This window comes from Chryseobacterium sp. GQ58 (genome assembly GCF_059758895.1).
Genome location: NZ_JCAXEH010000003.1, coordinates 1 through 57671, shown reverse-complemented (window position 1 = coordinate 57671; position 57671 = coordinate 1). Strand labels below are relative to the sequence as shown.

The following is a 57671-nucleotide window of genomic DNA, read 5'->3' as shown; positions in this document are numbered from 1 at the left end:
TATTGCTTAGTAGCACAACTTCAATTTCAGGATTTTTGTTGCCTTTAAATTTCCTTACAAATCCGTTGGGTCCGGTGACTTCATAATTGTATACTTTTAAATCTGCCGGATGCGAAATCTCATCATTAGAATACAATGCGTAAGAAAAATAGTAATCTTTTGTATTAAATTTATTTTTATCATAAATAATCAAAGGGACAGCCGTATCTCGTTGATTGGTCATTACAATCATATTGTTTTTGAGATTGACGTCGTAGCTGTATGGTAACGGGTTTGATGGTTTCATGCCTCTTTCCTGAATTTGTAATAGTTGTTGATTAAGCTCTTTTTCATCATACCATTTGAGATTGGGTGTAGGTTTGTTTTTTGCTGAATTAATGGTTTTTGCGTAGTCTTTTTGATCCAGATAATCCATCTTTGGGATTTTGCTTTCAGATTTATTGAAAGCCGATGTCAAATCACCGCAGATCGCTCGTCTCCAATCACTTATATTTTCAACAGTTACGTTTTTATTGTATTTTTTTTGAATGAATTTTTCTAAAAACTGCAGCACTGAAGTATGGTCTGAAACCTGAGAATTTACAAAACCACCTTTCGTCCAAGGTGAAGCGATGATCATCGGAACTCGGAATCCCAAGCCGACGTTTCCTTCAATTCTTTCATTGTCATGAAGGTTTTGGGTCGTCATATATTCCTGGGTTTTATTTACATATTCTGCACCTTCTTTTCCGTTCATATCAACGGGCTGATTAGGATTAAGCGGCGGTGCAAAAGGGATAACGTGATCAAAATAGCCGTCATTTTCATCATAATTAATAATGAAAATCGTTTTTTTCCAGGTTTCAGGATCTTTAGTCAGAATATTTAAAACTTCAGAAATATACCACGCTCCGTACCAAGGTGAACCCGGATGGTCTGAAAATCTTTCAGGGGCAACGAGCCAGGAAACTGTTGGAAGTTTTTTATCGGAAACATCCTTTCTGAACTGATGCAAAACATCTCCTTTTGGTACAACCAGTCTTTCTCCGTTTTCATCTTTTCCTATTTTTAAATTCCAGTAATCGGGATCATCAGAATTGGTTGTAAATGCTTTCTCGTGGAGATTTTTTTCTTTTTGTGAAAGCTTTGCATAATTATCCGGATGATATTTAATTAAATCTTCTTCAAGCTCTTTAATCAAATTTTCAAATCGGATTTTCTGTTTTGGATTTTTCTTGATTTCTTTTTCCAAATGAGCAATCATGTTGGGAATGTTTTCGTGATAACCTTTAGAAAATTTCACATTAAAATTAGAGAACCATTCGATCGGATTATCGGTAAAATTGCTCAGCCAAGATTCTTCTTCGCCCGGCATTCCTTTTGGAAGACTGATTTCATTCTGGTAAATTCTCCATGAAACATTTTGTTCTTCTAAAATTTCAGGAAAACTTTTCCATCTGGCTTGGCGGTTTTTATCATAATCGATGTTGTCATTGAAAACATTGGCTTTTACCTTTCCGTTTTGCTGTTCACGAATCGTTCCCGACCAAAGGAATAATCTGTTGGGCGTAGTTCCGGTAAGTGACGAACAAAAATACTGATCAAAAATCGTAAATGAATCTGCCAACTGATAATAAAAAGGAAGATCTTCACGATTATAATAGCCTAAAGTCAACGGCATTTCTTTATAATCTTTGTTTCCGGAAGCTTTAGCCTGAAGCCATTTGTCGTATTTCATTCCGTTCAAAGCGTGCTGCTGATCAGACCAAGAATGCGGAAGCGAGCTCATCCACGTAGACTTTGTATTTTTTAAATCTAATCTTCCCGGCGCGGCATATTTTCCCTCATTATTTTTCTGGAAAAAAACCGATTGGCCATCTTCTTTCACAAATGCAGTTTGATCGAGGAATCCTCGAACTCCTTTTAAGGCTCCGAATGCATGATCAAATGATCTGTTTTCCTGCATAAGAATTACCACATGTTCTGCATCATAAAAAGAGGATCCGGCTGCAGGTTCTATTGTTAAAGCTTTCAAAATTGCGGGATGCAACATGCTTGAAGTACCCAAACCTGCCATTAAAATGCCCGATTTTTCTAAAAATTCTCTTCTGTTCATTTGTTCTAAAACTGATTATAAAGAAACCGCAAGTTAACATCATAATCTAACGGTTTCTGTATTTTTAATATTAAAAAATTGTTAGTTTTTTGAGTTATTGCAACCACCAAGGTTTAGAATTGATGTTATCCTGGCCTCCATATTGTGCAGCCAATGCAGCTTGAAGATTCACCTTATTATAATTATATTCTACTTGCGGATATCTGAACCTTAACGGTGCGGAAATTCCTGTCTGTAAAGGAAGATTCGGGTAACCTGTTCTTAAATAATCCTGATACGAAGTCCATTGTCCCTGATGAAACATCGTCATGTATTTCTGAGTAATAATTTTCTCAACCTGAGCCTGAAGTGACGCTGAATTGTTGTAAACCACCAAAGAACTCGCCAAATAATTATCAACATTAAATCCTGTAAAATATTGATTCGGATTTTTCACATACATCTGGTAAAACTGAAAGCTCGCTTTGATTGCGTTGTCATAATGCGTTTTTGAAGATCCCGAAATCCAGCCTCTTGCTGTGGCTTCGGCCAAAATAAATTCAAGTTCAGCATAAGAAAGAATTGATGAAGGCTCATTGGTCGCATCTTTGTAAAAACGTTCGTTTACTTTTGAAATGTTTTTAGCCGTAATTAACGCTGCATTGTCGGAATAAGGTGAAGTAGGATTTCCTCCGTTGTAACCATTGAAATTCGTAATTGCCAAACCGTTTTCTTTTGCAGAAGTTGTCTGCTCGGCAAAAGTGAAAATTCTCGGATCCTGTCTTTCCTTAAACAGATTAATGAAATAATTGGCCATATACAAACTCGAACCATATCCGCTACTGTTAAACATTGTGTATCGGCTGTCTGCAGCGTCAGCAAATTTCAGTTCGCCATTATCCTGAATCGAAGTCATTAAGGTTTGACTTCCCGCAATTGAGGCAAATTCATTGGCAATATTGATTCCTCCAACGGTTGTTTTCTTAGATAAAGTCATTAAAACTTTCAGACGAAAAGAATTGATCAGCTTTTTCCATTTTGCAGCATCGCCATTGTAGATGATGTCGCCTGCAATTGTATCTAAAGAATTGATCATATCGTTGGCTTCCTTCAATTCGGTTAAAATTCCTGCCAATACCGTTTCCTGGCTGTCGTATTTCGGCTGGGTAATTCCTGATTCACCTTTTATTGCTTCCGAATAAGGAATGCTTCCGAATTTTAAACTTAAATTATAAAAGTGGAAAGCTCTGTAAAATTTACCGATCGCCTGATAATTTTTATTATTAATTCTTTCTGCTTCCTGCATCATTTTCATTGTATTCAGCAAATCTGTGCTGTAAGCGCCGAATGAAGCGTCGTTCCATTTCATATACTGATAAATATTTTCACCATCCGTTCCGATCAGCATCCGTGAAGCATACATCGGATCTCCCTGAACGGCAAACGCAGATTTCGAAACGTAAGTCAAAAGATACTGCGGATCGATACTTGCCTGATCATTCGGATTTTCGTTGATTTTATCCAAATTGGTTTCGCACGATGAAAGCGAGAATAATCCGATGGCTAAAACTGTTATTTTTAAGATATTGTTTTTCATTTGTTTTTAATTAAAATTTAAGATTAAATCCGATTCCGAACCATCTGCTGGAAGGATCCTGAATATCATTTCCGGAACCTGATGTCTGACTTCCAATCTGAAAATCCGGATCTGAATAAAGATTTTTAGATTTTTTCCACATTGCTAAATTGTATCCTGAAATATTGGCGGTAAAGCTTTTCACAAAGCCATTCGGATTTAAAAGATGAGAAAAATCGTATTCTAAAACCACGGATCTCAGTTTAATAAATGTTCTGTCAAAAACATTCGCAAACAATTCGCTTTCGTCTTCCGTTACTCGCGCCTGATAAGGGTAATTTTGCGCCCAGCTTTGAAAACTGATTGGTGTTGTATGCGGTGTATAAGTTCCTGTTGAGGCGTTGTAATTTACACCGTCCGGAACAAAATAATACGTTCCCGGATTGGCATATTCAATGTCTCTGTATTCGGTAGAATTCGGGTGTTTTCCTCCCCACCACATTTTTTCAACAACTTGGGATCTCATCACACCGCCGATGCTTCCATCGATTCCGATGTTTAAGCTTAATTTTTTGTATTTAAAGGTGTTATTAAATCCGAAAGTCCAGTCCGGATTGAAATGACCAAGGTTGGTTGGCGTTGTTGATCTTGTCGGCATTCCGGTTGTTGGGTTTAAAATTACTTTACCATCGGGAGATTTTTGCCATGTAATATCGTAATAGCTGTCCATTCTTTCGCCCAATTTAATGTTATTGTAATTCGGCATGTCTGCATAAATGGAAGTTAATGTTTTTTCGTAAGTACTCCAATTGATCAATGATCTCCAAGTGAAACTGCCGGTTTTTATCGGAACCAATCCTAATGAAACTTCGAAACCTTTGGTGGTATATTCATTTCCATTAACGTTTTGCGAAGTAAATCCTGAAGAAGGTGTGCTCGGAAACTGAAGAATATTATCATAATCCAAAGTTCTGAAATAGGTCGCATCCAAAGTGATTCTGTTTTTAAACAAACCAGCCGTCAAACCTATTTCGTAAGATTTTGTCTGTTCGGGTTTAAGCGAATTTTCGTAATTTAAAGTGGTAGGATAGTAGAATGTTGGGCTTCCGTTGAACGTAACTCCGTTGTTATTTAAATAATAATTTCTGATCGCATAAGGCTGGAAATCATACGCAACTTTTGCCCAAGATGCTGAAACTTTCAACAAATTAATCGCTTCAGGCATTGTAACCAAATTGGAAACAATCGTGCTCAGTGAAGCCGAAGGATAGAAATAGGATCTGTTTTCTTTCGGTAAAGTGGAAGACCAGTCATTTCTACCCGAAACGTTGATGAAAAATGCATTATACAAACCAATGTCGATCGTTCCGTAAGTAGAGTAGATGAGTTTTTCCTTCAAATAATCGTAATATTTTATTGCACCTGTCGAATTTTCCAAAGAATAAAGCTCAGGAATCTTCAAACCGTCGGTAGAATTGTTGTCGACATCATTTTTATAATAAAAAGTTGAAGCTCCGGCATTCACGCTGAAATCAAAATTACCAGAAATCTTTTTCTTGTAAGTTGCAAGGATGTCAGAGTTTAGATTCCATGTTTTGGTGTCGTTCAAAATGTAACCGCCATTTCGCGGTGCACTGTAATTGAAGTAAGAATATGGACTTGAAATTTCCTGCTTGTTGTGATTTTCAACGATGGAAACTCTTCCTTTTACCGATAAATCTTCTGTTGCTTTATATTCTAAACCGGCTTGCGCATTGATAATGTTGGTGCGGTTTTGATTTTTATATTTTTCAGCACCAAACCAAGGATTGTTGTACCAAGCGTAGTTCCAGTTGGCCTGCGTTTTACCTTCCTGTCCCGGAACCCAAAGATGATTTTTTAATGCATTTCCGTCAACATCACCTCCCATCCAGATTAAAATCGTGTACATGTGACCACTCGGATTGTAGTCGTAATTGGGAACGTTGGGAGTAAATGTCTGGTTGAAATTAAATTTAGTATCAAAAATAAACTTCTCTCCAAAATGATTTTCTGACGCAAAATTGATTCCGTAACGCTGAAGATAAGCTTCAGGAATTTTGTCATCATAATTCATAAAATTCCCTGAAAGCCTGTAAGAATCTTTATTGTGCTTATAATTGATGGAGAAATTATTATTATTGATGATTGCCGGTTTCATGAAAGTTTTTAAATTATCATGATATTTCCAGTCAATAGGAACTCTTTCGTATCTCGATTTATCGTCATAAGCACTTCCTGCAACGGTTCCGTACCATTCAATGATCTGCCCGGTCTGTTTATCTCTGATTGGGCTGTTCCATTGGGCAATTTTTAATCCGGGAGTAAACTTCGGTCCCCAAATCATATCTCCGTCATTCACGCCACCGTCGGCTCCGTCCCAGAATTCATATTTTCCCTGCGAGCCGTTTCCATATTCTGTCTGTGTTTTTGGAAGATTGGTAAAACCTGCAGTCATCATGGTATTTTGAGAAAACTCAACAGAAAATCCCTGCTTTTTAGCATTTTTTGTAGTAATTAAAACAGCACCATATCTTCCTCTTGAGCCGTAAAGCGCCGAAGCAGGTGCTCCTTTCAAAACATTAATATTGTCAATGTTATTAGGATCTAAATTTTGAAAAACTTCAGGTTCCACAATTACTCCGTCAACGACGTATACTAAATTGGTATTTCCTCGTAAAGAAAATACAGGTTTCTGCTGCATTCCTGTCGGATTGGAAACGTTCAGACCTGCAACCTGACCCGAAAATAGATTTCCGAGACTTGGTGTGGTAATTGTTTCAAATTGCTTTGTCCCAACTTCCTGAGTAGAATATCCCAGTTTTTCTTTCTTTTTTTCAATCCCTAAAGCGGTAATTACAACGCCTTCAATTTGTTTTTCGGATACTTTTTTCAGAATAACGGAATAATTTCTTCTTGACGAAACTTCAATCGTATATAAAGAATAATCGGACGAATAAAACTCTAAAATATCTTTCGGATTTGCGGAAATGGTAAAGTTTCCGTTTTCATCAGACATTACTGTTTTTCCGGTGTTTTTATCGGTGATATTAACTCCAGAAACGACCGCTCCTTCTTCTGATTTTACAGTTCCGGAAATATTGGTTTCCTGAGCGCTGAAATAAAGCGGGAGTAATAACACCGTAAATGTGGCTAAAGTTTTCTTCATTTTTTTGAGAACAAATTTAGCTTGACAGTATTACCTGGATTTTAACATTTTATTACGATAAAAACATTAATTCAATAAGAAACAATGGGAGAGTTAATGTAATTGTAAACGGAGAATTAATGGTATTTCACAAAAATTTTTATTTTTTATAATTAATAAAAAAAAGGAACATTTCTGTTCCCTGATATCTTCAATTATTAATTAATAGTTATTATTTCAAGTTGGTCTTGAAAAATGTTTCCAATTTATCAAAAGGAATTACATCCAATTTATCATATAAATCTACATGCACTGCATTTGGAATAATCATCAATTCTTTAGGCTCGGCCGCTATTCTATAGATATCTTCACTAAAATAACGTGAATGCGCATTTTCACCCGCAATCAGGAGCATTGGTCTTGGAGAGATTTCTTTCACATAAGTAAGTATCGGCATATTCATAAATGATAGCGGATTGGTTATCAGCCAGGCTCCGCTAGAGTTTATAGAATTCAGATGAAAGCCACGAGGCGTCCTGTAATAGTTGAAGTAGTCGACTACAAATTGAGGTTCATTTCCTTTTAAACTTTCAGGTAAATTACGCGGGCCGTCTTCAGGTTTTCCGTTTTCTGCATCTTTCCAACGCTGCTGGCTCAAATTTTCTAATGTTTTGGTACGCTGTTCAGGTGTTACTGAATCGTTGTATCCTTTTGACATTACCCTTGTCATGTCATACAAACTTGTTGTTGCAACGGCTTTCGCACGTTGATCTATTGCAGCTGCATTTAAAGCAAAACCTCCAAAACCGCAAATACCGATGATTCCGATTTTATTTCTATCTATATTTTTCTGTAATCCCAAAAAATCAATGGCTGCGCTGAAATCTTCGGTGTTGATTTCGGGTGAAGCTAAATTTCTAGGTTCACCACTGCTTTCACCAGTGTAAGAAGGATCGAATGCAATTGCTGCAAAACCTCTTTCTGCCATTTGATTGGCATACAATCCTGAAGATTGCTGTTTTACAGCTCCAAAAGGTCCACTGATTGCCAATGCAGCCAGTTTTTCAGTTCCCTTATTTTTTGGAAGATATAAATCTCCGCTTAATGTGATTCCGTAACGGTTTTTAAAAGTCGCTTTCTGACGGATAACTTTATCGCTGAGTTTGAATGTATAATGTTCAGCTTGTTCTGATATATTCATTTTCTTAACATTTGATTTTACTTTTTGTGCAAATAACTGTTCTGTTACAAGAAACAGTATTGCAATAGCCAGTGCTTTTTTCATATTCATTATTTTTCGTTGTTTTTATTGTTTGAATACTGCTCGTCGGTTACGGCTTCGTTCCAATTTACAATTCCTTTTTCAGTATTCGGAACGATGTACAATTGCTGTAATCCCACATCTGCACTTGCTCCATGCCAGTGTCTTACTTTGGGCGGACATTTTACAACGTCACCCTTTTTGATGATTTCGATAGGTTTGCCTTCAATCTGATGGTAACCAATTCCGTCTGTGATAATCAGAATCTGGCCGGATGGATGACTGTGCCAATTACTCCTCGCGCCGGGCTCAAAATACACGTTTCCAACCGCAGTTGTAAAAACAGAATCGGCATTTACCAAACCGATGTTGTAAGCATTTCCTGTGAATAAATCTTTTGAGCCCTTCTCGCCTTTAGGAAAAATGGTGTTCAATTCGTTTTTATCATTTTTCATATTTTCCTGATTTTTGTTGCTGCACGATAGTATTGCCAAAAAAGCAAATACAAATGGCAAAACTGTTTTATACTTAAATTTAAACTGTTTCATTATCAATATTTTTAATGATTTTTGCAGGAATTCCACCGACGATAACATTGTCCGGAACATCTTTAGAAACTACGGCTCCGGCAGCAACTACTGAATTTTCGCCTATCGTAACGCCAGGAAGAATTATAGTATTTGCGCCAAGCCAAGCATTTCTTTTGATGAGAATGGATTTGCCAATGAGGCCTTTTCTTTCGCTAGGATTTAAGGGATGATTTTCGGTAATAAGGCTGACTTTCGGACCAATCAACACACCGTCTTCAATGGTAATTCCGCCCAATGCCAAAAAAGTGCAATCAAAATTAATAAAGACATTTTTACCAATACTGATGTGCTTGCCATAATTGATGTAAATAGGTGTGAAAACGGCAACATCCTGAATTTCTTTATCTAAAATTTTGCTTAATATTTTCGTAATTTCTTCCGGATTCGAAGAATTATTCATCTGTACAAGCAATTCTTTTACAGCAAAAGCTTCTTCCCTCAATCTGCCTATTTGCGAGTCGTTGGGAAGGATGGTTTCGCCAGCTAAAAGGCGTTCAAAAATATCTTTTTGAATAAATTTAGAATCGGAAATATAGTTTGAATCTGACATTGTATTTGGGTTGATTTCCAGATACAAAGTTAGGCTCACCTTTAGGCTAATCAGTAAAGATATTCAAACCAAAGATTAAGAAATTCAAACTTCGGATAAACGAAAAGCTGTAGGATTGGTTCCTGTAATTTTTTTGAAATAATTATTGAAATAGGTTGGATATTCAAAACCTAATGCGTAAGCGATTTCTGAAATACTCCAGTCTGTATGTTGCAAAAGGGCTTTGGCTTCAGTAACGATGCGCTCAGTAATATGAGCTGTTGTGGATTTTCCGGTAACTTCTTTTACAGCACGATTCAGGTAATTGATGTGCACATTTAAGTGTTGCGCGTAATGCTGAGCTGTTTTTAATGTAAGCGGATTCTGAATAGTCTCAATTGGAAATTGTCTTTCCAGCAATTCCAGGAAAACCGATGTTAATCTGGAAGATGCATTCTTGTTCTGTTCGTAATTTTCAGACGGTTCCATCTTTAAAGATTCATGGATGATGAGACTGATGTAATTGCGTATCAATTCATCTTTAAATACATAATCACTTTGCTGCTCGGCAATCATTTTCTGAAAAATAGTATTGAGAAAGCCTCTTTGTTCTTCGGTGATTTTTAGAACCGGTGTACCTCCGATTTTAAAAAAGGAAGATTGCTGCAAGCTTTCCGAACGTTCGGAATTTTTAAAGAATTCTTCTGAGAAAAGAATGGTGTAGCCCATATATGAAGTAGAAATCGTCTCCCAGGAATATGGAATGTGCGGATTGCCAAAAAAGAGAATTGTTCCTTCCTGTTCATAGGTTTTGTCTGAATAATGAATTTTACTTTCGCCAGTCGTCAGGCAGATTTTGTAGAATTCTTTTCTGCTGTAAGTACGCGTATCAGCACTGTCTTGCTCTATTTGAAATGCCTTGAAACCCTGAAGTTTCAGTTCATTGTTAAATTCAGAAATAACTCTTGTCACCTTTTCTTTCATTTAACAAAGTTAAGAAATTCAAATATATTTGAATGATGAATTATTGCACGATCTTTAATAATAATATAGTAATTTAATCAAGTTTTCAGAAAAACCACGCTAATAAAGGTTAAAAATAGAAAGTTCAGTAATCTAATGTTTTGCCAGAATTTCCATCAGCATTAATAAAGTAACGAACTTTTTAGAAGATTGATAATCCGGATTGAGCTGTTCGCGTATTTGGCCAAGCGTTTTGCTTAATTTATTGCTTACCGTTTTATTGCTTAAGCCTAAAGCTTCTGCAGTTTCATCAACAGACATATTCTTCCGGATTCGCATATCAAATACTTTCTGCTCGGTTACAGGAAGCTGAGAAATCACTTCATCGATCATTTTAAATAAAGCCGAAATGTCATTTTCTTCAAGAATTTCAAAATATTCGGTGTCTGTTATTTCAAGTTGAATTTCTGATTCATCAATGCTTAAAGTCGATTGATCTTTTTTGGAGATGTTATAAAAATCAATAACCCTGTAATGAAGATAACGCAGCAGATAGCCTTTTGCACTTTCCGATTCATCGGTTTGAATTGCAGTTGGATCTTCAAGAATTTTAATCCAGAGATTTTGTAAAATTTCTTCTGCAACTTCCTTTTTCCTCGTTCTTCCGAAAACAAAACCGTAAAGGCTGTCCCAATATCTTTCGTACAGCAGCATGAAAGCAGGCTTGTCTCCTGATTTTACTTTATTCAATAAATTTTGGTCTGTCGGTTTCATAATTACACCGCAAAATTACCTAATGTAAAATTAACTTTTTGTGAACTTTAGTAAATCCAACATTAATTATTTCTGAAAAAACACACTCCAATATGAAGCTAATGTTGATAAAGTGTCAAAAATCGACAAAACTGTTAACAACTTGATTTTAATATGAATAAGATGTTAAGATCGGCTTGGGGAAGTTTTTTATTTCCGCAGTCTTATCAATAGTAAACATCGATTGAATTGAATACTTTATGAAGAGTCTAAAATATAAAAAAGTTGAAGCATTTGTTTTCAGGCTTTGGCAGCGGGAAGTTTCAGGAGAAGAAATATCTCAAAAAGAAACTGAAATTTTGGAAAAATGGAAAATCCACGTTGAAAAAGATTTAAATAAAACAGATTCCAAAGAATCTAAAGAAAGAATTTTATTGACTTTAGAACCATATTTTGTTCACCCGACAAAGATTAGCCACAAAATTGGTTTGAAAAAATATACGCTTCAGGTGGCGGCAATTATTTTATTATTACTGTCATTTGGAGGAATTTTTACGTATCAAGCTTTCTTTAAGCCGGATGTGTATGTCGCAGAATCTGTAAACAGAAAGGTGCATTTGGCAGACGGTTCGGTAGTGACATTATTTCCGGGCGCGGAACTTACGGTAGAAAAATCTTTTCCTGCAGACACCAGAATTGTTGCTTTAAAAGGAGATGCCATATTCTCTGTAGCCAAATCTAAAATGCATCCTTTTATTGTAAATGCTGACGGTTTCAGTACAAAAGTATTGGGAACGATTTTTAAAATTTCGCAGTCAGGAAATGATAAAGCGGTTGATCTTTATGAAGGCAAAGTGGCTGTTTCGTCGGATGGAGTTCCTGTTTATTTTCTTAAACCTCATCAAAAATGGACCAATTTCGGGATTCCAAGGACGGCAGCTATTCTTTCAATTTCTGCTGAGAAAAATTCCGGGAAAAAGGTTTCTACTTTATTGACCTTAAGTTTTAATGATGTTTCATTAGGAGAAGTGGTTGAAATTTTACAGAAAAACCATCAGATAAATATTAAATATCCTAAAGAGGTTTCGGATAAGAAAATCACAGCAGATTTTACGGGCGGAAGTTCCGACGAAAATATAGATGCATTGGCATTTATACTGGGTCTGGAAGTCGAAAAGGCGAATCGTACCTATATCTTAAAAAAATAAAAAATCAGAAAACCATCAAATCAAAAAGAATAACCAGAAATTTTAATTAAAAAAGAGGATGAAAAGTTTGAAGTGTAGTTTTACAATCGCGGCGTTGTTTTTTACTGTAGCAGCTGCAGAGGCACAGGAATTAGTACAGAAAGTATCGTTTTCTGTTCCTGCAAGCCGACCGCTGATTGAGGTTTTGGAAGAGTTTGCCGTTAAAACAGGGGCGAGGCTGGCTTATTCTAAATCAGATATTAAAGAATTAAAAGTAAAAAACATAAAGTGCGAAAATATTTCCGTCAGCAACTGTCTGGAGTACATTACAGAAGGCCTTCCGGTTGTTTTCCGTCTGCGCGGAGATCTTATTTCAATAAAATACGAAGGCTCGACGGTTTCTGAATTAGGAAACGGACGAGTTTCCGGAAAGATCGTTGATGAAGTCGGAAATCCGGTTGTCGGAGCTCAGGTGACCATTGCCGGAAAGACAGTGACAACAGATAATAACGGCGATTTTTCAGTTGATCTGCCTTCCGGAATTTATACTCTATCTGTTAAAGCCACAAAATTCAACACTTTAAGAGTCGAAAAATTATCGGTAAGCAATAACGAAACGAATAATATTTCATTCGCCATGAAGGCGGTTTCAGATAATATAACGGATATTAAAGAGGTCGTTATTACGGGAGCCCGTAAATCAGATACGCAAGCAGGATTATTGGCTTTACAGAAAAAAGCTGCACAAATGAGCGATGGAATTTCTGCCGAACAGATTTCGAAAACACCTGATAATGATGTTGGAGGAACATTAAAAAGAATCACTGGAATCACAACGATCGACAACAAATATGTGGTTGTCCGCTCAATGGGGGAACGCTGGAATACTGCCGCAATGGATGGGATCAGTCTGCCAAGTACGGAAGCTTATAACCAGAATTTTTCATTTGATATCATTCCGACAGCAATGGTAGAAAGCGTAATTGTAAGCAAAACCGCAACACCCGATATGAATGCCAGCTTCGCAGGCGGTTATGTAGAAGTGCGGACAAAAGATATTCCCAATCAGGATTTTACCACGGTAAGTATGGGAACTTCTTATAATGATATTTCTACTTTTAAAGAATTTCTGACGCGCCAACGAGGAAAATATGATTATTTCGGGTATGACGACGGAACGAGAGATTTCCCTAAAGGTCTTGGGGCGATGAATTGGGAAAATCCGTTGTTTTTTGAACAATCCAAGCAGTTTGTGAATGATAATTTTACAACTTACGGAACAAAAGCAGATTTAGGTTCCAATATGCAATTGGCTTTGGGAAGAACTTTTCAGCTTAAAAATAATAACAAATGGGGATTTGCCGGAGCTTTAACCATAAGAAACGAACAAACAAAGTTAGATATTGACCATACAGGAAGAGGAAACTGGCTTGATACAACAGAGCTTGTCAATGGCTGGCAGAAAACCGGAGCAGAGCCTGTTAAATTTTATAATTTTAAAAATCAGGGAGCTTCTTATACTTATAATTCTACGGTGGCAGGAATGATGAATTTTGGTTTGCAATTGGGAAAAAACAGAATCTCTTTCCGTAATTCTTACACACACATTTATGACAACACGCTTACAAAAGTTACCGGATGGAACGAATATACAGGAGGCAGCGGATTACCGGGCAATGCAGAATTATCTTACAATTATTTTTATAACGGAATTATTCCCAACAATGATCCGGAACAGATAAAAACATTAGATAGACCTTATACTGATAATGCCAATTATCCTATTTTTCAGACTCTTTTACAAAATAAGCTGGAAGGAAATCATAAAATAGGAAATGTGGATGTAGATTGGTTCATGGCAAGAACGGGCGTGGCATCCGATACCAAAGATTATACTTTACACCAGACTTTGTATGAGTTTATAGGAAGTGAAGTTTTAAACTATCATCAAATTAATAATTCTTCAAGTGATTTTGCAAGGGGTTATATAGAAAATAAGCAAACCGATTACAATTATGGAGCTTCTTTCAAATGGAATATTGCTTTTGGAAACTTTAAAAATGACATAAAAGTAGGATATGCCGGCGCATCAAAAAGCAATACCAACATACAACAGAAATTTTTGCTGAGAGTAGATGAAATAGGAGCAGGAACTAAAATCCTGACGATGCAGGGCGCGCTTTCTGACTGGTTCGACGGTTCGCACTACGTACCGGGAGGAATCGGGTGGCAGACAAGACCTCTTTATGAAAACGAAAAGTATGAAGGAGAAGTAGACCAGCATGCCGGATATATTATGTTTGATAACCGTTGGAACAAATTTAGATTGGTTTGGGGCTTGAGAGCGGAATATTTTAGATACAATCTGATTTCTCAGCAGCTGGATCCAGGTGATCCGCAGAATGTTTTCAAAACCGCTGTTGAAGACAAACCCTGGCAATTTATGCCTTCTGCCAATTTTACCTACAGCCCGACGAATAAGATTAATGTAAGGATTGCTTACAGTAAAACCGTAATCAGACCTCAATTTAACGAAAGAACAGGATTGCCGTATTTCGATCCCATTGCCAACGGGTTGATTCATAATACGGAGATGGTATCATCAGTAGTAAATAATTATGACTTCAAATTTGAATGGTTTCCCGGGTTAGGAGAAATATTTTCCGCAGGGCTGTATTATAAAAACATCAACAGACCGATTGAAAGGGAAGGATTTATTTCCAACGAAGGCAATTTACATCTTTATAACGGAAATTCTAAAAATGCAAAACTTAAAGGCGTGGAAGTTGAGGTCAGAAAAAATTTAGGCTTCATTAACACAGATTCTTTTCTGGAAAAGCTTTTCATAAGCGGAAACTTCACCTATAACGATACCAAAGTAATCTCTTTTAAAGACAAGTATAATAAAGAAGATACAGATGCTACTTATGAGGTGGACAGACCACTATACGGGCAAACTCCTTATGCTTATAATTTGGGATTAATGTATGACGGCGAACGTTTGGGATTAAGCTTTTTATACAATGCTAAAGGTGATCAATATATCACAGTAGGATACGGATACAACGGTGAAGAAATACAAAGACCTTATGCAGTTGCCGACGCACAGATTTCGTATAAGTTTCTTAGAGAAAGAAATTTAGAAGTGAAGTTTAACGCCAGAAATCTTTTCAACAGAGTAAAAGAATTTTACAATAATTATAATTCTTATTCAGTATCAAATGGTGAGAATCTTCAGACAGAAAGAGAAATGCTGGCGCTTTTGCCAGGTGCAACCGATAAATATGATAAAAACATTGATAAGATTTTGTTCCGTGCTTATAGCGGAAGAATGTTAGGATTAAGTGTGAATTATACTTTTTAATAATTAAAAGAAAAGAGCTCCAAATAGTGATGTACAGGTTTCGGCATCCTGAGAATGAATCAAACTATATTACTGATGATGCGCAGCAACAGTAAAGATTCAGGCAAAACCGAATGCCAGTTGTTTTCCCGGACACAGGTTTTATTACAATCGGGAAACTTTGCAATGCAGCACCTCATGCAGCGCACAAGTAAGAAAAAATAACCAAATCGCAGAAATACAGAGGTGGGTATTTCTAAATATAAAAACATCAGGTCTGAAACATAAACAACCGACCTAATAAAATTTTTAACAATGAAAAAATTAACTCTAATTGCTGTTGCAGCATTATCGCTTACAGCTTGTCAACATGATTCATTAGCAGATTCTTCATCTCCATTCGAAATGCAGTCTGCTTCTGCTGAATACATTACAGCTTCTTCACTTCCTGTAACTACTGTTAGCGGAAACATTACGGCCAACACTACTTGGAGCGGAGTGATAGAGCTAGACGGTATTGTTACTGTGAAAAACGGTGCTACTTTGACGATCCAGCCGGGTACTTTTATTAAAGCTAAACCAAACGCTATCGGAGAAGGTTCAGGAATATTGGTGATTACAAAAGCAGGTAAAATCAATGCTACAGGTACAGAAGCTCAGCCAATCGTTTTTACAAGTTATAAATTATTGGACGGAAATGAAGATACAACAGCATCTCCTGGAGATTTTGGAGGTATTGTAATATTGGGTAATGCACCTACGAATGTGCCAACAACGACAACTATCGAAGGATTAACGGGTGTAGATTATCAGTTTGGAGGTACAAATTCTACTCATAATGCAGGAACTTTAAAATATGTTCGTATCGAATTTGCTGGTTACGATTTTGTGGGAGCTAATTCAGGTAATGAAGTGAATGCTTTATCATTAGGAGGTGTTGGAAGTGGTACTATTTTGGACCATATTCAGGTTTCTTACGGACAGGATGATTCTTTTGAGTTCTTCGGCGGAACTGTAAATGCGACCAACTTGGTATCTTTTGCTGCAGAAGATGATAATTTTGATTTTGATAACGGATATACAGGGACAATTACATGTGCTCTTTCTTTGGCAGATTACAACTCTGCGCACACGGTAAGTGGTGGAAGCCCGGACTCAAATGGTATCGAATTGGACAATAATGCAGGTGGAACGTCTACTACATTACTTACGCATCCAATAATCAATAATCTTACAATCGTAGGTGCTTCAAGCAGTACAAACGGAGCATTATATGAAAACGGTATCCATATCAGAAGAAATGGAAGATTAACGTTAAATGATGCTGTGGTTACAGGATATCCTACAGCGATCAGAGTTGAAGGTTCAGGTTCTGAATTATCTTCTGCATCTGTTTACAGCTCGATCAAAGTACACGGATTCAACACAACTGTTGTTACAGGTTTAGGTACTGCGGGAATTCCTGCTGCAAACATCGTTTCTTCAGCATCAGCAAATGCTTTCGGAATGTCTCAGCCATTCTTTAACAATGGAGGATGGAATTTATCTCCAAGAAACTGTGGAAATTTCCAAGGTATCTGGACAAAATATGATTTCTCAGTTGTACAATAATCTTACTTAAAATGCAGGGATGGTATCATTGCCATTCCCTGCTTTTATTACAAACAAAAACTTTAATAATTGGTATTATGAAAAAATTAATTTTATTTTCTATTCTATTTTTATCGCAATTAGCATTTGCGCAATATCCTGTCTGGAGCAATACTTTTGATACACCTGCCTCTTTGCAGGGATGGACTTTTTATGATCTGAACAACAACGGAAACGGATGGGTTCAGGGACAAAATATCTACCACAACGGCACATCTTTAGCCTACGGAACGTCAGGAGTTTTACGCCATTCTATCAATCTGGTTCCTTCGGGTAATGCGACAGGCTTTGCCGCAGAAAGTGACTGGATTGTTTCACCAGAGATCAATCTTGCAGGTGTCGGTGGCACGATCACACTTGCGGGTTACCTTGGAAGACAAAGGTCTACCCACGCAAGCGTAAGCAGAGATATTTATATTTTCGTAAGCACTCCACAGAAACAAGTGCCTGAATTGTCTGATTTCCAACAATTGGCAACTGATGCACAAAATACAGGAGGAGCATTATATAAATTCAGCGCCACAAGTGCTACGCTGCCAACTGATCTTACTCAATTTGCCGAATCTTTGGTTGATATTTCAGTTTTTGCAGGGAAAAAAATCTACATTGGATTGTGGTCAAATAGAATAACATCCGGTGGTGCCATAAATTCTCAGAATATCAATATTGATGAGATTGCTATTTATTCATCAGTTTTAAAAACAAATGATATAAAAACAGTTAAAAACCTAACCAAAATAATGGAAAATCCTGTAACAAACTCTTTACAATTACAGCTTAATCCAAATTTAAAAGAAAACACAACAACAGTTGCTGTTTATAATTTGACGGGTCAAAAAGTTTTGATGACCAAATTTTCAAAAAACATGAATGTAACTGCATTATCAACAGGAACTTATATTGCTGAGGTTTCTGATGGAAAAACAACAGAAAGATTAAAATTTATCAAGAAATAAAATCATTATAAAGCCAGCATCAATTCAAAATAATAACCATGAAAACTTTTAAATAATGTTGGCTTTTTTAAACTTAAAATTATTATTCAGAAACATATCCAATTTAGTTTTTTTTTATAATTGTTGCCCTGCTTTCGGGTGGGGCAATTTTTAAGTTAAACTTTATAATTTAAATAATATAGATGAAAAATATCATAGCACTGGTACTGTTTACCATACTTTTTTCGTGTACCGATAATGATATGATGCAGCCGTACGACAAAGCGCAAAAAGCTGCTGATATCAATGTGAAAGGCTATTCCAATCCGGATGTGTTGCAATTGAGGCTGAATGGCTCTCCCATTGCTATCAACGGAAATACTTCTTATAAAGATAAAATCGAAACTCAGATCAAATTTGTGCTTGATGAAGGTGAAACCGATGAACTTGGGATTTACAATAATCAAACAGGGGCACAGATTGCAAAATATACAGTCAATTACAATAATTTAGAAGATTACAAAAACCTGTATTTCTTTAATCTTCCGGGGATTTTTCTGAAAACTTATGCTGTAAAACCTCAGGTAAATCTGGGAAAAGTAGGATTTGAATTTATTTTTCCGAATCTTGGCGAGTTCTCCGGATCGTCACTTACTCAAGTTAAAGGTATTCTGAAAAGAGAAAACGGTGTCGTGTTGGCAGAATTTGACAATATTGGAAAAGACAATTTTACGTCGGTAAAAATCTATAATTTTTTCAGTGCTACCGCTCCTGTTTATTTAGAATTGTACAAGCCGGGAACTACAGAACCTTATACGGGTTCCAATCCAATTCAGGTTAAAATAAAGCAGGATATTGGAGCCAATATGATTATTATTCAGGAGAAAATGGAGAATGGAGTATGGGTGGTAAAAGGAGATATAGACGTTGCCGATTATCTATAAACAATGAAAAAAATAAAGCATTTTTTTACATATCACTTATTGCTGATTATTTTGATGGGCATTGCTTTTCTTTCGTGCAGAGAAGCAGATGAAGGTTTGCCAGATTTCCCTGAAGGCAGCACGGAATCTGTCAATGTGTGGGTTCAGGATAGCATGCGACGATATTATTATTGGGCAGATCAGATTCCTACAAAACCGGATTATCATCTTCCAGTAAAAGATTTTTTTAAAAGCTTATTATCTCCTCAAGATCGCTTTTCTTATATTGTTGACACCAAAGATTCTTCCACTTATCCACGTTCTATTCGGGGGATGTATGGTTTTGATTATGCGGTTTTGCAGCTCGGGAATGGTGAAGTTGTTACCGTTATAAAGCTTGTTCTTACCAATTCCCCGGCTATGAATGCAGGATTAAAGAGAGGAATGATGATTAAAAAAATCAATGGAACAGTGATTACCGCTTCCAATGCAGAGCAATTAACATCATCACTTCCTTATCAGACTGTTATTAATCTTACGGTTGGAAATTGGCAGAATAATACGATTGTTAATGAAAAAAACATTACTGTATATTACGGATATTCTCTTGAACAGCCTATTAATTCTAAAATTATTGAGCAATCCGGCAAGAAAACAGGATATCTTTATATTTATGATTTTCCTGATGGAATGACACAAACTTTAAATCAGAAATTCAGTGAATTTAAGGCTGCAGGTGTTCAGGAATTGATCCTGGATCTTCGTTACAATTACGGTGGTTCGGTTTCATCGGCTGCTGCATTATGTTCGTTAATTCCTTCCGGAATATCAGCAGACTCACAATTTATTACATATAAAGGAAATAAGAACGGGGGAGAAGTAAAGCGTACGTTTTCGCAACAGATTGCTTACGATCCCAACGCACTTGATTTTAATACGCTTCATGCCAATTCGTTAGGTTTAAATAAAGTATATATTCTTACTTCCAGCAGTACGGCTTCGGCTTCGGAAATTGTTATTAATAATTTAAAACCTTACATGGAGGTGATTCAGGTTGGAGAAAAAACATTGGGAAAAGATATGGCGGGCTTTGCGATTGAAGATAAACGGAAGCCTAAAAAGATTTCGTGGCAGATTCATCCTGTCATTTATAAAGTTTTCAATGCTAACGGGGAAGGCGGCTACAGCAACGGAATTGTTCCGCAGACTTTGGTGGATGAATATAATTCGTTACCCCTTTTACCTCTTGGCGACTCTGAAGAAACATTGCTTTCGTCGGTTTTACAGAAAATTTATTTTAAATCATCTAATGGCAAATCGGATTCCGATACCAATGTGAAAGTTTTATTTCAGAGCGATAATCCTGCTGCCGGAATTGCAAGATGATCTTCAAAGCTTTAATAAAATGCAGGGAATAGAGCCTAAAATTCATAACAGCCTTACAGAACGTATGGAATCTTACCGTTATTTAATAGAAAAAACGGAAGAATTTGATGCTCAATCTTTTGAAATAATTTCACGGGCTTCTGAATTGCGGGATTTGTATGAAAATTATTTAAGCAACAAAAGGAAACTGGAGCAAAGTATAAAAGATTACAAACAATTTCATAATGATTTGCGAAAGGCTGTAACGCCAAAGCTTCGTGAATTGAAAAAGAAATTAAATTCTCATCAATAAATTAGTGATAAACAAACACTAAAACCTGTACAAAATCGCCTGAAGTTTTTGCATATATTCATTACTTCCTGCTATATTTAGAAACTTTAACGAAAAATCGCAGTGGTAAATCAGCATGTTCCTGTGCATAAGCAATCCCGATACGCGGAGCAGCAACGATTTGGGAAGGTTGATATGAAATACCTCGATCTTCAATCCAAATATGTTCTTCTGTAAGCGAAGTTTTATTGAACGTAGAATCAATTGCCAGGGATTTGCATACGGAGCCGGGACCTGAAGAAATAGCTTTATTAGTTACCGGCATATTTCTTCTAAGTTCCATCATTTCCAGACCTTCAAAAGGTTCGATGCTTCTGATGAGAACACATTTTGGGTCATCCTTTACCGAGGTAACAACATTCAGCAGATAATGAATTCCATAACAAAGATACACATAAGCCACACCGCCTTCTTTATACATGATTTCAGTGCGGGCTGTGCGACGACTTCCGTAGGCGTGTGATGCTTTATCTTCAATACCGAAGTAAGCTTCAGTTTCAACGATGATACCTGCAGTTAAGCAGCCTTCTTTTACGGTAAAAAGTATTTTTCCCAATAAATCTTTCGCCAACAGAGAAACATCAGTATTTAAATAGTATGACTTTGGTAGTTTCAAAGAATAAGTTTATTAAAATAATATTTCAAATGGTAAAATTTATGAGTAAACTTCTGAAACATCAAACTCAAAAGTTAACTAATTAAAGTATTCTGTAAACAAAACTCCAAAGTAAGAAGACTTTGGAGCAATTATTTAGAAATTTACCCTGATATCGGCAGGCTTTTCCATTCTGATCGTTACCTTTTCAAGATCATCAACAAGTTCACAATCCACCTCAGCATAATTTGCATCATCCTGTTTTGCCTGCACTTTAATATTCCCAAATCCTACTTCATCTTTAGAAATTTCGATAAAGTAATCGTTTGTTTCTTCGTCTTGTGTGAAATGTTCTTTTTTAAAATCAATAAACTGCATATCAATATTGTATTTGGTTAAAAACTAAAATTAGCAATTATTGAAGAATAATAAATGATTTGTGGTATCTAATTTTTCAGTTTACGGAATCATATTATTCGGATCATTGCAATACTGACTGAAAACTGTTTAACAGAAGCATCATCGTTTGGTATGTAGATGCAAACAGGATGGAGCAGGATGCCGCTGTTTGGTATTGTGGTTAGATTAGTTAACACAAAATTAATATTTATGAAAAGTAAATCTTTACCATTTAAGCATGCTCTTAAATCTTTACTGCTTTGTGGATTAACATTATCCACAATCGATTTTAATGCTCAGACGCTGGCATTTCCTGAAGCGACCGGCTTTGGCAGATTTACGACAGGGGCAAGAGGTGCGGCAAATCCTCAAATTTATTTGGTTACCAATTTAAATGACGGCGGGCCAGGCTCATTCCGTGATGCGGTGAGTCAGCCGGGAAGATTTGTAATATTTAAAGTTGGAGGCATCGTTAATTTGCAATCAGTAGTTGCTGTGGCTGCCAATACCACGATTGCAGGACAAACTGCTCCCGGAGAAGGTATATTGTTTTTGGGACCTCGAGTTTCATTTACAGGAGCCAATAATACCATTGCAAGATATATGCGTATCCGTTACGGTGGAACTTCTCAAAATCAGGATGCTTCAGGAATCGCCAACGGAGCGAATATGATTTTAGATCATATGACTTTTACCTGGGGTACAGACGAAGTATTTTCGATTAACTGGGACAATAACGGTACAAGTCCTGATAATATAACGATTCAGAATTCTATTATTGGGCAAGGGCTACACCGCCATAATCATTCTGCCGGAGGATTAATGCAACCACCGCCGGGAGGAAAGATAAGCCTGATAGGAAACTTATACATCTGTAACAAAACCCGTAATAATAAAATAAAAGGAATCAATGAATTTGTAAACAACGTTGTTTACAATTGGGGAAATTATGGCAACACGTATGGACACACACAATCCGGGGAAGCTTATATTATGGGCGGAGATTCTGCAGGAAGTTCTTTTGCCAATATCATCAATAATTATTTTATCGGAGGCCCGAATACAAGCAATACGGTTTCAACTCCTTTTAGCGTAGGAAATGCGAACTTCAATTTATACGGTGCCGGAAATTATTTTGACAACAATAAAAACGGAGTATTAGACGGAGCTTTAGTTCCTCAGAATTTAACAGGATATCCTGTAGGAAATGCCGCGGCAATCATGGCGACTCCATATGATTATCCAATGAAAACCCCAACATTAACCGCTCAGGATGCGTTCAATAATATAGTTGCTGGTGTAGGCGCATCATTTCCGAAACGGGATCAGGTGGATAGCTTAATGATTTCAGATCTTATGTCTAAAGGAACGACGGCTACTTATGTTTATGTACAAAATGATCTGGTAATTCAGTTTGGATTTACAAATGGCGGTGCAGGACATATTTATGGTGCGCCTGCTCCTTTGGATACAGATAATGACGGTATGCCTGATGTCTGGGAAACTGCCAACGGACTGAATCCTAATGTTTTCGATGCTTTGACCGTAAGCACAACACAAGCTCCGTATCTGAATATTGAGGTTTACATTAATAGTTTACCCAATACAACGCCTCCGGATTTTATTATTCCGCCATCAAATTTGAATTTTACTAATGCAGTCACAACAACAGGAACTCCGGTTTCAAGTTCTTTAACAGTTAATTGGAATGATAATGCAGCTAATGAAACCAATTATGTTTTGGAGCGTTCTACCAATGGAACTGCTTTTACAGTGATTGCAACATTACCTGCGAATACAACTACATATAATGAAACAGGTTTAACACCAAATACTCAATATTATTACAGAGTAAAAGCAACCAACGCTACAGATTCTTCGGTTTATACAACCAATGCATCAGTAACGACACCGCCGATTCCGTCAGCTCCAACACAAGCCACGAATCCTATTCCTGCTAACGGCAATAATAATGCAGAATTTAACAATGGTAATCTGCTTTTGAAATGGACGGGCAGTACCAACACGACAACGTATTCAGTTTATTTTGGAACAGATCCTCAAAATTTGAGCAATGTTGGAAGTGTACCTTATTCTGCCACACCGTCTTACCAGCTTGCCAATTTAAATCCGGCAACCAATTATTACTGGAGAATTGATGCAAGTAATGCTTTGGGTGTTGCGACTGGAAATGTGTGGAGCTTCCGTGCGTTGATCCCAAGCCTTGTAGGAAACTGGCCATTCGCTGAAGCTCCTTCTGCAGGTGCTCAAATTGCTGATGCAACGTCTTTTGCCAATCATGGAATACTAGATGTAGCTTATGATAATGCCAGCGTGAGAGTACCAGGAAAGGAAAACAATGCCCTTGATCTGTCAACTTCTCCGGACAATATGTATATAGCGAGTATTCCGCATCAGGATCATATTATGTTTGATAATCATTCTTTTTCTGTTTCGTATTGGATGAAAGCTCCTACAAGCATGATCCCGTCTTCTTCATCAACAAGTCTTTATGTATTGTGTAAAGGTTCGTTTACGGCCAACACTACAACAGGCGCGACCGGTAAACGTTTTAACGTAGAGATCAAGGGAGGGCAGCTGAGGTATGCGATAGATGATAACGTAACGAAAAGGGAAATCACATCACCCATTGCCAATTATTTTACGAACAACTGGGTGCATGTTGTGATCCAGAGAGATGTTATTGCACATAAGATGAGAATTTATACAAATGGTGTTTTAAGTACTGAAGGAGACGAAACTGCGGTTACCGGTATTGGTGAAGCAAGTGATCTGATCATCGGAAACATCGGTGAGTTGGAGTTCCAGGCGACTACCGCTCCGGCTCCTTACAAAGGTGCATTTGATGAACTTAAGATGTTTAATTATGCATTATCTCCAACAGAAATAGCTGCTTTATATAATCAGGCTGTATTGAGCAATGCGGAATTCAGCATCAGCAAAAATGTGGGAAGCGTATACCCGAATCCTGTGAAAGATGAGATATTCATTAAGCTTCCTGAATATAAAAAATCCAGTCTGACAGCAACGCTGATGGATATGACAGGAAAAGTGATCATTAAAGAAAAAATAAATGCTAACGGAAACGGAACATTTAATCTGAATGTTGCCGGTAAAAAAGTATCCGGAAACTATATACTGAACGTTTCAGGAGATGATCTGAACAGCAATTTTAAAATAATAGTTCAGTAGAAAACAAGAGCACACTTAGTTAATTTCATATTTCTCAAAGGAAATCCTTTCAATTTTTTGAAAGGATTTTTTATTTTATCGCAAAGCGGGAAGATTTCAGGAAGCGGTAACAAGATAATATATTGCAGCAGCAAGAATACTAAATGCGGCAGAAAGAATACTAAATGCAGTAGTAAAAAAACATTTTGCGGCCACGAGATGACAACTTGCATTAGCAAGAAAACTATTTGCAGGAATGAAATAATACTTTGCGGTAGCAAGATTACTTATAACAGTAATGAGATTATAGTTTGCGGAAATAAGGTTACCGTTTGCGGTAGTAAGATTACTTTTGGGAGGAGCTTCCTTACTTTCAGTTTGTGAAAACTTACTTTTAAATTTTAATCACTTTTGAGAAAGTCAGGATTTTATATTCTTAATCTTTAATCCTTTTACCTGTGCAAACTGCGGACTGTCGGCGCCGAAGACTGATTTGATGTATTTTTTGACGTTCGCTGCCGTTTCGTAAATGCTGTTTTCGCTAGTGTAAAGTGTCTGATTTCTTGCAATTCTAGAGTTGCTGATTTCGGTGTATGCTGTGGTAACGGCTGCACTTTTAGCCTGTAAATCTGCGATCTTTGTGGCGAGGGTGCCTACTTGTAATTCTGTTTCGTTGGGTGCATAGCCGGGCTCCGCTTCAAGTACGGTTTTGATTCCTGATAAATGCTGAATCAGTTGATCGAAAGAAGTCTGACTTACAGATATGGTTTTGGGAACTTCCGCATTAGGATCAATGGTTGTTTGTAATGGAGTAGCGCGTTTTCCCCAGATCTTCTTCTGATACAGTTTTGCATCGCTGATGCTTCCTGATGATGCATCGGAAGCCTCTAAAGCATTGATCAGTTTGGTTGAAAGCGTACCAATGTCGCTGAAGGCGAGTTGTCTTTCGCTTACTTTGTTGTTGTAATCGGTTTTCTTCGATAATGTGTCTGCCAAAGCTGCTTCGGCAGATTCTTTCAGTGCAACTAATGCGGGGAGCTGTATGCTTTGTTTTGAAGGGTTGTAGGCTGCACCGTAGCCTTTAACGAATTCGATCAGTGTTTGGAACTGCGCAATGTTTTTTGCGTGTCCGGTTTCAAATGTTGAAGCCATAAGTCATTTGTGTTTAAATTGTTAGAGTAACAAATGTAGAGTTTTTTTGAATAGGATGGAGGTTTGTTTTTTTTGTTTTGGAGGCACGAGTGGGATGGTCCTGCTAGCGGATTGTTTTTATTTCGTCCACCCGACATCCTTTTTCCATTCTTCAATTTCCTGTTTTCTTTTTTCTAAGTTTTTTGATGGCAATTGATTTTCATTTATTACATGTCTTCTCATTATTTCTGTTTGTTCGTCAAGTGTGTTAAGTCCAATTGATTTTCTTCTTTCATTTACTTTGATTAATTCATCAAATAGATTTGGGCTTAAATTTCCGTTTTCGTCCCAGTCAAATTGTGTCCCGTAAAGCTGCGGCTTACCTTCAAAAACTGCTATACGATCTGTTAAATACGCTAAACTTTTCGGGTCTGCTTTACTTTCACTAACTGCTATTTCCAAAAGTTTCGCACATTTTTTCATAAAAAGGGGTTGTTCGATAGAATGCTGTACTACCAACCAAGTCGCTTCATTTGCTTCTTTACCAACTTTGTCAATTGTAGGATATCCAATTGTGTCTATTATGTTGTTTAGGATTTTAGCATTTTTATTGTGTAACTCCTTCATTTCTTCATTATAACCCTCGTTAAGTTTTCCACTTTGCACAAGTTTTTCTCTCAATGTCAGGTCTGCATTTTTCAGTTCAATTATTTTTTCAGCAATACTTTTATAGTCCATTTTTTGATATTATTTTGTTTCAATCCAAGTCCAACGGTCATTGTGTGGAAATTCCTGAATGATTTCATCTGTCCATAAATAGCCTCCTTATTTGTGCTTTGCATATAATTATTCCTAGCAAAACAATTCTAACTCAAACCTAATGAAAAAAGCCGAAGTACAAACTTCAGCTTTAATAATAAACCATTCAAATTTTTATCCGGTAATTTTCAACGACTGTATCAACCCATCACTCAACTCAAAATGGTATTTCAAAACGACAGGACTTCCAGGAAATGTTCCTGAGATTTCTGCAGAGAGGATGTTTTCTTTTTCGTTGTAGTTTAAGGGTTTCATAACGGTTTTGTATTCGCTGTTCGCAGCGGCAATCCAGTTTTGTATTTCTGTTTTTCCGTTGTGGGTTTTTCCTTCGTCAAATACGACAGCGGTGTCTGTGAAACAGTCGGCATAGGTATGGCTGTCGAAGTTGGTTTGTGCTTTTACTAATGCTGTGATGATGTTTGGTAAGTTCATTTTGTTTGTTTTTTGAATTGTTGTTTTTATTCTGTGGATTTAATGCAAAGAGCGCTAAGATTTTTTTAAGTTAAAAATGCTTTTTATAATTGACGGGTTCCTCGATACATTTTCTTCGCTTTGCTGCGAAAAACACTCGAACTGACGGAAGTTTCCATTGTTGTAATTTTCAATCATCAAACGGTTGGTATCGTTCCGCCGTCGATCACATATTCTGTTCCGGTGAGATAATTGGCTCTTGGGGAGACGAGGAAACCTACCAGTTCAGCAACTTCTTCTGGTTTTGCGGGTCTTCCGAAAGGAATTCCGCCAAGGGCATTCATTACACTTTCGGTCGCTTGTTGGATTGTGGATTTGCTGCTTTCGGCAATACGTTCCATCATTCTTTCTGAGGCGGTGGTCATGATCCAGCCAGGTGAAACGGTTAAAATGCGAACGCCTTTTGGAGAAACTTCGTTTGATAAACTTTTACTGTAATTAAGTAAACCGGCTTTTGCAGCGGCATAGGGAAGTGTGCTGTCATATAAAGGCAATCTTGCCTGAATGGAGGCGATGTGAATAATGACTCCGGTTTTCCTTTCGATCATTTGCGGTAAAAAGCCACGGTCTAATCTTACGGGCGAAAGAAGATTTGTCTGTAATGACTGCAGCCAGTGTTCATCGCTTAGGACCGTAAAACCGCCGCCTTTGGTTTCTGAACCTCCGAGATTGTTGACAAGAATATCGAGCTTCCCAAACTTTTGTAAAACTTCTTCTACCACTTTTTGAGTTCCCTGAGCTGTGGCCAGATCTGCTGAAATAAAGTGTAGATTGTTGTTTTCTTCTTCGGGTGGATTTCTTGCCGTGATGATCACCGTTGCTCCTGCAATAAGCAATCTTCTGGCGATGGCTTTTCCTGCTCCTTTTGTGCCGCCCGTAACTAAGGCGATTTTACCTTTTAATTCATCATTGAAATTCAATTGATTTTCCATTTCTTAAATTCTTTGATACAAATTTCTGAAGTATCACCGTTTCCGGCAATAACGGAAAACCGAATTGCATAGGGATAATTTTTTCCCCTATTGTAGATTTTGGAACATTGGGCTACTTTTGTCTTATGCATGAAAGAAAAATTCCTTTAAATTTAAATTGCGGACTCGACCTGATCGGTGAAGTGCTGTACGGAAAGTGGAAAATCCGTCTGCTGTGGTTTATTAATGAAGGTCATCTGCGACCTAGCGAGCTGCAGCGCAAAATTCCCGATGCCTCAAGACGTGTTCTGAATATTCAGCTGAAAGAACTGGAGGAACACGAATTGGTTTCAAAGAAAATCTATGCACAGGTTCCGCCGAAAGTAGAGTATTACCTTACAGATTTCGGGAAGACTTTGATTCCTGTTATTTCTGCATTGGGAAACTGGGGCGATGAACATGAAAAAAGGTTGCGTGAGGTGATTCTGGGAAGGATGAAAAGTGATGATATTTTATAAGAAAAGAAGCTTTATTATAAGAGTTGAACAAATTAGAAGCGATTGTGATGTATCAGTAATAGACTCTTCCTTTTATTATTTTAATTAAATTTTCGCTTTCCATTTTCTTAAATGTCCTTATGACGGTTTCAATCCTCAATCCTGTTAAAAAAGCAAGTTCTTTTCTTGTATACGGAATTTTATAAGAATAGCGTTCTGATATATCTTGGCTGGCTTTCAGGTGGTTCAGTAAAGTAAGTAATTGATGGCTTGCATCTTCTGAAGTTAAACTGTTTAAAAAGATATAGCTATAATAAGTTCTTTCAGCTATGTAATGAAGAAATTTCATCTGGATTTCAAAATTAGATTCCAGCAATTGTAGCAGTTTGGTATGTTCCAATTTGTATATGGTGCAATCTTCCATCAAAACAGCATTCACGGGATATTTGTATTTGGAAAATAGGAATATTTCGCCAACGGATTCTCCATTTTTATGAATACTTTGAATAAACTCTCTGTTTTCGAGCTGGAAATTCGTAAGTTTTATTTTACCTGTTTTGATTTGAAAATAGTACGCAGGTGCATTATTTTCTTCAAAAAGGAATTCGGATTTTTGTAAATGAATGATGTCTGCTCCATACGTAACGAGCAAGTCTTCTTGTATGACCATAACTCCCAATTAAATTTCACCTAGCTTTCTGTGAATACTTATTACAAATATATTAATTTAATAATTTTTAGAATATGATTTAAACTAAAAAAAATAATGTTTTACTAAGAAATTTGCAAATACTTGAATTTTTGGAATAGAAATAACCGGCATTATCATATTTAAAATTTACAATTTTTCCTTCGTCAATAAGCCTGTTTGAGGTTGAATTTATTTATGCGTTTTGTTAATTCATTGGAAATCAAATCGAACTGAAATCCGTGCTTTAAGTTTTGTCTTTTCAAAAGATTACAAAAAATATGACCTAAGTCATATTTAATACATCGCTGATAGTCTACCTTTGAACTAACCGTTTAAAAAAAATATCAATAGAAATACTGAGTCAATTTGTGAATTTATCTATCAAACGCATGAATTTTCTAACCTTAAAAAATACATTATGCCTATCCAAGAAAGACTTTTGCATTCAGTAGAAGCAATTGAAGAGTATTACAACACTGGCGATTATATATTTCGTGAAGAGGCTAATCCTCAGTTTTATTACCAAATTGTGAAGGGCGAGGTAAAACTTAATAGTTATAAGGAAGACGGCAAAGAATTTATACAAAATATTCTTTCAGACAATTCATGTTTCGGCGAATCGATGCTTATTCTTGGAAAACCATATCCTGTGAATGCGGTTGCACTTACAAAATGTACCGTTCTTAAAGTCGGCAGAGATCAATTCTTTCAATTACTGCAAGATCATCCTACTATTTTTATGGATATGTACACAACCTTATCCGAAAAGACCTCTGAAAAAATGGTGCTGATGCAAAAAATTTCAAGCAAAAATGCTGAAGAACGTTTAGTAGAGCTGATGAATCAAATGAAAGAGCAAAAGGAAAATAAAGATAAATTTTCATTCGAAATTCCGCACACCAGACAGCAGCTGGCTTCACTTACAGGGATTTCTGTCGAGACTGCTATCAGAGCAATAAAAAGAATGGAGAAAAGCGAAATTCTTATCATAAAGAACGGGAAAATATTTTATTAATATCTCAGAATTAGGCTTTAAGGAAATTCAATTATCTTTAAAAATAAATCTTTCCTTTTCTAATTTCCAGAAGTTTCTCGCTTTCCATTTTCTTTACCGTCCTTATAACTGTTTCAACGCGCAAGTCGGTTATTGATGCGAGCTGTTTTCTTGTAAGAGGAACTTCATAAGAATATGGACTCTGATCATCGCTGAAACTCTTGAAATAAGCCAAAATACCTTTTACCCTTACGTGAGAATATTTAGATGCATTATTCTGCATCATAATGAATTTATGATACAGACGTTTTGCAATGAACTTGCGAACATTTACCGCTGCATCATGGTGCTCATCAAGAAGCTGTAAAAACTCAGGTTTAGGAACTTTTAGGATGGTACATTCCGACATGGCGATTGCATTTACAGGGAAGGGGTCGTCGATGAAGGATAATAGCTCACAAACACTTTGCCCTTCACGTAAAATACTTTGAATAAGCTCTTTTTTCTCTTCACCTATATGGTTTAGCTTCACAGAACCGGAAATTATCTGATAATAAAACCTTGGAATATCACCTTCTTTGAAAATAACATTGGATGGGGCGTAAGTTTCTGTAAATCCGTTATATGATAGCAATAAATCAATATCAACAAGCATTATCTGAACTTTATAAGGTTGTTTTCAATAGTTAAATCACACCAGCTCTTTCCCAAATAAAAAACAAAAAAGGTTTTGAAACTGATGTACATACTTGCAGTTTACATTATTTCCATAAACTTTCAAACCGGTCATAGAATGTGTATCATGAAGGTCGATATCATATTTTAAAAATTCTTGCCGTCTTTCAAATCTTATCATGTGTTTTGAATCGTAAGTCTTAACAAAACCAAATTTCAAAAGCCAGGATTCATCTATTTTTATGGGCTTAATTGATTTTGCAGGAATGCATAAGCAATTCTTGGAGTTCTTTATTTTGACGTAATATTCTCCATTTTGATCCTGAAATACTTCCGTAAGAGAATACATTTGATTTTTGTATCTGACGAGATTCTGTATTTTTAATTCCGTGATTTCCATAACATATTGATTTGGTGGTTTTTAATATTAAGCTGAACATTGATTAATAATTAATTAAAGATATGATTATCAATTTTTGTATGTTATGACTTGGATCACCTTATAATAATAGAATGAAAATTTATTTCACGAAAAGTAACAGTTTTTTCGAGATACATGATGGTTAATAATAAAATATTTTTTCTAGAACAGAATTGTGCAATACCAAATACTCCCAAGGATTCATAGTCAATATCATCGTTTCAGATACTATCTGCTGTTTTGCGGCAAAAAGATCGGTATACATTCCCGTATCAAAGAAAGTATCGAATTGTACAATGAGCGATTCTTTGCTTAAATTGATAAAGGTAAGCACTTTGTCACCATTTTTTTCCCGCACAAAAGAAACAACCTGATCCATCCGGTCATTCATAATCCTCACGATTTCTCCGCCGTGTTTGCCGTTCCAAAGCGCTTGGTTCTTATGTTTCAGCTTAAAAAGAGTGGTATAGAAGTCTATATTTTCGTGTGGTTTCCAGTCAATCGGGTCTTTTTCAAAAAATTCCAATGAACGGTCGAGCCCAACCTCCTGGCCATTATAAACGAGCGGAATTCCATCCATCATTACCGTAAAAACTGTTACGGCTTTCCAGGCATCGCCAAAATTGCTGTATTGGTTGCCTTCCCAAGAGTTTTTATCATGATTATCGATAAAGTTTAGACGCATTCCTTCCTTCGGAAAAATAGAAACGTGTTCTGCTAAATAAGCTTCACTCAGAGTTTTTACACTGGTATTGTTTGTGGCAATCTGATGCAGAATATTCCAAAGAGTCCAGTTATAAGTAGCATCAAATGCTTTCCGGTGAAGATCTTTGTCTTCGGCCTCAGCCAGCATGAAAACCGGTTTTATAGTTTCGAGTTCAACTCTGGCATTTTCCCAGAAATCAATCGGGACAAAGCTTGCTATATCACAGCGGTAGCCGTCAATATCATATTCTTTAATCCAAAATTTTAACGCTTCGGTCATGTATTTCCGTAATTCCGGATGCCTGTAATCCAATTCTATAATATCATCGTAATCTCTCCAGCGTGTTGATTGAAAGGTGTCTTTCCTTGATTTTCTGTACCATTCCGGATTTTTTATTACTATTTCATTGTCCCAGCTTGTGTGGTTCGCAACCCAATCTATAATTACATGCATTCCTTTTTGATGAATAGCATCAACAAGATTTCTGAAATCTTTTTCTGTGCCAAATTCGGAATTGACCCCAAAATAATCTTTCACAGAATAATAACTTCCCAAGCTTCCTTTACGATGCAGCTCGCCTATAGGATGCACGGGCATCAGCCAAATGATATCAATGCCCATTTTCTTGAGTCTGGTAAGCTGTTTTTCCACCGCTCGGAAAGTGCCCTCTGTTGAAAACTGCCGGATATTAAGTTCGTAAATAGTGGCATTTTTTACCCAATCCGGAGTTGTGATTTCTACATAACTTTTAGGAAGGTATCGATTGTCATTTTGCTGTTTCATAGATGTATTAAAAAAAAGAAAGTATACTAATTAGTCATCACTTTTTTATAAGAAATAATTGTACCATTTAAATTTGTAAAGTTTTGTCCGTATATACAGTTTGTTAGAAAATAGATTTGATATCATTCTTGAGCTGTTTAGTGCGAAATTTAATAAGAAAATATTTTAAGTGATTAAGTAAGGTTTAATTTTTGTAAGAAAAACAACAGAAGATATAACTTTTAATAAACTGAAAAAATTATGATTCCGAAAAAAATACATTACTGTTGGTTTGGCGGCCATGCAAAACACGAATTGGCAGAGCACTGCATCGCATCCTGGAAAAAAATTCATCCTGATTTTGAGATTATAGAATGGAATGAAAGTAACGCTCCATTAGAAGATAATAACTATGTGAAAGAAGCATTTGCTCAGAAAAAATGGGCCTTTGTTTCTGATTACGTACGATCCAAAGTGATGTACGAACATGGCGGTATTTATATGGATACAGATATGGAACTGAAGCTTCCTTTGGATGAGTTTTTACATGAAAAAGCCGTTTGTGGTTTTGAGGTGAAAGGAGTGCCTTATTCTGCTTTTTGGATGGCCGAGCCGAAGCATAAATTATCACAGGATTTTGTTTCATATTATAATCGGCAGGATGGGTTTGTAGAACGTATTAATACCGATATATTCTCGGAAATGCTTGAAAAAGAATATGGTGCAGACCGCTACAATGATACGATTCAAAAGCTTAAATACGATGTAACGCTTTATCCTTCTGTGTATTTTTCTCAGGATCTGCCAAAGAATTATGTAAGTCATCACTTTAATGGCTCCTGGTTTGGCGGCGATGAAGAAAATAAGCATAAGAAAATGGTAAATATTTATGGTCTTTTAGAGCGGCTCGTTAATTCACCCGATGCTGAAAGAGCAGTGCATAGCGTGATTAATGATCATAAAATCATCGATTTGAATAAGGTTTTAGATTTATTTCCTAAAGAGAAAATCAGGGAATATTTGAAGGAGTAAAAATTTAATTCTTGAATTCAACACAAAACAAAACCATCTCAAGTGAGATGGTTTTATTATAAAATTTTAGTTAGTTATTCCCGGTTTTTCACCAAGATCCATCCTGTATATTTGAATGGCGTCTTTTTTTTGTCATTTTCATTCCAGCTTATTGAATACCAATAATTTCCGGTTGGGACTTTTTTGTTTCCTGAAGTTCCGTCCCATTTGTAGTTGTTCAATTTATCGGCCTGAAATACTTTATTTCCGTATCGGTCAAAGATGGTAAAGACTAAATTTGACTTATTGGCCAATGCAGAATAATCGATCACGTCATTTATTCCATCTGCGTTTGGAGTAATTAGATTTACGAGATTAGGAACAACGATCTCAATAACGATCGGTTCACAGTCGTAAGAATCTTTTACATATACGGTATGATCACCTCTGTGAATATTCGTGAAAACACTAGAATCCTGCCAATTGACATTATCCATAGAATATTTATAAGGTGCATTACCTCCATTTGCATTCACAGTGACTGTTGTATTTGAGATATCTATACTTGAAATAACAGGCTGCTCAGGAGCGTATACTTTAACTGATTGATATGAAACACATTCACCTGTTTTTAATTTTACCCAATAGGTTCCAACTCCTACATTAGAAATAGATTGTGTAGTCGCGCCAGTACTCCATTCATAACCATCAAATCCTGCGCCCGCATCTAAAACAGTTTTGTCTTCAATACATATGATTTTATCTTTTAAAGTCTGCGAATAAGCAGGTGCAATGACTTCAAGAGTTAATTTTGCAATATTATAACATCCGTATTCGTCTATCACTTTTACATACACAACGCCACTCGGAGAAATGTATATTGCCGGAGTTACAATTTCATTGGTTCCGTTAATCGCATCTGTAATAGATTTGTAATATTTTTTTGTTGTTCCTGATTGTGTAGTGACCGAAGCTATTGTTAAATTAAAAGATGCCGTGTTTACGTTTTGTATTAAGGCACAAGAACGGATAATTCCATCATTTACAGTAAATTCAGGATAAAAACTAAGCGTAATAGCAGCCGTGTCTGAGCAACCTTCTGCCGTTTTTACCAATGCATACACTATTCCGGCTGCAGATACAAATTGAGTTGGATTGGTGATTTCTGCGGTTCCGGCATTCAGATTTGCCATCGTCGGATAATATTTTATGGTAACATTGGACCCCGTAAAAACATTTGCCGAAGTCAGATTGAAAGTTGCTGTTCCTGTTTTGTTGTTATTACAGGCCCTCAATGTTTTATCAAGAGCGGTTATATTGCCTTGTTTAAATTTAAAAGGTCCTATTTGACGACAAAAGTTGATTGGATTATTGGGATTAGCAGGGTCTTGATAATGAACGCTGTAGTAATAAACAGTTGTTGTATTTACAGTGATTGGAGCCGTAATCGGGCTTGTGCCTGCCAATGCATCATTTTGAGTTGTATGGTAAGAAACGATAAAATTTGGATTACCATTCAGTATTCCTGCTGATAAAGTACTGAAATCAAAAATAGCAGGACTTGCACAAATCAATATTTCTCTTGGGTCGTTAGGATTTGCGGCAGGCAATCCCGGCGGAACAAACGGATTGGGCTGCAAAGCTGGATCCGTAAAAGGTGATGCCAATGTTGCAGTTCCTCCCCAAGTAAGAGAAAATGGTGCGGTGGTGTTGCTTCCGGCGCCTACCCAATTATCAATATACAAATAATAGGTTTGTCCCGCTACAACATCTAAATATTGGCAATAAGGCGTCAACGAACCTCCGGGAGCATTTGTAATGGTGCTTGTCATATTGAGTCCGGTGGATGCTCCAACTCCGATAACGGTTGCTGCATTACAGCGTATCGGTGCTCCTAAACTTCCGCATGTAACATTGGGCCCATATATTGCCCAGTCGTAATCTGCTGCAGGATCGTTGGGAACCAATTCAAAAGTAAGTGTTCCTGAAGTTGCAATCGTGAGCTTGTACCAGATAGAATTGTGTTCACCGGTAATAAGGCATCCACCCAATGATTCGTTGACTGCGCCGATTCCTGTAGGACTGTAGGTAATACTCGAATTTCCACAAACTGACAAAGCAGTAGAACAATCTGCCTGAGCGAAAAAAGTTTGTGATATCAATAAAACAAATAATAGTAGAGTTTTCTTCATATCAAGTTGGTATTAGTTAGTTTATACCAAATATAATAAAAATTAATTATAATTGCCAAATAATTAAAAAAGTTAAATATTTGATAGTAATAATTGATGTATTTGATATTTATTAAGTAAACTACACCTGTGATCTATTCTGAAAAAAATAGGTATAATCGCTATTAAAACGATCAGGCTTAAATAAAAAAGTATTGTAATAGTCCAAAAAGTAAGCTTATCAAGACAAGGTAAAGCATATTTAAACGATATTTATAGAGTAAGATAATTGAAATAATTACCCACAATATTGAAATCCAATTTAAATTGATTATTTCTATTTTATGATTATCGAATAATATTTCCTCACCTAAATAGAATGCAAGATTCACGATTACTCCAACAACTGCAGCGGTGATTAGAGATAATACACTTTGGATTATTCTATTTTTCTGAGATTTCTCAATCAGCGAGGCTCCCATAAAAATGAACATAAAATTAGGTAAAAAAGTAAAATAACTGGCAATAAGCAATCCTACAGAACCCATAACCAGAGATCCGCCAAAATGATTATATCCAGCCATAAATCCTATATACGCCAATACGATAACCAGCGGGCCCGGAGTTGTTTCGGCCAGCGCAAAACCATCAATCATTTGTGCTTTGCTTAGCCACATAAGCTTATTGGTGACCAAATTGGCAACATAAGGAATTACGGTATAAGATCCGCCAATTGTTAAGAAAGCAGCTTTGGTGAACAGTAACGATGAACTTTCCCAAAACGCTGAATCCGCCATAAAATTTGAAACGTATAAAAAAGGAATTAACCATAAAATAAGAAAGACTAAAGCCTGTAAACCAATTTTCTTTAAGGATGCTTTCGGAATGCTTTGATTAGAATTTATATAGTATTGATCTTCCTCTATAAAACCCTTCATTTCTTTGTTGTCCTTTTTAGGAATCAGTAACTTGGGAAAAAGTAAATTTATCATAATCCCGAAACCAATGATTCCAAAAATAATATAAGACATTGGTATGTGTACAAAATAGGACAATATAAAAGCTAATGCAGCAACCAAAAAATAGATTGGAGTTATCAAAGCCTTTTTACCAACCTTCCATGTAGCGTAAAGAATAATTGCAAGAACTGCCGGTTTTAATCCATTAAATACAGATGTAAGCAGAGGTGTATTTCCATAAAGCGCATAAGTTAAGCTTAATCCCAGCAAAATACACATCGAAGGAAATATAAAGAACAGCCCGGATATGATGCCGCCTTTAATGCCGTGCAGCTTCCAGCCAATGTAAATCGAAAGTTGATGAGCCTCAGGCCCCGGAAGTACCATGCATGCATTTAGCGCATGATAAAATTTGCTACTACTTATCCATCTTTTTTTCTCAACCAAAAAGTCATGCATTATTGTAATGTGCCCGGTCGTGCCTCCAAAGCTTATCCAACCTAAAATAAACCAAAATTTTACTGCTTCTGTAAATGACGGTTTTTGATTTTCTGTTTCTTCAATTACTTTTTGCATTTCTATTTTATGTCTGAAAATTTTTTGGATGATTAAAACGAATTATAGCCTTTTTAATAATGCTTTTGGGTAAGTATCTGATCGTTGGAATATCAATATGAATGATTTCAAATATACGTATTTTAAAGGGCTAAGGAAAGCAAAAGCCACATTTTTTATGAAAATATTGTGGTTTATCCATATATAAATAATTAGGCTTTTTTAATTCTCTAGATACCATTAAATTATAAAAACCCGAACATATTGCTCGGGTCAGGATAGTAAATTTTATTTTGTATAATTTAAATTATTGGATCATTTTGTAGCTTAATTGCAGAATTTTACTAAGATTTCCAAAAAGACCATTTGCTGCCATTAAAAATAGCTAAACGCTTTGCACCGGCTTTGTTTATATAAACCATCATTCCCGGAGAAGGGCTTGGAATATTTTGCACATCATCCACGATTGGTAAAACCATTGATTTTGAAGTAGATTCCAAAACCAAAACACCATCTGCCGTGCTGGAATTAGCCCCAATTATTACTTTTGCATCAGATAATTCAGGTGTCTGCGCTGCTGTCGGTTGAGTTGTGAGGGCAGTTGTGATATTAGCATCTTGTCCGCTTAAATCTATCCAGGCTCCGTTATAATATTTCACGCGTGCTGCGGCAGGATTACTCGCATCCAGAACTATAGTTCCTTCTGCGGGAGTAGCGGGTAATGTTCTTACATAGGGTAAAACAATTCCTTTATTTTGATTGGCTGCAAATTCTAATAAAACAGAGGTCTTTACAGCTGCTGTGCCAATAGCGTCTCCGATGATGACCTGAGCTTTTGACAACGCAATCATTCCTATAAAAACTGTTATTATTATTTTTTTCATTTTATTCTATTATTTTAGTGATGTGAATTTTTGATATTCTGATGAATCTTACAATCTATGGACAAGCTGGCGTACTAAAGCAGTTCCAGGCGGTTCCGTTGTATAGTTTTAAACATTTAGCAGTGGTATCATATACCATCATTCCTTCCTGTGGTGATACGATGGCATTCACCTGAGCTGTTGTCAATCTTGTCGGTACAAAACCTTTAGTATTGGATTCTAAAACAGTATGTGCAGATTTTCTGATCATTGGCCAATTGCCATTATCGGCGTCCGCTCTTTTTAAAAGCGTAATACCTTGTTTGGAATCTACACCAGAAACACTGGTATTTGCATCGTTGTAACATACACACTTTTGTATAAAATAATCATTAGTTGTAGGGAAGTATGTGTCGCCAAATATTGGAGCAGAAGTCGAAATAAAGTTGCTTGTAGAACCGTTTGTGCCTTGTTGTTTTATTTCAAACTTAAAGGTTTCCTGAGGCTCATCAATAGCATCATTCACGGATGTGATATTAATTGCAATTCCGTCTTCATCATTGGTAGGACTTGCATATCCCGGCGTAACGCCACCATCATAATTTCCTGGCGGAATGGTTATTAGATAAATACTGCTTCCCGGTGTATGAGTTATTACTGGAGCACCATTTGAATTTGTAACACCTGTCAAATTGATATCACTATCTGTAATAAAAGGCGTACCATTTGTCGGGTCTATCAACTGAACCGCTACAGTAGTCGTGCCTGTTACAGCACCGTTGATTCTCAAAAATAAATTTCCATTGCTTGATCCTTCACAAGACGCTAAAGCATTAGAAAATTTAAGATCAATAAGAGGATTAAGCGTGATTCTGATATCATCCAGCAAATTACCTAAACCAGGATTTCCTCCTGTAGCTAATGCTCTAAATCCTACTCTGTAAACACCGGAAGCACCTGTGAAAACATAAGTACCTTGATTGATTGACCAAGCACCTATACTTGCAGGCAAAGTTGTTTGGCGAACTGTAGCTATATTTGTTTGATTTTGATCTTCAATAACCATGGCCGCTCTTTCAGACGTAAGCGTTCTTGCTCTGTGTCTGAAATAATAAGTGATCACGTCTCCAGTTGCCAAATACATATTTTGATAGATCATTGAGCTTACAAAAGCATTCAGCTCGACAAAGTTTGTTCCCTGTGCGGCCGGCACTCCCTGAAATCCGCTTCCCCAAATCTCAATGGGATGGCATGCTCCAGAAAAACCAGGCGCACAAGCGCCCGCTTGAGTAGGATGGGAAGTATACCAAGGCGATGTAAGCGCTGAACCGGCATCAAATGTATTACCAGAGCCAAAATTTGCATCATATTGTCCATAACCTCCGCTTACAACGTCAAATTCAAGACCCGGGTTTACGATAACCCTCGTTTGTGCAAAACTGCTTTGTGGAAAAATTAAAAATAAAATTAAAAAAACAAAGAATTCGAAATTTCCTTTGTTCAATGGTAGAAATAAAGTTCGATTTGGGTTTATCATAATATGTTTTGTAGTACAGTTTAAAAAAACTAATTATATATAGCTTATTAATACAACTTTAATATATAATTAGTTTGGGAAGGGTAAAGTAAATCACATGCAAAATCTCTAGCATGCTTTTTCAATCATTGTTCTTAGAATCGTCTATTTTCTTAAGTGTCGCAAAGCTACAGTTGCTTTTAGCCGGACGCAAGCTTTTACAGTATCGTTTTCTCGAATACGAAACTTTTGATAGTTTAAATGGTTGGTTTTTAGTGTTATATAAATTGCTACTTGTGCGTATAGCACTAGATGATAATTCCTATTTTGCTATAATTTCAACTATGAATTGAGACACAATTCAGTGATTTTTGTTTGGGAATTGGTATTCATTATTGAATACGAAAGAAATGTAGAGAATAAATTATTAAATAATAAACGTAATTTATTTATAACCATTATTAATATTACATTACTTATTTTTCTCAGTTTCGTTTAAATATTTTATGAAAAGAGAAGGCGTGATGCTGGTTACCTTTTTGAAAATTGTTGAAAATTTGTTGGGTGAAGAAAAACCCGCTTCTTCTGCCAGAATTGCAATTTTATAATTTCTGTATTTTGGGAACTTTCGAAGCTTGTCAACAGCGAAATCAACTCTCAGTTCATTTATGTAATTCCTGAAATCTTTATGTTTATGAGTATTGATTACGTAAGACAGATATTTTATGTTGGTTTCACAATAGGAAGCTAAATAGGGAAGCGAAATATTGTTATTGGTATATAATTTTGAGTTTTCAAACTCTTTTAGTTTATCCAATATTTTTTTTATCGTTCCGGCCGGAATCGTCATTTCTTCTTCATTAATCAAATAATTTTCATCTTCAATAGGCAAATTATCAATTGATTCAGGGTTTTCATTGCTGATTAATTCCTGATGTTTTTTGTCTAAATCTTCTAATAACTTTTTAAATTCCTTAATGTTCCTTTTTTGTTTGTTTCGATAAAAGATAAAAAATATGATCGCAACAATTATCAACAATAAAGCAATACCAATGATAATACTTTTTATAGAATCTGTTTTTTTTATTTTTATATTTTCGTCATCAATTTCAGAATAAGATTTGTTGACGAAGGCTTCCATTTCCTTCTGAAGCGTTTTTTTTACAGTATCATGTCTTTCTTGTGTTTTTATAAGATCATGTATATTTTTTGTCAAAGAATAATACAACTCTGAAGTATTATAAACTTCATTTTTCAGTGCAAGGTATTTAGATTCATCAGCAATTTTTCTTGCAATGTCAAGATGTTCTTTTGCTTTTTTCAGTTCTTTCTTTTTCAAATAAATAGAAGCAAAACCGTTGTGAATAAGACCGACAAGATAATTTTCAGGATAGTTTTTTGACAGTTTAAGAGCATTTTGATAATGCATGAACGATTTGTCAAGGTTTCCGAGAGCATAATGATTATAACCTAAAAGTTGCTCATTTGTAATCGACGTAATTTCTGTATTTGTATTGATTTTAGCTAAATGAAGTTTCGCTTTCTCAAGTTTATCGATAGATTCTGTATAGTTTTTTTCCTCAATTTGATAATATGCCATTTCCTGCATCATCATCGCCATCATATTATTGCTTACATCGCTATTTGTAATATCTTTTACAGTATTAATGCCTAATTCTGCATATTTTTTTGATTTATCAAACAGCCTTACATATCGATAATGGGTTGCTAAGAAACCATAAATTTTGGCTTTCCAAACGCTATTGCCTGTTTTTTCGATGATTTTTTCAGCATCTAAAGCATATTTTAAAGATTTCTCAAACTCGCCCGACTGGTCGTATAAAGTTGCAGAAAGCATTAAACTTTTAACCTGCAATATCGGAGTCTCGGAAATATTATAAAGCGAATCTGCTATTTTTAAAGCTTTATTAAAATCTTTTTGTGAAGTTTCTAAAAATGTTTTGGTATAGATTGCATTAAACTCAGTAATATCTTGACAATAGGCGGTGGAAGAAAATAAAGTAAGTAAAATAATAAAAATTTTCATCATAAAGTTTTATATCGTCTGCAAAGATAAGCAACAAGTGTATTACCAGGGTATTATAATATTAATATTTAGAAAATATTCAATTTTAATTAATGATTAAAAACCTTGCGATATAGCAAAATGTCTGTTATTCCTTGGCATTTATTTTGTTCAAACTCTTAATAAAAACAAATAAATTAATGTAAATTTCTAATTGAAACAGGCATGGAGCAATCAGCAATAATCGAAAAAATTATAGAATTCGCAGATCATGCGCATGCTGATCAAACCAGAAAATATAATTCGGACAGATATATTGTACATCCGATAAGAGTAATGGAAATTTGCAGCCAATATACCGATGATTTACCTGTATTAGCTGCTGCGATACTGCATGATGTCATTGAAGATACTCCGCTTACAAGTGATGATATATCATTGTTTCTAAGAAATTATATGAACGAATCAGAACAGAATTTGACCGTAAAAATGGTTGTTGAATTAACTGACGTTTACGTAAAAAAAGATTTCCCGAAATTAAACGGATTTAAAAGAAAAAAGAAAGAAATAAAGCGGATGAAAAGCATCAGTTCCGAGGCTCAAACCATTAAATATGCCGATATTATGGATAATGCCAAAGAAATCTCACAAAATGATCCATCGTTTTCTGAGCGTTTCCTCAGAGAATGTTATGATATATTAATCGCATTAAAAAATGGAAACCCCGAACTGCGGCAAAGAGCATTCGATCTTGTAACAAACGAACTTAAGAAATTTAAATCTCCTTTATAAACTAAAGTCAATATGAAAACACTCATAGGATATCATTGTTCACTAGAAAGATACACTCCTCTTGAACATCTAAACAATATAAAAGCCGCGTTAGCTAATGGTTTTAATGGAATATCGTGCTCTGATCATTTTTATCCGTGGAGCAAACGTCAGGGCGCATCCATTGCATCATGGCCTTGGCTTGGAAGTGCGATGAATACAGTTGATCTTCCTTTCGGCGTTATAACTTCGCCTACAGAAAGGTGTCATCCGGTTATCATTGCTCAATATATTGCAACTTTAGCTTCCATGTATAGCGGTAGATTATGGATTGCTTTCGGAAGCGGACAGCTGCTAAACGAGCATATTACCAATCGCCATTGGCCAGTCAAAAGTGAACGAAATGAAAGGTTGAAAGAAGCAATTTATATCATAAGAAATTTACTTCAGGGTAAAACAGTCAATTATGAAGGTAAATATTTTCAGGTGTATGATACAAAGCTTTATACAACACCTTCGATTCAGCCAAAGCTTCTTGTTGCAGCATTATCCAAAGAATCGGCCCACGAATTGGCTGAATGCAGCGATGGGATCATTACCGTAATTAAGCCTTTAAAAGAGCAGCAGGAATTTATTTATGCGTATCAGCAGGGTGGTGGAAATAAGGAATCAATGTATTTGCAGGCAATCATGGCATACGATAAAGATCAGAAAAAAGCTGAATATGAGGCTTGGTACAATTGGCGCCATGCGGTACTTGGTGCAAAATTGCAGGCTGAAATCAGAACTCCTGATGATTTTGACAGCGCTGTCGAAAGTATAACTCCCGAGCAAACCAATAAAGTGATCCGTGTTTCATCAGATCCGAACGAACATCTGGAATGGCTCAATGAAGATAAAAGTTGTGGTTTCTCCCAAATATATATTCAGGATGTTTCAAATGATCAGGCAGAAACAATTAAAATGTATGGTGAAATATTAATGCAGCAATAATGCAATTTAATAGAAATGAAGCTCTTTTTCTAGCTAATATTATATTCTTTCTTTAAATTTTTATCCAATATGAAAGGTACAAAAGGCAAAACTGAGCCTATTAAATAAACAACAACTCTTTTTAGGCTCCATTTATATTTAAATGCTGTTACAATCAGGATTACCATGAATACGAGAAATAAAATTCCATGTATCCAGCCAAAATACTTTACAGCTTCCGAAATATTAAAAATATATTTTAAAGGCATTGCTATGAATAATAAAATTAAATAAGATAAACCTTCAATAAGAGCTATTTTACGATATAAATTGACCATGATCTTTTAATAAACGGATTGATTATTTCTGAAAACAATAATAACATATTCTGTCGGAATGGACAATAGATAAGCTTGAATGTCATTAAAATTCAGTATTAAAAAATCAATTGATACTTAAATAGCATCTTGATCTTCCAGTTCAATCCAAACAGGGGCGTGGTCACTGCTTTTTTCCCATCCTCTCACTTGACGGTCTATTCCGCCGGACTTCAACATTGGAGCTAAATAAGGACTTAATAAAATATGATCGAGCCTCAATCCTGCATTACGATCATAAGATTTGTAAAGATAATCCCAGAAAGTATACAGTTTTTCATCAGGAAATAGCGTCCGGATAGAATCATGCCATCCTTTTTTTAGTAATTCCTGATATTCTTTTCTTACTTCCTTTCTATAAAGCGCATCGTCTAACCATTTTTCGGGTTTGTAAACATCTAAAGCAGTTGGAATAATATTGAAATCGCCGATAAGCACGGCAGGAAGCTCCATTTTGATCAGTTTATTGGCTCGTCTTTTCAGCCGTTTGATCCATGACAGCTTATATTCAAATTTTGGTCCCGGATAAGGGTTTCCGTTGGGAAGATAAAGGCAGCAAATGACCATTTTGTTGATTATAGCTTCAATATAGCGGCTTTGAATATCGTCGTTGTCACCCGGGAGAATTCTTTGCACTTCAACAATTTCATGATCTTTTGAAAGTATGGCAACTCCGTTCCAGCTTTTTTGGCCTTTCCATATTGCTTTGTATCCGGCATCATTTATTGCTTTTATCGGAAACTTTTCCTGTGGAGCCTTCAATTCCTGCAGGCAGACAATATCTGGTTTTTCTTCTTCAAGCCAGCGTAGAAGAACGGGAAGACGGCCATTGATGCCGTTTACATTATATGTTGCAATTTTCATGATTAATGATTTGAAAGGGTGAGTGGATATTGTATTGCCGACAAATACCATTCCATCATTAACTTATATATACTGAAGTTTAAATCTGAAAAAAAAATAGTTTTATAGCAATAAGAAAGAAATATAGCTAAATATTTTTTTTATTCATTTATTATATTTACATTTGCACAATAATCAGGCTCCTGCCGATGCTTTTCTGAAATTTTTGAGTTTACTCTTTTTTCTCAGCCTTAGCTTTTTCAGACGCTATTTTTGTTATCAATTTCAGGTGCAGTACCTTTGAGAAAATTGAATTATTCAGTCCTCTTAAAATCAACATCAGTATTTTTTCGCAAAATGATTTATTAATGTCCTGATATTTATTATCATGGCAGTAAATTTAACAATGTCAACAATTCAGTAATTAATACATAATACAATGCAACAAGGAACAGTAAAATTCTTTAACGAAACAAAAGGTTTCGGATTTATTACACCAACAAGTGGTGGTCAAGACATTTTCGTACACACATCAGGTTTGATCGATAATGTACGCGAAAATGACGTCGTAACATTCGACGTACAAGAAGGTAAAAAAGGCGTTAACGCTGTTAACGTACGTATAGCATAATTAGATTACAATCTTTTTTAAAATTTAGCAGATAACATTATTGTTATCTGCTATTTTTTTTGTTGAAATTTTAATTTTGAATATTTCTTAACAAAAACTAAATCATTTTTTTGTTTATAAAACAAAAACAAAATAGTATTTCATTGTTAAGTGCAACGCCTTTGTTTTACTTAAATAATAAAAATCATATATTAAATTTCCTTGTTTGGCTTTGCGTTTAAACAAAATACCCTGAATTCAGTTTAATTTAAAAAATTATAATTGATTTTTACTATTTAAAATCCACAATAAAATTAAAATGATCTTAAGAATTACTGTTTCGGCATTACTTTGTAAGTTGGATCTTCGAAAATATTTACTTCAATAAATCCGTCAGCATTGTCAAGCAGTTTTATACAATCTTCGCTCAGATGCTTTAAAACTAATTTTTTATTCTGGCTTTTATATTTTTCGGTAATTTTTTTAAGCGCATCGATTGCAGACATATCGGCAACTCGCGATTCGCGGAAATCAATAATCACAGTATCAGGATCGGAAACAACGTCAAACTTTTCTAAAAATGAAGTTGTGCTTCCAAAAAATAAAGGCCCATAAATTTCATAAACTTTGTTTCCGTTTTCATCAATTGTTTTTCTTGCCCTGATTCTTTTTGCATTGTCCCAGGCAAATACCAAAGCCGAAATTACAACACCGACTAAAACTGCCAAAGCCAAATTGTGCAACACCACCGTAATAGTTGCGACCAGAATTCCTACAAAAATATCAGATTTCGGCATTTTTGTAATAATACGGAAAGACACCCATTCAAATGTTCCGATAGCGACCATCATCATTACGCCTACCAAAGCCGCCATTGGAATCTGCTCGATAAGTGGACCGCCCACAAGAATAATGATCAAAATAGTTACAGCTCCGATGATTGCCGAAATTCTTGTTCGCGCTCCGGCATCAATATTTACCAGAGTTTGGGCCACCATTGCGCAGCCTCCCATGCCTCCGAAAAATCCGTTTGTCATATTAGCTACACCTTGTGCGATTGCTTCTTTGTTGGATTTTCCTTTTGTATTGGTGATTTCATCTACCATATTCAGTGTTAGTAAAGATTCTATTAGCCCAACTCCCGCCATGATTGCAGCATACGGAAATATGATTTGCAGACTTTCTAAATTAAAAGGTATCAGAGGAATATGAAAAGAAGGTAACGATCCGCTTACGGAGGCTATATCAACTACTTTTTTGGTGTCAATATTTAAAAAATAAACTAATCCAAAAACTATGATAATAGCAACAAGAGATGAAGGTACAGCTTTAGTGATTTTAGGGAGAAACATGACAATTGCAATGGTCAAAAGGGTTAATCCTGCCATAATATAAAGAGCCGAACCCTGCATCCATACGGCAAGTCCGTTTTCAATGGTTTTAAATTGTGCAACCTGTGCTATAAAAATAATAATGGCAAGCCCGTTCAGAAATCCATACATGACAGGTTGAGGAATCAGTCTTACAAATTTTCCAAGCTTCAATGTTCCAACCAGAATCTGAAGTATTCCGGCAAGAATCACAGCGCCAAAAAGATATTCCACGCCATGCGAAGAAGCCAGCGCAATTAAAACTACAACAGTTGCGCCTGCGCCACCGGATACCATTCCGGGTCTTCCGCCCAATACGGCTGTTACGATTCCCATCAAAAATGCAGCATACAAGCCGGTAAGAGGTGATAATCCGGCAAGAATTGCAAATGATAAAGACTCGGGAATCATGGTCATTGCAACCGTTAATCCCGCTAAAATTTCGGTTTTTAAATTAATATTAAATAAAAATTTATTATTAAGTATGGTATTTTCCATAAACTATTGTTGTTTCCTAGATTTTGATAAAGATGAATTGATAGTACAAGAAAAAGTCTCCAAATAAATATTTAGAGAAATAATAATAGTTACCTAAAAATCAAGGCGGTGTAATTGAAGAAAATATGTAAGTTGCTCTTTTCATAAAGCCGCAAAGATATGTATTTTGATTTCGATATCAAATTTCAGAAAAGTTTAAAAACAAAAAGTTGAACAGAATCCTTCTGAATAAAAAAAACAAAAAAAGCAATGAAATTCAAAAATAATACTTAAAAAATGCACAATCATTTTTTAGAAACAGCTGTAAAAGATTTAACAATTATTTCAAAGAATATTCTTATGTATTGTCAATAAAAAACAGTATTGTTTTGATAGAACTCTGCTAGAATTATCATTTAATGTTAAATTAATAAATTTTAGAACTGCATATGCTTATTTTGTTATACTTTTGAAAAATTTTTGAAATCAGCTATAATTTAAGCATATGTCGCAATGTATCAGATAACTAATCAACTTAACAAAATAGGCTTTAGCATTAATTTGGTAAGTGACATTATAAAAAGAAATAATTACAGCAAAAAATTCAATACTTTAGAATATTTCTGCATTTTTTTGATCGCCGAAGACTTGGATCTGAAGGTTGGAAACGTCGATCATTTGATAAAAGGCGGTAATGCGGTTTTTGTAGGCCCGCAAAAGAATGTTGAGTTTGGTGAGGCTCAGGGAAAGGAAATATATGTGATTGCTTTTTCGTCCGGTTTTTACGATAAATCTTCAAAAGACAGTATTTTTTTAAATTCCCAGGTTTTTTTCAATTGTAATTCGGAAGTTTTTGTGGCTCCCTATTTTGGGAATAATGAATATAATAAGATCATATTAATAGAAAGACTTCTGAAATTCCAGACGAAAGACGAAAGCCTTTATATTTCGGCTGCACACAACGCAATCGAAGGGTTGATTTTGGATGCCTATTTATATGTGGAGCGTCATAAAGCGGAAAATGATGAAAAACTGGAATTTGTTTCTTACGTCAACAGATTCAAAATATTGTTGCAACGTGATTTTAAATATGCGAAAAAAGTCTCGCATTATGCCGAAGAATTAAAAATTTCTACAAGAAGACTTACCGAAATGACCGAATATGTATATGGAAAATCAGCAAAGCAGATTATTATAGAAAAAATAAAGGTTGAATGTGAAAAAGCAATTAAATTTTCAAATTCTACAATGTCTGAAATAGCTTATGAGCTGGGTTTCAATGATGAAGGCAACTTTAGCAATTTCGTAAAAAAACATAGTGGAAAGAAACCGTCCGAAATGAGAGGAATATTGGTATAAATTTGTAGATTTAGAACACCAATTTCATTTATTGATATGTTTGCTAAAACTTTTACTTTCATTTTTATTTTATGTTGCACAGCGTTTATATCCGGACAGGTTTCTGATCAGCATGTTTTAAATGTAAGGCTTTTTCCTGCCCAGATTCTTGTACTTGATACAGAAATTGATCCGAATAGTCAATCTGACAAAAATACATTAGAAAATCTTTTAAATGTTGATCATTTGGTGGTTACCAATATATATGGCTACCAAATAAATGCATTGCATAAACCTTATCAAAATGATGAAGCAGATACTTCATATTCGGATATTGATGAAAGCAGATGCTACAATGAATTTTCGATTGCCAATATGAGCAATGGAACGATAGAAAAGAAAATTCCGGTAGCCGCTTCAGAATTTGAAGATTCGTTCAGAAACCTAAGTTGTGTTTCAAATGATCAAAATTCTTTAATGGTTTACACGATCATTTCGCAATGAAATTAATTTATTATTAAAGAATCGTTATGTAATAGATAATATATTGCGAATTTTTGATGTATTAAATTTATAAGGTTTGTTAACTAAACTTATGAAAATAATATAGTTTGTTTCTTTTTTATTTTAAATCCTGTAATTATCCTTGCAAACCTCTAAAATAAAGCAAAATAGTGTTGTTGTTTCGTTGGTTAAATTGCTGTTAAATTTTACAAAAAATACGTCTTTTTTTACAATGTTGCTTCTTTGGAAGGTTGGTAATTTTGCAGCCAGAAACTAAGACAGAAACAATAAAACAATTTTTAATGAAAAAATTCATCTTAACCTCTTTTGGAATGTTGGGGTTTGCGACTATGAATGCACAAAATGTAACATTAAACGTTAGATTAAAGCCAATTCAGACACTTATTGTCAACAATTCTCAAAAGATCGTTAATTTAGACTACGTTACAAAAGACGATTATGCCAACGGTGTAACTTCGGTAAATGCAGATCACCTAAATATTTACAGCACCGGCGGATTTCAGGTAAAAGTTAAAAGTGCAAACGCAGCATTGCAGAACGGCGCAAAAAATATTCAGGCCAATACAATTCAGATCAAGGCAACTGCAGGTACTGAAGCTGTAAATGGTGCACAATATGCGCAGAATGTTCTTTTATCTGCTAACGAATCTACATTGGTAACTTCAACAAACGGTGGGGTTAACAAAAAAATCAGCATCGAATATAAAGGTGCGGGTGCCAATGCATATTTGGATAATTACATTGCAGGTCAGGACCCAACGGTTTACACGACCGAACTGACTTATACAATCGTATCTCAATAATCTTTAACGTAATTGTATATCGATAAGAAGTGTTGCAATTCGTTGTAGCACTTCTCTTTTTATCAAATCTCTCATGAAAAAAATAGTTCTTTTCGTTGCTTTTTTCTTGTCCGTTTATTGCGTTCATGCGCAGACAGGAATATCGGTTTCACCTCCGCGTATTTATTTTGAATCAGAATCCGGCATCAGCAATACCGAGAAAATCACCGTCACAAACGTGAGCGCAAAAAATACACTCGATTTAGCGGTAAGCCTTGGTGACTGGGAATATGATGAAAAAGGAGAGAATATGATGTATATTGCCGGCACACTTCCTACATCTTGCGCCAGCTGGATTACGGTAAAAAAAGAAGACGCCTACTTTTCGCTTTCGCCGGGAGAAAGAAGAGACATTAATATCACACTTACCGCTCCAAGCAATTCTGGAAATCTGGCAGCGCATACCGCAGTTTTGTACGTCAGCCAAATGAATCCTGTAGATGATATCGACAGTAAAGGAGCAAATATTAAAGTAAGCATAAGATCAGGTATTAAAATTTTTCATAAAATACCAAATGCGAAAACCAAAAAGATTGAGATGACCAATTTGAAGTTCGACAAACAGAAAAATTCATTGATTTTATTTTTTGAGAACCAGTCAAATATTTGGGTAGACGGAAAAGTAAGTGTGGATATTATCAATTCAGCCAACGGTAAAAAAATAGCAGTGGATCCTGTTATTTTTTATACAATGCCCGGAAATAAAAGAGAATTGCAGATTCCTTTTACCGAAATACCGGAAAAAGGAAGTTATACGGCGTCTGTGCTTCTGGATTATGGAGATTCTGAAAACTTGGAAATGGGCGAATTAAATTTTAATTATGATTAAAAGACTGTATCTTTTTGTTGCATTGATGTTGTTTTCCGGGTTTTATTTTTCGCAAATTTCAGTTTCATCATGGACAAACAGTTATTTACAGATTAATTCTTATAATGAAAACATAAATCCGGACGCTTACACCGTTACTTTTGCAGGAAATGGAAACATAAATATTGCAAACTGGAGGCTTTCAGCACGTTTAAAACAAAACATTACGGCCAATAGCGGCAATTATATTTTTCCAGCCAATAAAATATCTTTTCAGCCGGTTTCATCGGTGGGGCAGGCTTATCCAAATCAGATTCCTTCATTAGCCGAAATAGGTATTCCGCTGAATATCATCATGCAGGAAGGTGCGGAGTTTTTTCTGATCCCAAAATCAAATGCAGCTTTATACAACCAGCCGGCGCAGCCTAACGGATATTATAATCTGCAGCTAAAATTCAGCTTAAGAGTTGCGGGTGGTGCTTATCTTGGCAATTATCCTTCGTGGATCACGTTTACAGCTCCTGTGGAATTCACGGCATATGATCAAAACAATAATATTATTGGGAAGATGGATCATCAGTTTCATTTTCAGATAGGAACGCTTTCCGGAAGTCCCGCCAATGAAACGGAATTATCTTTAAAAATAAACACAAACGCCGTAAATGGTGTTCTTGAATTTAACAGCATTCAGGATTACAAAGATGGCGCAAGTGTAGTTTACCCAAAAGCAGTTTCTGTGAAAAGCAATACCAATTTCCAAATTACGGTGCGTGCGATTCAGGGGAATTTTACATCACAACAAGGAAATTCAATTCCCGTGAATACTGTACAACTGGTTTTGTTGCCATTGCTTCAAAATCAAAGTTTGGTTTATCCGGTCAGTTTAAATATGTCTTCGCAGCTTATTGCAAAAGGAGCGTCGTCACAGGGAAATTATTACGATTATGATGTAAAATATTTTACAAAGCCAAATGATGAATATTTTATCAATGCAAAACCTGAAGAATATTCCGCAACTCTGCAATATGAAATCACTCCGCAGTAAATAATTCAGATAAATGCAATTTGAAGTTTTTAAAAGAGTAATTCCTACTTTTTTGCTATTTCTGGGCTCGATCGTTTCGTTTGGGCAAATCCTTGATGGAAAAATTGCAATGGAAATTCAGGATCGTACAGCAAAGAGCGAATCCAGGCTACTTGATCTGATGATTGTTTTACGTAACAATAATGCTGAAAATTTTAAAGGGAAAATAAATCTGCAGTCTCCAAAAGGTTTTAAAATTATAAATGGTAATAATATTGAAATTGAGCTTAAGGCAAATGAAAACAGATACATTCCCGTTAAAATATTAGTAAATAATACCGCTGAAGCCGGCGATGCAAAAATTGTTGTGAAATTGTCTGATTTTAAGGATCATGAAATCTTTTCTAAAGTCATCATGCATCACGTTCCGGACGATAATACATTGCAAATAAGTGCCGAAAAACCTCAGATTTACAGGACAGGAAATGAAGACTCTTTGCGGATTGCGGTGAAGGTTTCCAACAGAGGAAATAAAGCACAAAATGTAGCCGTTGTCTTTAAAATTCCGGAACTTAATGACGGAAATGTTTTTATAGAAAAGCATGGGAAAATAGGTGTGCAAAAAGATTCTGTATTTACTTTTAGTTTTTTGCCTTCGAGGAATCTTTTAAAGCAATCTGCTTTTACGGTTTCGGTCACGGGATTCAGAAATGCCGATAAAGAGATTTTCGGAAATGCCAATATTTCGGTTCAGAATATTTCACATACACAAAAATTTCAGAGACATCAGCTGAACGGTTTTTTCAATCCTACAAGAAATTCAATTACGACAAGCTACAGAAGAATCGGCGAAGGTTTGGATATGTATCAGTTGATCGGCTTGGGCGGTTTTAATGTTCCTTCCGGGTATATTTTTGTAAGCGGAAACATTTATATGATGAATAGGCAACGTGATCCCATCATAAACAACACCTATATTTCTTATCGTGATGAAAACAACGAGCTTACGGTGGGTAATGTCAGCAAATTGCTGGAAGTTCCGCTTTTTGGAAGAGGCGCAGAATACAGCTTTATCAATGATGCAAAAGATAAGAAGATCGAAGTCGGTTTTGTCGAACAAAGCTTTAGTCTTATCGAAAGAAATTCTTTTTTGCAGAACGGTTATGGTTTTTTCGTTAAAGGAACTGTTAATCCGCTCAATTACTCACGGAATATTTCTGCAACTTATATTTTCAGAGCAGATCCTTACGAGAAAGCAAACCACAACTTGCTTGGGACGGATATTAATTATAGTTTTAATAATTTCTGGAAAGCTTCCGCTAAAATATTTGGAGGAATAAGTCATTATGAAAATAAAAAAGAAGCTGAGCCTTCTTTTGCGGCTGAATCTCAATATTCAGGAATATTGAATGATATTAATCTCAATGGAAACTTTTTTTTCAGCACAGATTATTACCCCGGAAACAGGCGTGGAAGTCTTCAGATTCAACAAAGTGCCAATGTAAAGATCTTTAGTAAACATTTTGTTTATGCCAATATCATTGCTTCCAATTTTTCGCCAAAATATAACCTTTTTCAGACGCAGTTATCTTCTGACAACACAAAGCTGGAAAGCGGAATCAACTTTGCAAAGAAAGGAAATTTCGGGTTTGGGCTGGGTTATCATTATCAATCTGAAAAGTCCAATACTTATAATAGCTTTTTTGGAAACCCTTACAATACTGATCAAAAACAAATTGTCGGGCAAAGGCTAACAGAAACTATTAATTGGAGCAGCAAAAATAGAAAGCATTCGGCAATTATCAATGCTGAAACAGGATTTGCGCAATATCCTGATGGTGAAAAGACGCAGCTTCAGGTGAAATTTACTGGAAATTATAATTATAAAGTATTCAATTTCACGACTTTATTTCAATATGGTAGCTATTATCTTTCGGAATATGCATTTACAAAGATGTTTCAAAATACAGAATCTTACAGGAAATTTTCCGGCTCTTTGTTTTACACTAATAATTTTTTGAAGGATAAAATTAATATTAATTCCGGCATTTCGTATACCAATGATATTGTCTATGGCAGCTCGCCTTCCGCTTTTTTTAATTTGAAATACAGTGGCAGGCTGTATGGAGTTTTTGCCAACACTTCATGGTATAATTATTCTTTGGGAAGCATCAAAAACAATACTTTTACGATAGAAGCCGGGGTAACTTTAAGTTTACAGGGAAATGCGATGAATCCCAATAAAAAATCTGTAATCAGGGCTTTTGCGTTTTACGACGAAAACAACAATAATATTTTTGATCCAGATGAGAAAGCGGCAAATGATTATCTGATAAATATAAGCAATATCGCATTTAAAACCAATGTAGAAGGTAAAATCATCTATAAAAATATACCTTTCGGAAAATATGATCTGAAACAGGTGATTCAGGAAGGCTGGTATTATGACGAAAAGACATTTGATATCAATACTTATCATCACGATTTGATGATTCCATTGCATCAAAACGGTACTTTGCAGGGAAGAATTAAATATGAATTTGATGCAAAAACAGCCGTAAGTTTTCAGCCTAAAGGTTCAGGGATTGTCTTAAATATTTATCAAAATGATGTATTGATACAGCGAGTAATTACTGATGATAACGGAGATTTTATTGCATTTCTGCCAACAGGAACTTATACTGTTTCCATTAATGAAGCATCTTTGCCGACTCAAACTTATTCTGAAAATAAATCATTAACCGGAAATGTAAAAGCAGGAGAAATTCTTTCACTATCATCTTTTGTAATTAAAGCAAAACAGAAAAAAATACACTTAAAAAAATTCGGAAACTAATTTGATAATTTTATAGATATAATTATTTATTAAAGTTATATTCTTAAATAATGTATAATTATAGTTCGAATTTTAAAATTTAATTAAGTTCATTTAATTTATTTTTCTAATTTCTTTTATTTTAAATCAATAATTTTACATACATTATAGGTTATTTATAATAATTATTTTGTTAATTTGTTAAATAATAATTAATTTTATAAATTAAATTATAGCCTATGACGAAAACCTCTACTTTTTCAACAATTATTTTATACGAAAACGAAGATAGTTCAGAATTTTTTGGATTGTCTTATACTGTTTTATGACAGATTAATTTCATTAATTTTTGTTTAACTAAAAATCTTATTTCGGATTCAAAAATGTATAATATGAAGAAATTTCTACTAATTATAATACTTTTATTGGCATATTCGGTCAATATTTCAGGGCAGGCCTGTAACCCCGTCCCGGTTCCTTTTTTACAGTCTTTTAGTACCGGTGCTCTTCCGGCATGTTGGGTTAATCAAAATCCAACTTCAACCTCTACCCATGTCAATGTCAAATGGAAATTTGGTACAGGTGTGGGGTATGGTGCTATCAACAACGGAAAGCCTGCCGGAACATATGCGTGGGTAGATGCCAGCACGCCTAATAACAATATACATAACGTCGAACTTATTTCACCGCAGATTAATTTGGCGGGTTTAGCCAAGCCTTATGTAAAGTTTGAATGGTTCAAAAATCATCTGGATGGTGCTGCTGGGACTATGCCTAATAATGATAATAATCAATTAAAAGTTGCAGTAAATAATGGTACCGGTTGGGTTCAGATTTGGTCAAATGATACGAATTCCCCAAAATGGCGAACCGTGGGTATTCTTTTAGATACAGCGTATGCCGGAACCACTATTCGTTTAAGATTTACCGTAGATAAAGATGTTTCCGGAAATGGAAACTTCTATGATGATCTTCTTTTGGACGAAATTAGGGTAGTAGAAGCTCCGACTTGCTTTGATCCTGTAACTCTGCCGGCAACTAATATTACTCCTACATCTGCCACAATAAATTGGAGTCCGCCTGCTGCACCGGCACCGGCACCAGCAAGTGGTTACGAATATTATTTCAACACTACAAATACACCTCCTGTTGCGACAACTGCCGGTACGGTAACTGCAGCCACAAGTGCTAATCTATCACCTCTTACTTTGGGGGCGACATACTACTGGTGGGTAAGATCAATATGTTCAGCAACTGATAAAAGTCCTTGGGTACCGGGAGATCCTTTCACTCTCGGACAAATTGGTAGTGGAACAGCTACAAATGGCTTTCTTCCTGTTTCTTCATGTACAGGGTTTGGTTATTCACAGCAGATCTACAAAGCAGCGGAGCTTACAAGCGCAATTGGTTCTAATACTTATATTACGTCAATCAAGTTTTTTGTAGCAAGTACAGTGACTCAGGCAAATTATAATCAGTGGATTGTTTATATGGGAAATACGAACCAAAACAGCTTTACGTCTACTGCAAACTGGGTTGCGCCTTCATCTTTATTACAAGTATATTCAGGTACTTTACCTGTAATGGCCGCTGGAACATGGGTTACGATTCCATTGAGCATGCCTTTCCTTTGGGATGGTACAAGTAATATTGTGATTGCAGTAGATGAAAACTCAGCAGGTACTTCTTGTACTGCAAACTGGGGTAGTTATACGGCTGGAACTAATAGGGGGATGATTTATCGCAGCTCGGCAACAAATCCGACCCCTTCAAATCCTCCTAATGCAACCACTAGATATTCTACAATTCCAAAACTTCAGGTAGTTGCAACAGCATTACAGCCGTGCGCTACAAATCCTCCGACCAATATTACGGCAACCAATTTAACATCGGCTACTGCTTTTATATCATGGTTACCGGCTGCAGGAGCTACTTACCTTATCAGATGGAGAGAAGGTGCTACCGGACCTTGGCTTCCTACAGCTGCCGGTCTGACTCTTCCTGCGGGACAAAGTTATCATACGATTACAGGACTTACCGAGCAGACAGGATATCAGGTGCAGGTCGCTACAATTTGTAACGGAACTACAGGTGCATTCAGCCCTTCAGTATCATTCACAACTCCGCCTTTATCATATTGTAATATGACCGGTACAGGTACGAACGATTACATTTCAAATGTAAAAGTTACTCCTGTTAATTTCCCTGTGATGGACAATACTTCCTTGCAGACGAATTATACAAGCTATACAACCCCTGCCACTCTTATTAATTTAGAAATAGGATCTACAGGAAATCAATTATCTGTATCTAAAGGTTGGGTGGGAACTACTTACAGCGATGCAGTTTATGCCTATATAGATTACAACAGAGACGGAATTTTTGCAGACAGCGAAAGAATCATGACTTCGGCTCCAAGCACAACAACACCTGTTACGGCAACATTTGATGTACCTTCAACGGGTGTGTATTTAGGACCGTTAACGACGACAATGAGAGTTGTCCTGAAGCGTACAAGCGCACCTGTTATGTGTCAGGATCCTGTTAATGGTGAAGTTGAAGATTATGCAGTAAGATTAAGACCTTGCAGCAATGTTACACCGGGAGCTCCAACTTTTGCTGCGGTAACACACAATTCGGCTACCGTGAACTGGACGCCTGCTACCAATAACATTTCATATGTTTTACAATACAGACCGGTAACCAACCCTGCTTCAGCCTGGACAAGTGTAAATGCTTCCACATTGAATGGTAATCCACCGGTTCAGCTAACAGGTTTGATTCCTGCTACAACTTATGAAGTGCAGATTGCTGCAGTTTGTGGTGGCGGACCGGGAGCGTTTACAGCCATCAAAACATTCACTACA

General features: G+C 35.9%; 47 protein-coding genes (1 of these 47 running past the window's edge). 21 read left to right on the top strand and 26 right to left on the bottom strand.

Annotated features, from left to right (window positions below):
• From AC6CHK_RS08235 to AC6CHK_RS08200, 8 genes are all read right to left on the bottom strand, one after another.
• Nucleotides 1-2095, bottom strand: the 5' portion of a protein-coding gene (locus AC6CHK_RS08235; RefSeq protein ID WP_498095173.1) for a phosphocholine-specific phospholipase C. Its footprint begins 251 nt before the window's first position; 2095 of the gene's 2346 nt are visible here — the first part of the coding sequence; the start codon lies at nt 2093-2095; its stop codon lies off the left edge, out of view.
• A 94-nt stretch (nt 2096-2189) separates the two neighbouring features.
• Nucleotides 2190-3671: a SusD/RagB family nutrient-binding outer membrane lipoprotein gene (locus tag AC6CHK_RS08230; protein ID WP_498095172.1), complete on the bottom strand. Its 1482-nt coding sequence runs from the start codon at nt 3669-3671 to the stop codon at nt 2190-2192.
• A 10-nt stretch (nt 3672-3681) separates the two neighbouring features.
• Nucleotides 3682-6837 (bottom strand): SusC/RagA family TonB-linked outer membrane protein, encoded by a 3156-nt coding sequence (locus AC6CHK_RS08225; RefSeq protein ID WP_498095171.1) that lies wholly within the window; start codon nt 6835-6837, stop codon nt 3682-3684.
• 211 nt (nt 6838-7048) lie between these two features.
• Nucleotides 7049-8101 (bottom strand): alpha/beta hydrolase, encoded by a 1053-nt coding sequence (locus tag AC6CHK_RS08220; RefSeq protein ID WP_498095170.1) that lies wholly within the window; start codon nt 8099-8101, stop codon nt 7049-7051.
• Nucleotides 8102-8106: 5 nt separating this feature from the next.
• Nucleotides 8107-8625, bottom strand: a complete 519-nt coding sequence (locus AC6CHK_RS08215; protein WP_498095169.1) for a cupin domain-containing protein — start codon at nt 8623-8625, stop codon at nt 8107-8109.
• On the bottom strand, nt 8612-9217 hold the full coding sequence (locus tag AC6CHK_RS08210; protein ID WP_498095168.1) for a sugar O-acetyltransferase: 606 nt from the start codon (nt 9215-9217) through the stop codon (nt 8612-8614). The genes AC6CHK_RS08215 and AC6CHK_RS08210 overlap by 14 nt, the downstream gene beginning before the upstream one ends.
• Before the next feature lie 84 nt (nt 9218-9301).
• Nucleotides 9302-10180 carry a helix-turn-helix domain-containing protein gene (locus AC6CHK_RS08205; RefSeq protein ID WP_498095167.1) on the bottom strand — a complete coding sequence of 293 codons (879 nt, stop codon included), beginning with the start codon at nt 10178-10180 and terminating at the stop codon, nt 9302-9304.
• Nucleotides 10181-10312: 132 nt separating this feature from the next.
• Nucleotides 10313-10933, bottom strand: a complete 621-nt coding sequence (locus AC6CHK_RS08200; protein WP_498095166.1) for an RNA polymerase sigma factor — start codon at nt 10931-10933, stop codon at nt 10313-10315.
• A 239-nt stretch (nt 10934-11172) separates the two neighbouring features.
• Here AC6CHK_RS08200 and AC6CHK_RS08195 point away from each other — a divergent pair, with 239 nt between their 5' ends.
• From AC6CHK_RS08195 to AC6CHK_RS08165, 7 genes are all read left to right on the top strand, one after another.
• Nucleotides 11173-12120 carry a FecR family protein gene (locus tag AC6CHK_RS08195; protein WP_498095165.1) on the top strand — a complete coding sequence of 316 codons (948 nt, stop codon included), beginning with the start codon at nt 11173-11175 and terminating at the stop codon, nt 12118-12120.
• 58 nt (nt 12121-12178) lie between these two features.
• Nucleotides 12179-15463: a TonB-dependent receptor gene (locus tag AC6CHK_RS08190; protein ID WP_498095164.1), complete on the top strand. Its 3285-nt coding sequence runs from the start codon at nt 12179-12181 to the stop codon at nt 15461-15463.
• A gap of 294 nt (nt 15464-15757) precedes the next feature.
• Complete coding sequence (locus tag AC6CHK_RS08185) at nt 15758-17053, top strand: beta-helix domain-containing protein (RefSeq protein ID WP_498095163.1); 1296 nt, start codon at nt 15758-15760, stop codon at nt 17051-17053.
• Nucleotides 17054-17130: 77 nt separating this feature from the next.
• Nucleotides 17131-18048, top strand: a complete 918-nt coding sequence (locus tag AC6CHK_RS08180) for a T9SS type A sorting domain-containing protein (protein WP_498095162.1) — start codon at nt 17131-17133, stop codon at nt 18046-18048.
• A 182-nt stretch (nt 18049-18230) separates the two neighbouring features.
• Entirely contained in the window at nt 18231-18971 is a 741-nt protein-coding gene (locus AC6CHK_RS08175) for a hypothetical protein (protein WP_498095161.1), read from the top strand.
• A 3-nt stretch (nt 18972-18974) separates the two neighbouring features.
• Nucleotides 18975-20336: a S41 family peptidase gene (locus AC6CHK_RS08170; protein ID WP_498095160.1), complete on the top strand. Its 1362-nt coding sequence runs from the start codon at nt 18975-18977 to the stop codon at nt 20334-20336.
• Between the two features lie 19 nt (nt 20337-20355).
• Nucleotides 20356-20628, top strand: coding sequence for a hypothetical protein (locus AC6CHK_RS08165; protein ID WP_498095159.1), 273 nt, complete (start codon nt 20356-20358; stop codon nt 20626-20628).
• A gap of 61 nt (nt 20629-20689) precedes the next feature.
• Here the strand turns inward: AC6CHK_RS08165 and AC6CHK_RS08160 are convergent, their stop codons facing one another.
• Together AC6CHK_RS08160 and AC6CHK_RS08155 are read right to left on the bottom strand one after the other, a co-directional pair.
• Nucleotides 20690-21283: a DNA-3-methyladenine glycosylase gene (locus AC6CHK_RS08160; protein WP_498095158.1), complete on the bottom strand. Its 594-nt coding sequence runs from the start codon at nt 21281-21283 to the stop codon at nt 20690-20692.
• A gap of 135 nt (nt 21284-21418) precedes the next feature.
• On the bottom strand, nt 21419-21640 hold the full coding sequence (locus AC6CHK_RS08155; protein WP_498095157.1) for a hypothetical protein: 222 nt from the start codon (nt 21638-21640) through the stop codon (nt 21419-21421).
• A 231-nt stretch (nt 21641-21871) separates the two neighbouring features.
• Here AC6CHK_RS08155 and AC6CHK_RS08150 point away from each other — a divergent pair, with 231 nt between their 5' ends.
• Complete coding sequence (locus AC6CHK_RS08150) at nt 21872-24874, top strand: LamG-like jellyroll fold domain-containing protein (protein WP_498095156.1); 3003 nt, start codon at nt 21872-21874, stop codon at nt 24872-24874.
• Nucleotides 24875-25273: 399 nt separating this feature from the next.
• Here AC6CHK_RS08150 and AC6CHK_RS08145 read toward each other — a convergent pair whose 3' ends face one another.
• From AC6CHK_RS08145 to AC6CHK_RS08130, 4 genes are all read right to left on the bottom strand, one after another.
• Complete coding sequence (locus tag AC6CHK_RS08145; protein ID WP_498095155.1) at nt 25274-26005, bottom strand: hypothetical protein; 732 nt, start codon at nt 26003-26005, stop codon at nt 25274-25276.
• Between the two features lie 117 nt (nt 26006-26122).
• On the bottom strand, nt 26123-26722 hold the full coding sequence (locus AC6CHK_RS08140; RefSeq protein WP_498095154.1) for a DUF6624 domain-containing protein: 600 nt from the start codon (nt 26720-26722) through the stop codon (nt 26123-26125).
• Nucleotides 26723-26917: 195 nt separating this feature from the next.
• Nucleotides 26918-27235 (bottom strand): nuclear transport factor 2 family protein, encoded by a 318-nt coding sequence (locus tag AC6CHK_RS08135; protein ID WP_498095153.1) that lies wholly within the window; start codon nt 27233-27235, stop codon nt 26918-26920.
• 176 nt (nt 27236-27411) lie between these two features.
• Entirely contained in the window at nt 27412-28206 is a 795-nt protein-coding gene (locus AC6CHK_RS08130; protein WP_498095152.1) for an SDR family oxidoreductase, read from the bottom strand.
• Nucleotides 28207-28331: 125 nt separating this feature from the next.
• Between AC6CHK_RS08130 and AC6CHK_RS08125 the strand changes: the two genes are divergently transcribed.
• The gene (locus AC6CHK_RS08125; RefSeq protein WP_498095151.1) at nt 28332-28703 is read left to right on the top strand and encodes a winged helix-turn-helix transcriptional regulator; all 372 of its coding nucleotides are present in this window, start codon (nt 28332-28334) and stop codon (nt 28701-28703) included.
• A 52-nt stretch (nt 28704-28755) separates the two neighbouring features.
• Here AC6CHK_RS08125 and AC6CHK_RS08120 read toward each other — a convergent pair whose 3' ends face one another.
• Nucleotides 28756-29352: a Crp/Fnr family transcriptional regulator gene (locus AC6CHK_RS08120; RefSeq protein ID WP_498095150.1), complete on the bottom strand. Its 597-nt coding sequence runs from the start codon at nt 29350-29352 to the stop codon at nt 28756-28758.
• A gap of 439 nt (nt 29353-29791) precedes the next feature.
• Here AC6CHK_RS08120 and AC6CHK_RS08115 point away from each other — a divergent pair, with 439 nt between their 5' ends.
• The gene (locus tag AC6CHK_RS08115; protein WP_498095149.1) at nt 29792-30388 is read left to right on the top strand and encodes a Crp/Fnr family transcriptional regulator; all 597 of its coding nucleotides are present in this window, start codon (nt 29792-29794) and stop codon (nt 30386-30388) included.
• Between the two features lie 37 nt (nt 30389-30425).
• Here AC6CHK_RS08115 and AC6CHK_RS08110 read toward each other — a convergent pair whose 3' ends face one another.
• The 3 genes from AC6CHK_RS08110 to AC6CHK_RS08100 form a co-directional block, all read right to left on the bottom strand.
• Nucleotides 30426-31022, bottom strand: a complete 597-nt coding sequence (locus AC6CHK_RS08110; RefSeq protein ID WP_498095148.1) for a Crp/Fnr family transcriptional regulator — start codon at nt 31020-31022, stop codon at nt 30426-30428.
• Nucleotides 31023-31058: 36 nt separating this feature from the next.
• A complete protein-coding gene (locus AC6CHK_RS08105) occupies nt 31059-31442 on the bottom strand; it encodes a hypothetical protein (RefSeq protein WP_498095147.1) in 384 nt (127 codons plus the stop codon).
• A gap of 163 nt (nt 31443-31605) precedes the next feature.
• A complete protein-coding gene (locus tag AC6CHK_RS08100; RefSeq protein WP_498095146.1) occupies nt 31606-32952 on the bottom strand; it encodes an alpha-amylase family glycosyl hydrolase in 1347 nt (448 codons plus the stop codon).
• A gap of 240 nt (nt 32953-33192) precedes the next feature.
• Between AC6CHK_RS08100 and AC6CHK_RS08095 the strand changes: the two genes are divergently transcribed.
• Complete coding sequence (locus AC6CHK_RS08095; protein ID WP_498095145.1) at nt 33193-33963, top strand: glycosyltransferase family 32 protein; 771 nt, start codon at nt 33193-33195, stop codon at nt 33961-33963.
• A 74-nt stretch (nt 33964-34037) separates the two neighbouring features.
• Here AC6CHK_RS08095 and AC6CHK_RS08090 read toward each other — a convergent pair whose 3' ends face one another.
• The 5 genes from AC6CHK_RS08090 to AC6CHK_RS08070 all read right to left on the bottom strand — a co-directional run bounded on the left by AC6CHK_RS08090 (nt 34038) and on the right by AC6CHK_RS08070 (nt 42056).
• On the bottom strand, nt 34038-36134 hold the full coding sequence (locus AC6CHK_RS08090) for an FIDD domain-containing protein (protein ID WP_498095144.1): 2097 nt from the start codon (nt 36132-36134) through the stop codon (nt 34038-34040).
• A gap of 179 nt (nt 36135-36313) precedes the next feature.
• The gene (gene chrA, locus AC6CHK_RS08085; RefSeq protein ID WP_498095143.1) at nt 36314-37648 is read right to left on the bottom strand and encodes a chromate efflux transporter; all 1335 of its coding nucleotides are present in this window, start codon (nt 37646-37648) and stop codon (nt 36314-36316) included.
• 323 nt (nt 37649-37971) lie between these two features.
• Nucleotides 37972-38511, bottom strand: coding sequence for a phage tail-like protein (locus AC6CHK_RS08080; RefSeq protein ID WP_498095142.1), 540 nt, complete (start codon nt 38509-38511; stop codon nt 37972-37974).
• A 55-nt stretch (nt 38512-38566) separates the two neighbouring features.
• The gene (locus AC6CHK_RS08075; RefSeq protein WP_498095141.1) at nt 38567-40027 is read right to left on the bottom strand and encodes a phage tail-like protein; all 1461 of its coding nucleotides are present in this window, start codon (nt 40025-40027) and stop codon (nt 38567-38569) included.
• Between the two features lie 451 nt (nt 40028-40478).
• On the bottom strand, nt 40479-42056 hold the full coding sequence (locus AC6CHK_RS08070; protein ID WP_498095140.1) for a helix-turn-helix domain-containing protein: 1578 nt from the start codon (nt 42054-42056) through the stop codon (nt 40479-40481).
• A 201-nt stretch (nt 42057-42257) separates the two neighbouring features.
• Here AC6CHK_RS08070 and AC6CHK_RS08065 point away from each other — a divergent pair, with 201 nt between their 5' ends.
• Both AC6CHK_RS08065 and AC6CHK_RS08060 read left to right on the top strand, forming a co-directional pair.
• Complete coding sequence (locus AC6CHK_RS08065; RefSeq protein WP_498095139.1) at nt 42258-42824, top strand: HD domain-containing protein; 567 nt, start codon at nt 42258-42260, stop codon at nt 42822-42824.
• A 12-nt stretch (nt 42825-42836) separates the two neighbouring features.
• Entirely contained in the window at nt 42837-43796 is a 960-nt protein-coding gene (locus AC6CHK_RS08060) for a TIGR03557 family F420-dependent LLM class oxidoreductase (protein WP_498095138.1), read from the top strand.
• 29 nt (nt 43797-43825) lie between these two features.
• On the opposite strand, the gene AC6CHK_RS08055 is transcribed toward AC6CHK_RS08060, so the two are convergent.
• Both AC6CHK_RS08055 and xth read right to left on the bottom strand, forming a co-directional pair.
• Nucleotides 43826-44113, bottom strand: coding sequence for a DUF3817 domain-containing protein (locus AC6CHK_RS08055; protein WP_498095137.1), 288 nt, complete (start codon nt 44111-44113; stop codon nt 43826-43828).
• A 117-nt stretch (nt 44114-44230) separates the two neighbouring features.
• A complete protein-coding gene (gene xth, locus AC6CHK_RS08050) occupies nt 44231-45016 on the bottom strand; it encodes an exodeoxyribonuclease III (RefSeq protein ID WP_498095136.1) in 786 nt (261 codons plus the stop codon).
• A 418-nt stretch (nt 45017-45434) separates the two neighbouring features.
• Between xth and AC6CHK_RS08045 the strand changes: the two genes are divergently transcribed.
• Nucleotides 45435-45626, top strand: coding sequence for a cold-shock protein (locus AC6CHK_RS08045; RefSeq protein WP_498095135.1), 192 nt, complete (start codon nt 45435-45437; stop codon nt 45624-45626).
• Nucleotides 45627-45937: 311 nt separating this feature from the next.
• On the opposite strand, the gene AC6CHK_RS08040 is transcribed toward AC6CHK_RS08045, so the two are convergent.
• Entirely contained in the window at nt 45938-47473 is a 1536-nt protein-coding gene (locus tag AC6CHK_RS08040; protein ID WP_498095134.1) for a SulP family inorganic anion transporter, read from the bottom strand.
• A gap of 492 nt (nt 47474-47965) precedes the next feature.
• On the opposite strand from AC6CHK_RS08040, the gene AC6CHK_RS08035 reads away from it, so the two are divergent.
• From AC6CHK_RS08035 to AC6CHK_RS08005, 7 genes are all read left to right on the top strand, one after another.
• Nucleotides 47966-48811, top strand: a complete 846-nt coding sequence (locus AC6CHK_RS08035; protein WP_498095133.1) for a helix-turn-helix domain-containing protein — start codon at nt 47966-47968, stop codon at nt 48809-48811.
• A 36-nt stretch (nt 48812-48847) separates the two neighbouring features.
• A complete protein-coding gene (locus AC6CHK_RS08030) occupies nt 48848-49294 on the top strand; it encodes a hypothetical protein (protein ID WP_498095132.1) in 447 nt (148 codons plus the stop codon).
• Nucleotides 49295-49596: 302 nt separating this feature from the next.
• Nucleotides 49597-50118 (top strand): hypothetical protein, encoded by a 522-nt coding sequence (locus AC6CHK_RS08025; protein ID WP_498095131.1) that lies wholly within the window; start codon nt 49597-49599, stop codon nt 50116-50118.
• A 73-nt stretch (nt 50119-50191) separates the two neighbouring features.
• Entirely contained in the window at nt 50192-50986 is a 795-nt protein-coding gene (locus AC6CHK_RS08020; protein ID WP_498095130.1) for a fimbrial biogenesis chaperone, read from the top strand.
• Complete coding sequence (locus tag AC6CHK_RS08015; protein WP_498095129.1) at nt 50979-52010, top strand: hypothetical protein; 1032 nt, start codon at nt 50979-50981, stop codon at nt 52008-52010. Before AC6CHK_RS08020 ends, AC6CHK_RS08015 begins: the two co-directional genes overlap by 8 nt.
• A gap of 13 nt (nt 52011-52023) precedes the next feature.
• Entirely contained in the window at nt 52024-54825 is a 2802-nt protein-coding gene (locus AC6CHK_RS08010; RefSeq protein ID WP_498095128.1) for a COG1470 family protein, read from the top strand.
• A 371-nt stretch (nt 54826-55196) separates the two neighbouring features.
• On the top strand, nt 55197-57671 hold a 2475-nt coding region (locus tag AC6CHK_RS08005), incomplete at its 3' end, for a fibronectin type III domain-containing protein (protein ID WP_498095127.1).

Coding starts and splice junctions, on each gene's coding strand:
- AC6CHK_RS08125 (WP_498095151.1), top strand. CDS start 28,332: ATGCATGAAAGAAAAATTCCTTTAAATTTAAATTGCGGACTCGACCTG.
- AC6CHK_RS08185 (WP_498095163.1), top strand. CDS start 15,758: ATGAAAAAATTAACTCTAATTGCTGTTGCAGCATTATCGCTTACAGCT.
- AC6CHK_RS08115 (WP_498095149.1), top strand. CDS start 29,792: ATGCCTATCCAAGAAAGACTTTTGCATTCAGTAGAAGCAATTGAAGAG.
- AC6CHK_RS08080 (WP_498095142.1), bottom strand. CDS start 38,511: ATGAAAAAAATAATAATAACAGTTTTTATAGGAATGATTGCGTTGTCA.
- AC6CHK_RS08045 (WP_498095135.1), top strand. CDS start 45,435: ATGCAACAAGGAACAGTAAAATTCTTTAACGAAACAAAAGGTTTCGGA.
- AC6CHK_RS08135 (WP_498095153.1), bottom strand. CDS start 27,235: ATGAACTTACCAAACATCATCACAGCATTAGTAAAAGCACAAACCAAC.
- AC6CHK_RS08140 (WP_498095154.1), bottom strand. CDS start 26,722: ATGGACTATAAAAGTATTGCTGAAAAAATAATTGAACTGAAAAATGCA.
- AC6CHK_RS08100 (WP_498095146.1), bottom strand. CDS start 32,952: ATGAAACAGCAAAATGACAATCGATACCTTCCTAAAAGTTATGTAGAA.
- AC6CHK_RS08170 (WP_498095160.1), top strand. CDS start 18,975: ATGAAAAAAATAAAGCATTTTTTTACATATCACTTATTGCTGATTATT.
- AC6CHK_RS08120 (WP_498095150.1), bottom strand. CDS start 29,352: ATGGTCATACAAGAAGACTTGCTCGTTACGTATGGAGCAGACATCATT.
- AC6CHK_RS08165 (WP_498095159.1), top strand. CDS start 20,356: ATGCAGGGAATAGAGCCTAAAATTCATAACAGCCTTACAGAACGTATG.
- AC6CHK_RS08020 (WP_498095130.1), top strand. CDS start 50,192: ATGAAAAAAATAGTTCTTTTCGTTGCTTTTTTCTTGTCCGTTTATTGC.
- AC6CHK_RS08130 (WP_498095152.1), bottom strand. CDS start 28,206: ATGGAAAATCAATTGAATTTCAATGATGAATTAAAAGGTAAAATCGCC.
- AC6CHK_RS08220 (WP_498095170.1), bottom strand. CDS start 8,101: ATGAAAAAAGCACTGGCTATTGCAATACTGTTTCTTGTAACAGAACAG.
- AC6CHK_RS08055 (WP_498095137.1), bottom strand. CDS start 44,113: ATGGTCAATTTATATCGTAAAATAGCTCTTATTGAAGGTTTATCTTAT.
- AC6CHK_RS08205 (WP_498095167.1), bottom strand. CDS start 10,180: ATGAAAGAAAAGGTGACAAGAGTTATTTCTGAATTTAACAATGAACTG.
- AC6CHK_RS08075 (WP_498095141.1), bottom strand. CDS start 40,027: ATGATAAACCCAAATCGAACTTTATTTCTACCATTGAACAAAGGAAAT.
- AC6CHK_RS08010 (WP_498095128.1), top strand. CDS start 52,024: ATGCAATTTGAAGTTTTTAAAAGAGTAATTCCTACTTTTTTGCTATTT.
- AC6CHK_RS08070 (WP_498095140.1), bottom strand. CDS start 42,056: ATGATGAAAATTTTTATTATTTTACTTACTTTATTTTCTTCCACCGCC.
- AC6CHK_RS08095 (WP_498095145.1), top strand. CDS start 33,193: ATGATTCCGAAAAAAATACATTACTGTTGGTTTGGCGGCCATGCAAAA.
- AC6CHK_RS08225 (WP_498095171.1), bottom strand. CDS start 6,837: ATGAAGAAAACTTTAGCCACATTTACGGTGTTATTACTCCCGCTTTAT.
- AC6CHK_RS08180 (WP_498095162.1), top strand. CDS start 17,131: ATGAAAAAATTAATTTTATTTTCTATTCTATTTTTATCGCAATTAGCA.
- chrA (WP_498095143.1), bottom strand. CDS start 37,648: ATGCAAAAAGTAATTGAAGAAACAGAAAATCAAAAACCGTCATTTACA.
- AC6CHK_RS08145 (WP_498095155.1), bottom strand. CDS start 26,005: ATGGCTTCAACATTTGAAACCGGACACGCAAAAAACATTGCGCAGTTC.
- AC6CHK_RS08215 (WP_498095169.1), bottom strand. CDS start 8,625: ATGAAACAGTTTAAATTTAAGTATAAAACAGTTTTGCCATTTGTATTT.
- AC6CHK_RS08030 (WP_498095132.1), top strand. CDS start 48,848: ATGTTTGCTAAAACTTTTACTTTCATTTTTATTTTATGTTGCACAGCG.
- AC6CHK_RS08195 (WP_498095165.1), top strand. CDS start 11,173: ATGAAGAGTCTAAAATATAAAAAAGTTGAAGCATTTGTTTTCAGGCTT.
- AC6CHK_RS08150 (WP_498095156.1), top strand. CDS start 21,872: ATGAAAAGTAAATCTTTACCATTTAAGCATGCTCTTAAATCTTTACTG.
- xth (WP_498095136.1), bottom strand. CDS start 45,016: ATGAAAATTGCAACATATAATGTAAACGGCATCAATGGCCGTCTTCCC.
- AC6CHK_RS08210 (WP_498095168.1), bottom strand. CDS start 9,217: ATGTCAGATTCAAACTATATTTCCGATTCTAAATTTATTCAAAAAGAT.
- AC6CHK_RS08065 (WP_498095139.1), top strand. CDS start 42,258: ATGGAGCAATCAGCAATAATCGAAAAAATTATAGAATTCGCAGATCAT.
- AC6CHK_RS08155 (WP_498095157.1), bottom strand. CDS start 21,640: ATGCAGTTTATTGATTTTAAAAAAGAACATTTCACACAAGACGAAGAA.
- AC6CHK_RS08015 (WP_498095129.1), top strand. CDS start 50,979: ATGATTAAAAGACTGTATCTTTTTGTTGCATTGATGTTGTTTTCCGGG.
- AC6CHK_RS08035 (WP_498095133.1), top strand. CDS start 47,966: ATGTATCAGATAACTAATCAACTTAACAAAATAGGCTTTAGCATTAAT.
- AC6CHK_RS08110 (WP_498095148.1), bottom strand. CDS start 31,022: ATGCTTGTTGATATTGATTTATTGCTATCATATAACGGATTTACAGAA.
- AC6CHK_RS08200 (WP_498095166.1), bottom strand. CDS start 10,933: ATGAAACCGACAGACCAAAATTTATTGAATAAAGTAAAATCAGGAGAC.
- AC6CHK_RS08175 (WP_498095161.1), top strand. CDS start 18,231: ATGAAAAATATCATAGCACTGGTACTGTTTACCATACTTTTTTCGTGT.
- AC6CHK_RS08190 (WP_498095164.1), top strand. CDS start 12,179: ATGAAAAGTTTGAAGTGTAGTTTTACAATCGCGGCGTTGTTTTTTACT.
- AC6CHK_RS08230 (WP_498095172.1), bottom strand. CDS start 3,671: ATGAAAAACAATATCTTAAAAATAACAGTTTTAGCCATCGGATTATTC.
- AC6CHK_RS08025 (WP_498095131.1), top strand. CDS start 49,597: ATGAAAAAATTCATCTTAACCTCTTTTGGAATGTTGGGGTTTGCGACT.
- AC6CHK_RS08060 (WP_498095138.1), top strand. CDS start 42,837: ATGAAAACACTCATAGGATATCATTGTTCACTAGAAAGATACACTCCT.
- AC6CHK_RS08090 (WP_498095144.1), bottom strand. CDS start 36,134: ATGAAGAAAACTCTACTATTATTTGTTTTATTGATATCACAAACTTTT.
- AC6CHK_RS08105 (WP_498095147.1), bottom strand. CDS start 31,442: ATGGAAATCACGGAATTAAAAATACAGAATCTCGTCAGATACAAAAAT.
- AC6CHK_RS08040 (WP_498095134.1), bottom strand. CDS start 47,473: ATGGAAAATACCATACTTAATAATAAATTTTTATTTAATATTAATTTA.